The organism is Ferruginibacter sp. (assembly GCF_028288465.1).
Classification (GTDB): domain Bacteria; phylum Bacteroidota; class Bacteroidia; order Chitinophagales; family Chitinophagaceae; genus Ferruginibacter.
Genome location: NZ_JAQBNR010000016.1, coordinates 1 through 57,671, shown reverse-complemented (window position 1 = coordinate 57,671; position 57,671 = coordinate 1). Strand labels below are relative to the sequence as shown.

General features: G+C 42.3%; 52 protein-coding genes (1 of these 52 running past the window's edge). 24 read left to right on the top strand and 28 right to left on the bottom strand.

Going from position 1 to position 57,671, the window contains the following annotated elements:
* Positions 1–2,483 carry the 3' portion of a PAS domain S-box protein gene (locus JWR61_RS07125; protein WP_301927155.1) on the top strand. 523 nt of this gene lie to the left of the window's left edge, so only the last 2,483 of its 3,006 coding nucleotides appear in the window; the start codon falls outside the window, past its left edge; the stop codon is at positions 2,481–2,483.
* Here JWR61_RS07125 and JWR61_RS07120 read toward each other — a convergent pair.
* On the bottom strand, positions 2,455–2,583 hold the full coding sequence (locus tag JWR61_RS07120) for a hypothetical protein (protein ID WP_301927154.1): 129 nt from the start codon (positions 2,581–2,583) through the stop codon (positions 2,455–2,457). The two genes, JWR61_RS07125 and JWR61_RS07120, sit on opposite strands and share 29 nt — an antisense overlap.
* A gap of 206 nt (positions 2,584–2,789) precedes the next feature.
* On the opposite strand from JWR61_RS07120, the gene JWR61_RS07115 reads away from it, so the two are divergent.
* On the top strand, positions 2,790–3,479 hold the full coding sequence (locus JWR61_RS07115) for a DUF6629 family protein (protein ID WP_301927153.1): 690 nt from the start codon (positions 2,790–2,792) through the stop codon (positions 3,477–3,479).
* 164 nt (positions 3,480–3,643) lie between these two features.
* Positions 3,644–4,825: a polymer-forming cytoskeletal protein gene (locus JWR61_RS07110; protein ID WP_301927152.1), complete on the top strand. Its 1,182-nt coding sequence runs from the start codon at positions 3,644–3,646 to the stop codon at positions 4,823–4,825.
* A gap of 42 nt (positions 4,826–4,867) precedes the next feature.
* On the opposite strand, the gene cfa is transcribed toward JWR61_RS07110, so the two are convergent.
* The 3 genes from cfa to JWR61_RS07095 all read right to left on the bottom strand — a co-directional run bounded on the left by cfa (position 4,868) and on the right by JWR61_RS07095 (position 6,865).
* Positions 4,868–5,689: a cyclopropane fatty acyl phospholipid synthase gene (cfa, locus tag JWR61_RS07105; RefSeq protein ID WP_301927151.1), complete on the bottom strand. Its 822-nt coding sequence runs from the start codon at positions 5,687–5,689 to the stop codon at positions 4,868–4,870.
* The gene (locus JWR61_RS07100; protein WP_301927150.1) at positions 5,646–6,008 is read right to left on the bottom strand and encodes a hypothetical protein; all 363 of its coding nucleotides are present in this window, start codon (positions 6,006–6,008) and stop codon (positions 5,646–5,648) included. The genes cfa and JWR61_RS07100 overlap by 44 nt, the downstream gene beginning before the upstream one ends.
* A 179-nt stretch (positions 6,009–6,187) precedes the next feature.
* Positions 6,188–6,865, bottom strand: a complete 678-nt coding sequence (locus JWR61_RS07095; RefSeq protein ID WP_301927149.1) for a BON domain-containing protein — start codon at positions 6,863–6,865, stop codon at positions 6,188–6,190.
* A 309-nt stretch (positions 6,866–7,174) separates the two neighbouring features.
* Between JWR61_RS07095 and JWR61_RS07090 the strand changes: the two genes are divergently transcribed.
* The 3 genes from JWR61_RS07090 to JWR61_RS07080 all read left to right on the top strand — a co-directional run bounded on the left by JWR61_RS07090 (position 7,175) and on the right by JWR61_RS07080 (position 10,006).
* On the top strand, positions 7,175–7,996 hold the full coding sequence (locus JWR61_RS07090; RefSeq protein WP_301927148.1) for a universal stress protein: 822 nt from the start codon (positions 7,175–7,177) through the stop codon (positions 7,994–7,996).
* An 86-nt stretch (positions 7,997–8,082) separates the two neighbouring features.
* Positions 8,083–9,564: a Do family serine endopeptidase gene (locus tag JWR61_RS07085; RefSeq protein ID WP_301927147.1), complete on the top strand. Its 1,482-nt coding sequence runs from the start codon at positions 8,083–8,085 to the stop codon at positions 9,562–9,564.
* Between the two features lie 109 nt (positions 9,565–9,673).
* Positions 9,674–10,006, top strand: coding sequence for an HPF/RaiA family ribosome-associated protein (locus tag JWR61_RS07080; RefSeq protein WP_301927146.1), 333 nt, complete (start codon positions 9,674–9,676; stop codon positions 10,004–10,006).
* A gap of 79 nt (positions 10,007–10,085) precedes the next feature.
* Here JWR61_RS07080 and JWR61_RS07075 read toward each other — a convergent pair whose 3' ends face one another.
* From JWR61_RS07075 to JWR61_RS07065, 3 genes are read right to left on the bottom strand one after another with little or no spacing between them, the layout of a single operon-like run.
* A complete protein-coding gene (locus JWR61_RS07075) occupies positions 10,086–10,718 on the bottom strand; it encodes a phosphoribosyltransferase (RefSeq protein WP_301927145.1) in 633 nt (210 codons plus the stop codon).
* A gap of 43 nt (positions 10,719–10,761) precedes the next feature.
* Positions 10,762–11,001 carry a hypothetical protein gene (locus JWR61_RS07070; RefSeq protein ID WP_301927144.1) on the bottom strand — a complete coding sequence of 80 codons (240 nt, stop codon included), beginning with the start codon at positions 10,999–11,001 and terminating at the stop codon, positions 10,762–10,764.
* 38 nt (positions 11,002–11,039) lie between these two features.
* Positions 11,040–11,423 carry a dienelactone hydrolase family protein gene (locus tag JWR61_RS07065; RefSeq protein WP_301927143.1) on the bottom strand — a complete coding sequence of 128 codons (384 nt, stop codon included), beginning with the start codon at positions 11,421–11,423 and terminating at the stop codon, positions 11,040–11,042.
* Positions 11,424–11,740: 317 nt separating this feature from the next.
* Here JWR61_RS07065 and JWR61_RS07060 point away from each other — a divergent pair, with 317 nt between their 5' ends.
* The 4 genes from JWR61_RS07060 to JWR61_RS07045 all read left to right on the top strand — a co-directional run bounded on the left by JWR61_RS07060 (position 11,741) and on the right by JWR61_RS07045 (position 15,642).
* Positions 11,741–13,078 carry an erythromycin esterase family protein gene (locus JWR61_RS07060; RefSeq protein WP_301927142.1) on the top strand — a complete coding sequence of 446 codons (1,338 nt, stop codon included), beginning with the start codon at positions 11,741–11,743 and terminating at the stop codon, positions 13,076–13,078.
* Between the two features lie 144 nt (positions 13,079–13,222).
* Positions 13,223–14,578 (top strand): DUF3943 domain-containing protein, encoded by a 1,356-nt coding sequence (locus JWR61_RS07055; RefSeq protein ID WP_301927141.1) that lies wholly within the window; start codon positions 13,223–13,225, stop codon positions 14,576–14,578.
* A 192-nt stretch (positions 14,579–14,770) separates the two neighbouring features.
* Positions 14,771–15,043: a zinc ribbon domain-containing protein gene (locus tag JWR61_RS07050; protein WP_301927139.1), complete on the top strand. Its 273-nt coding sequence runs from the start codon at positions 14,771–14,773 to the stop codon at positions 15,041–15,043.
* Positions 15,040–15,642, top strand: coding sequence for a CDP-alcohol phosphatidyltransferase family protein (locus JWR61_RS07045; protein ID WP_301927137.1), 603 nt, complete (start codon positions 15,040–15,042; stop codon positions 15,640–15,642). The genes JWR61_RS07050 and JWR61_RS07045 overlap by 4 nt, the downstream gene beginning before the upstream one ends.
* A gap of 1 nt (position 15,643) precedes the next feature.
* On the opposite strand, the gene JWR61_RS07040 is transcribed toward JWR61_RS07045, so the two are convergent.
* Together JWR61_RS07040 and JWR61_RS07035 are read right to left on the bottom strand one after the other, a co-directional pair.
* A complete protein-coding gene (locus JWR61_RS07040; protein WP_301927136.1) occupies positions 15,644–16,297 on the bottom strand; it encodes a nitroreductase in 654 nt (217 codons plus the stop codon).
* A gap of 147 nt (positions 16,298–16,444) precedes the next feature.
* Positions 16,445–17,866 (bottom strand): SDR family oxidoreductase, encoded by a 1,422-nt coding sequence (locus tag JWR61_RS07035; protein WP_301927135.1) that lies wholly within the window; start codon positions 17,864–17,866, stop codon positions 16,445–16,447.
* A gap of 237 nt (positions 17,867–18,103) precedes the next feature.
* Between JWR61_RS07035 and JWR61_RS07030 the strand changes: the two genes are divergently transcribed.
* The 5 genes from JWR61_RS07030 (at position 18,104) to JWR61_RS07010 (ending at position 23,693) form a co-directional block, all read left to right on the top strand.
* Positions 18,104–19,024, top strand: a complete 921-nt coding sequence (locus tag JWR61_RS07030) for a glycosylase (protein ID WP_301927134.1) — start codon at positions 18,104–18,106, stop codon at positions 19,022–19,024.
* Positions 19,025–19,131: 107 nt separating this feature from the next.
* On the top strand, positions 19,132–20,448 hold the full coding sequence (locus tag JWR61_RS07025; RefSeq protein WP_301927133.1) for a dienelactone hydrolase family protein: 1,317 nt from the start codon (positions 19,132–19,134) through the stop codon (positions 20,446–20,448).
* A 34-nt stretch (positions 20,449–20,482) separates the two neighbouring features.
* Positions 20,483–21,883, top strand: a complete 1,401-nt coding sequence (locus tag JWR61_RS07020; RefSeq protein WP_301927132.1) for a Gfo/Idh/MocA family protein — start codon at positions 20,483–20,485, stop codon at positions 21,881–21,883.
* A gap of 126 nt (positions 21,884–22,009) precedes the next feature.
* Positions 22,010–22,750, top strand: a complete 741-nt coding sequence (locus JWR61_RS07015; RefSeq protein ID WP_301927131.1) for a glucosamine-6-phosphate deaminase — start codon at positions 22,010–22,012, stop codon at positions 22,748–22,750.
* Positions 22,751–22,781: 31 nt separating this feature from the next.
* A complete protein-coding gene (locus JWR61_RS07010) occupies positions 22,782–23,693 on the top strand; it encodes an alpha/beta hydrolase (RefSeq protein WP_301927130.1) in 912 nt (303 codons plus the stop codon).
* 137 nt (positions 23,694–23,830) lie between these two features.
* On the opposite strand, the gene JWR61_RS07005 is transcribed toward JWR61_RS07010, so the two are convergent.
* Complete coding sequence (locus JWR61_RS07005; RefSeq protein WP_301927129.1) at positions 23,831–24,565, bottom strand: DUF4386 domain-containing protein; 735 nt, start codon at positions 24,563–24,565, stop codon at positions 23,831–23,833.
* A 374-nt stretch (positions 24,566–24,939) separates the two neighbouring features.
* On the opposite strand from JWR61_RS07005, the gene JWR61_RS07000 reads away from it, so the two are divergent.
* Positions 24,940–25,575, top strand: a complete 636-nt coding sequence (locus JWR61_RS07000; protein ID WP_301927128.1) for a hypothetical protein — start codon at positions 24,940–24,942, stop codon at positions 25,573–25,575.
* A gap of 81 nt (positions 25,576–25,656) precedes the next feature.
* Here the strand turns inward: JWR61_RS07000 and JWR61_RS06995 are convergent, their stop codons facing one another.
* From JWR61_RS06995 to JWR61_RS06965, 7 genes are all read right to left on the bottom strand, one after another.
* On the bottom strand, positions 25,657–26,757 hold the full coding sequence (locus JWR61_RS06995; RefSeq protein WP_301927127.1) for an ATP-binding protein: 1,101 nt from the start codon (positions 26,755–26,757) through the stop codon (positions 25,657–25,659).
* 160 nt (positions 26,758–26,917) lie between these two features.
* Positions 26,918–27,361: a DUF1569 domain-containing protein gene (locus tag JWR61_RS06990; RefSeq protein WP_301927126.1), complete on the bottom strand. Its 444-nt coding sequence runs from the start codon at positions 27,359–27,361 to the stop codon at positions 26,918–26,920.
* Between the two features lie 12 nt (positions 27,362–27,373).
* A complete protein-coding gene (locus JWR61_RS06985; protein WP_301927125.1) occupies positions 27,374–27,784 on the bottom strand; it encodes a VOC family protein in 411 nt (136 codons plus the stop codon).
* A 69-nt stretch (positions 27,785–27,853) separates the two neighbouring features.
* Positions 27,854–28,288 (bottom strand): helix-turn-helix transcriptional regulator, encoded by a 435-nt coding sequence (locus tag JWR61_RS06980; protein ID WP_301927124.1) that lies wholly within the window; start codon positions 28,286–28,288, stop codon positions 27,854–27,856.
* Between the two features lie 71 nt (positions 28,289–28,359).
* Positions 28,360–28,848, bottom strand: coding sequence for an SRPBCC domain-containing protein (locus tag JWR61_RS06975; RefSeq protein ID WP_301927123.1), 489 nt, complete (start codon positions 28,846–28,848; stop codon positions 28,360–28,362).
* Positions 28,849–28,875: 27 nt separating this feature from the next.
* Positions 28,876–29,301 carry a VOC family protein gene (locus JWR61_RS06970; RefSeq protein WP_301927122.1) on the bottom strand — a complete coding sequence of 142 codons (426 nt, stop codon included), beginning with the start codon at positions 29,299–29,301 and terminating at the stop codon, positions 28,876–28,878.
* Between the two features lie 27 nt (positions 29,302–29,328).
* Positions 29,329–29,667, bottom strand: a complete 339-nt coding sequence (locus JWR61_RS06965; RefSeq protein ID WP_301927121.1) for a helix-turn-helix transcriptional regulator — start codon at positions 29,665–29,667, stop codon at positions 29,329–29,331.
* 278 nt (positions 29,668–29,945) lie between these two features.
* On the opposite strand from JWR61_RS06965, the gene JWR61_RS06960 reads away from it, so the two are divergent.
* Positions 29,946–32,525, top strand: a complete 2,580-nt coding sequence (locus JWR61_RS06960; RefSeq protein WP_301927119.1) for a M14 metallopeptidase family protein — start codon at positions 29,946–29,948, stop codon at positions 32,523–32,525.
* A gap of 79 nt (positions 32,526–32,604) precedes the next feature.
* Here the strand turns inward: JWR61_RS06960 and JWR61_RS06955 are convergent, their stop codons facing one another.
* The 7 genes from JWR61_RS06955 to JWR61_RS06925 form a co-directional block, all read right to left on the bottom strand.
* Positions 32,605–33,198 (bottom strand): YdeI family protein, encoded by a 594-nt coding sequence (locus JWR61_RS06955; RefSeq protein ID WP_301927118.1) that lies wholly within the window; start codon positions 33,196–33,198, stop codon positions 32,605–32,607.
* Between the two features lie 13 nt (positions 33,199–33,211).
* On the bottom strand, positions 33,212–33,769 hold the full coding sequence (locus JWR61_RS06950; RefSeq protein ID WP_301927117.1) for a DUF4256 domain-containing protein: 558 nt from the start codon (positions 33,767–33,769) through the stop codon (positions 33,212–33,214).
* Between the two features lie 186 nt (positions 33,770–33,955).
* A complete protein-coding gene (locus tag JWR61_RS06945; RefSeq protein WP_301927116.1) occupies positions 33,956–34,339 on the bottom strand; it encodes a DoxX family protein in 384 nt (127 codons plus the stop codon).
* A 6-nt stretch (positions 34,340–34,345) separates the two neighbouring features.
* On the bottom strand, positions 34,346–34,813 hold the full coding sequence (locus JWR61_RS06940) for an SRPBCC domain-containing protein (RefSeq protein ID WP_301927115.1): 468 nt from the start codon (positions 34,811–34,813) through the stop codon (positions 34,346–34,348).
* Between the two features lies 1 nt (position 34,814).
* On the bottom strand, positions 34,815–35,135 hold the full coding sequence (locus JWR61_RS06935; RefSeq protein WP_301927114.1) for a helix-turn-helix transcriptional regulator: 321 nt from the start codon (positions 35,133–35,135) through the stop codon (positions 34,815–34,817).
* A 192-nt stretch (positions 35,136–35,327) separates the two neighbouring features.
* Positions 35,328–36,248 (bottom strand): AraC family transcriptional regulator, encoded by a 921-nt coding sequence (locus JWR61_RS06930; protein ID WP_301927113.1) that lies wholly within the window; start codon positions 36,246–36,248, stop codon positions 35,328–35,330.
* Positions 36,249–36,261: 13 nt separating this feature from the next.
* Positions 36,262–37,164 carry an SDR family oxidoreductase gene (locus JWR61_RS06925; protein ID WP_301927112.1) on the bottom strand — a complete coding sequence of 301 codons (903 nt, stop codon included), beginning with the start codon at positions 37,162–37,164 and terminating at the stop codon, positions 36,262–36,264.
* A gap of 537 nt (positions 37,165–37,701) precedes the next feature.
* Here JWR61_RS06925 and JWR61_RS06920 point away from each other — a divergent pair.
* The 3 genes from JWR61_RS06920 (at position 37,702) to JWR61_RS06910 (ending at position 42,278) form a co-directional block, all read left to right on the top strand.
* Positions 37,702–39,156, top strand: coding sequence for an NAD(P)/FAD-dependent oxidoreductase (locus tag JWR61_RS06920; RefSeq protein ID WP_301927111.1), 1,455 nt, complete (start codon positions 37,702–37,704; stop codon positions 39,154–39,156).
* A gap of 125 nt (positions 39,157–39,281) precedes the next feature.
* Entirely contained in the window at positions 39,282–40,817 is a 1,536-nt protein-coding gene (locus JWR61_RS06915; RefSeq protein ID WP_301927110.1) for a lipase maturation factor family protein, read from the top strand.
* A 402-nt stretch (positions 40,818–41,219) separates the two neighbouring features.
* The gene (locus tag JWR61_RS06910; protein ID WP_301927109.1) at positions 41,220–42,278 is read left to right on the top strand and encodes a glutamine synthetase beta-grasp domain-containing protein; all 1,059 of its coding nucleotides are present in this window, start codon (positions 41,220–41,222) and stop codon (positions 42,276–42,278) included.
* Positions 42,279–42,688: 410 nt separating this feature from the next.
* Here JWR61_RS06910 and JWR61_RS06905 read toward each other — a convergent pair whose 3' ends face one another.
* The gene (locus JWR61_RS06905; protein ID WP_301927108.1) at positions 42,689–45,040 is read right to left on the bottom strand and encodes a hypothetical protein; all 2,352 of its coding nucleotides are present in this window, start codon (positions 45,038–45,040) and stop codon (positions 42,689–42,691) included.
* A gap of 569 nt (positions 45,041–45,609) precedes the next feature.
* On the opposite strand from JWR61_RS06905, the gene JWR61_RS06900 reads away from it, so the two are divergent.
* A complete protein-coding gene (locus JWR61_RS06900; RefSeq protein WP_290335399.1) occupies positions 45,610–45,996 on the top strand; it encodes a response regulator in 387 nt (128 codons plus the stop codon).
* 28 nt (positions 45,997–46,024) lie between these two features.
* Here the strand turns inward: JWR61_RS06900 and JWR61_RS06895 are convergent, their stop codons facing one another.
* From JWR61_RS06895 to JWR61_RS06885, 3 genes are all read right to left on the bottom strand, one after another.
* Positions 46,025–47,281 (bottom strand): response regulator, encoded by a 1,257-nt coding sequence (locus JWR61_RS06895; RefSeq protein WP_301927107.1) that lies wholly within the window; start codon positions 47,279–47,281, stop codon positions 46,025–46,027.
* A 14-nt stretch (positions 47,282–47,295) separates the two neighbouring features.
* A complete protein-coding gene (locus JWR61_RS06890) occupies positions 47,296–53,730 on the bottom strand; it encodes a HAMP domain-containing protein (RefSeq protein WP_301927106.1) in 6,435 nt (2,144 codons plus the stop codon).
* A 177-nt stretch (positions 53,731–53,907) separates the two neighbouring features.
* A complete protein-coding gene (locus JWR61_RS06885) occupies positions 53,908–55,356 on the bottom strand; it encodes a hybrid sensor histidine kinase/response regulator (RefSeq protein ID WP_301927105.1) in 1,449 nt (482 codons plus the stop codon).
* Between the two features lie 599 nt (positions 55,357–55,955).
* Here JWR61_RS06885 and JWR61_RS06880 point away from each other — a divergent pair.
* The 3 genes from JWR61_RS06880 to JWR61_RS06870 all read left to right on the top strand — a co-directional run.
* A complete protein-coding gene (locus tag JWR61_RS06880; RefSeq protein WP_301927104.1) occupies positions 55,956–56,207 on the top strand; it encodes a hypothetical protein in 252 nt (83 codons plus the stop codon).
* Positions 56,208–56,329: 122 nt separating this feature from the next.
* Positions 56,330–56,728, top strand: coding sequence for a GNAT family N-acetyltransferase (locus JWR61_RS06875; RefSeq protein ID WP_301927103.1), 399 nt, complete (start codon positions 56,330–56,332; stop codon positions 56,726–56,728).
* A gap of 158 nt (positions 56,729–56,886) precedes the next feature.
* A partial coding sequence (locus JWR61_RS06870) for a sugar phosphate isomerase/epimerase (RefSeq protein ID WP_301927102.1) occupies positions 56,887–57,671 on the top strand: 785 nt, incomplete at its 3' end.

The window sequence follows — 57,671 nt, the reverse complement described above, 5'->3', positions numbered from 1 at the left end:
AAAAGGAAAAACGTGCGTCAGAGCTGGACGTAGCAAACCAAGAACTTACCTTTCAAAACCAGGAAAAAGAAAATCGGGCATCCGAGCTGGCTTTTGCTAACAAGGAACTTTTGTTTCAAAACATCGAAAAAGAAAAGCGGGCTTCAGAATTGTTTACTGTGAACAAAGCGCTCCTTAAGTCTGACGGCATTATAAAGCAGTTTAACCAGGAACTGGAACAAAAGGTGGCGGAAAGAACATCTACACTGGAAAATTTACACAAAGACATTGCCGACTATAAATATGCGCTTGACGCAGCAGATATTGTTGCGGTAACAGATCAAAAAGGGATTATACAATATGCCAATGAAAATTTTTGTAAAATTTCGAAATATACAAAAGAAGAACTGATTGGCCGGGATCATCGCATTGTAAACTCCGGCTACCATTCAAAAGAGTTTATCCGCGATCTGTGGGTAACTATTGCCAACGGAAAAATCTGGAAAGGAGAAATTAAAAATAAGGCAAAGGATGGTTCAGTGTATTGGGTGTACACTACCATTATACCTTTTTTGGATGAACTGGACAAACCCTATAAATACCTGGCCATCCGGTCTGACATTACAGAGCAGAAACGGGCCACATCGGAATTACAGCTCAATGAAATAAAATACCGTAATCTTTTTGAAAATTCGCTGGCGGCGATTTGTACACTCGACATGTCGACACAAAAGCCGGTTGATGTAAACGCGACAGGAGCCCGGCTTTTTGGTTATCAATCTAAAGCGCATTTTATAAAAGATTTTAATTTGCAAACTCACTTTGCTGATCCGCAAGATGTTGAAAGTATTGCCCGGACAATTATCGAAAAAGGTGAAATAATAAACCGGGAAGCGAGGCTCAAAAAATTGGATGGTACTGAATTCTGGGGAATCGCCTCTGCCAAAATGAATTTTGAAACCAGCATCGCCCAATCGGTAATGATAGATATTACTGAAAGGAAACTATCAATTGAAAAGCTAAAAGTAAGCGAAGAAAAATACCGGAGTTTTTTTGAAAACTCAGTTGTAGCCATGTTTACAGTCGATATGCACTCGTTGAGCATAATTGATGTAAACGAAATGGGCGTACGGCTTTTTGGTTACCCTTCAAAGCAGGATTTATTAAATGATTACAATCCCAAACTCCATTTTGAACAGATTGAAAACAGGGTAAACAATATCCAAACGCTTAGGGAAAAGGGTGAGATCAATAACCTGGAGCAGGAGTTTAAAAGACTCGATGGCAGCCGCTTTTGGGCAAAGCTGTTTGTGAAACTAAATGCAGACAAAAGCCTGGCACATTCAGTGATAATTGATACATCTCAGCAAAAAAAAGCTATCGTACAGCTGGCTGCCAGTGAGGAAAAATACAGAAATTTATTTCAAAACTCGCTGGTGTCAATGCATATCACAGATATGCTGAATTTTAAAGCTGCAGACGTAAACGATATGGCCGTAGAGGTTTTTGGGTACCAATCAAAAGCTGATTTTTTAGCAAATTACGCTTCAGTAAAGCATTTTGTAAAACCGGATGATTGGGAAAAAATATTAAGAGCACTTTCAACAAAAGGCAAGCTTAATACTGCCGTTCTTGAAATGAAAAAGGTAAACGGGCAGCATTTTTGGGCAGGTATGTTTGTAACATTGAATGCAGAAAAAACATACGCCCAAACTGTGGTGGTTGATATAACCCGGCAGATACATTTCCAGGAAGAGCTGGAAGCCAAAGTGATAGAACGTACGCGGGAATTGACCGAATCGCTCGGCCGTGAAAAGGAATTGAATGAAATGAAATCACATTTTGTTTCCATGGCATCACATGAATTCCGCACGCCTTTATCAACCATTCTTTCCAGCTCTTCGTTACTGGAAATGTATACAGAATCTGACCAGCAGGAAAAGCGGATGGTGCACATCAACCGCATAAATGCCGCGGTAAAAAATCTTACCGACCTGTTAACCAATTTTCTTACTTTGGAAAGACTGGCAAAAGGATTTGTAGAAGCAGAGAATTCGCTTTTCAATCTGCCAGATTTTTTAGAAACGATAGTGGGCGACCTGGAAGGCATGACAATTAAAAAAAATCAACGAATAAGTTATACTCATTCCGGCGGAAAGATGGTGGAACAATCGAAGACAATATTGAAAAATGTATTTTTAAACCTCTTGTCCAATGCCAGCAAATATTCTGCTGAGGGTAATGAAATAGAGCTTAAATCTATTGTTACCGGTGATCACATCAAAGTCATCATAAAAGATTATGGCATCGGTGTTCCCCTGGAAGATCAAAAAAAGTTGTTTACGGAATTTTTCAGGGCAGGCAATGCCGGCGAAATACCGGGCACCGGGCTGGGATTAAGCATCGTGAAAAAATACATTGATTTGCTCAACGGAAAAATCAGTTTTGAAAGTACGCCTGGAAAAGGCACAGAATTTACAATCGTGCTTCCATCCGGAAAATAGCCAATTCTTTATAGCTCCAACCTGATGCTTCATTATTTTTAGTGGGTGTACTGTTATTGTAATTATTTCCCTGCTCGCAATCAGCCATTTTATTGACCATGGTTATTTTTTTTTAACACGGGTCCTTCTACTTTTGTTAGACGGTTTTCATAGGATATTAGACTAAAAACGGGGCTGGATTTCTATCCTGGCCTTCTTTTTTTTACCATTTACATCTAAACTGAAAATTATCCGCAGTTCAGTTACAGATATTTATTCTGCTATTTCATTCGGCCTGCGCTCCTTTTATCTTTTAAATTGAACATCATGTGTTTTTCTGCCAATGCAAGTTTTACTGCAGGCGTGGCATTAACTGCTATAGGAATTGCCACCATAAAAAAAGTGCAGCATCCGCGACAGCTTTTGTTTGCCAGTATTCCCTTTCTTTTCGGGATACAGCAAATTATAGAAGACTTTTTATGGATAACACTTCCCCGGCCAGGCAGCATTGTCATTCAGACGGCACTTACCCACCTGTTTTTATTCTTTGCACAAGTTGTTTGGCCTGTAATGGCACCGGTGTCCGTATTAATGCTTGAAAAAAAGGGAGCGGGCGGAAGAGGCTTACTGAAAATACTGGTTGCAACAGGTGTTTGCGTTTCGTCTTTTCTGGCCTGGTGTTTATTGTTTAATCATGTTTCTGCACAAATTGATGGAGCTCATATCTCGTACCGGCAGAATTATCCTGATGCGCTCAGAGACGTTGGAGGTATACTGTATGTTATCGCGACAGTTGCTCCTTCTTTCTTTTCGAATCAGAAAAAAATGTGGCTGCTGGGTTCGTCAATTTTGTTCTCCTATATTATTTCACAGATTTTCTATACTCATTATATCATCTCGGTGTGGTGCTTTTTTGCGGCCGTCATCAGCGTGTCTGTTTATTTTATAACAGATCAAATTAGGCAGACTGCGATAGCCAATTCGGTTAACAGGTCCATCCTGATTACTCCGTCCTGATAAACACAGAAGTGCGCTGGTTAAACAATTTAATACAGGAGATGCGCCCATAAAAAATGACGGTAATCACGGTTATTATTGACCCAGGACATTTTAAAAAATGGTAGAAAATAGTTTATTTATGGCTAAGTTTTAGGGACATATAAACGTTCAAATATTATTTTATGAGACACATGTTTTTTTTCATTTTACTATGCTGCGGCTTTTTTACCGCAGCAGCTTTTAGAATTGAATTCGGAAATAATACAACCATCAGCCAGCCCGTACATGAAGACCTGTACATAGCAGGCGGCACTGTAACCATCAATGCGCCCATATACGGCGATTTAATTATCGCCGGTGGTACTATCATCATTAATGATACTGTTACAAATGATATTTTATTGGCAGGCGGTAACGTAACATTCAACGGGTTTGCAGGTGATGATATCCGCTGTGCAGGAGGTAATATACGCATAAGCAAAAATGTAACGGGCGATGTTGTGCTTGCCGGTGGAAGCGTCATAATTGACAGGGGTATAACAATCGGGGGGTTGCTCGCCACAGGAGGAAAAGTTACGATGGACGGTAATGTAAATGGAGAATTAAGAGGTGCTTTCGGGGAACTGACCTTAAATGGAAATGTCACGAAAGGGTTAAATTGCACAGTTGATAAACTAACAATAAATGGTAATGTGGCAGGCAATGCTGTACTCGCTGCCCGGGATATTGTAATTGGCAACGCGGCCAATTTTAACGGGGATGTTCGTTACTGGAACAACGCCGGCTCCCTTGATTTTAAACAATCGGTAAAGAATGGTAAGGCAACTTACGATCCGTCCCTGCGTATCCAAAACAGCGAATGGTATTACCTGGGTGCGGCTTCTGTACTTGGTTTGTTATGGTATCTTGGCATGGCATTGTTAATGATAATGATTGTGCAATACCTGTTTGCTGCCACCATTAAAAAGGCTGCTGACACTATTTTCGCCAGCAGTATAAAATCCCTTGGATATGGTTGTTTATTTTTTATAGCAACACCTGTTGCCGCTGTTATTGCTTTTCTTACCATCGTGGGTGTACCGGTCGGGCTGCTGTTGGTTTTTGTTTATATAACCCTGCTGCTGCTTGCAACGGTCATCATTTCAGTAGTTGGTGCCAACTGGTTCAACAACCGTAATAATCATCAGTGGAGTTACTGGAGGTTGGTATTTGCTGCTTTTGGCCTCTTCATCATTTTAAAAATTGTACAGGCTGCTCCTTTTGTTGGATGGTTGTTAATTTTTGTAATGGCCTGTATCAGCTTCGGTGGTATTTTATTAAATCTAAACTGGAAGAGAAAACCGCCTGTTGCGTTAACCGACTAGTTATTTGGCAAATAAATCTCCGAAAAAAAGATTACTCACATATCAACGCACCGGTTCATATCCTCCTGCAACGCCGGATTTGGACAATACAATTTGCCAGAGCTGCATCTTTCTTGCTCTGAACCCGCCTGCACTTGAAAGCAGGTAATATTCCCACATGCGGAAAAATAGGGAAGGATAATCTTTTTCTATTTGGTGCCAGTTATTTTTAAAATTGTGATACCATGCCATTAATGTATCATCATAATATGTTCCAAAATTGTGCAAGTCTTCTGCAATAAAAAGTCCTTCTGTAGCAACTGAAAGCTGCGAAAGAGAAGGCAGCATGGCGTTTGGAAAAATATATTTATTCGTCCACCCATTGATTGACCGGACTGAATGATTGCTGCCTATAGTGTGCAGCAAAAACAAGCCATCGCCGGTTAAACATCTGCAACAGGTTTCAAAAAAACTGCCGTAATTTTTATATCCCACATGTTCAAGCATTCCCACACTTACCACCCTGTCGTACTGACCCGTAGTGTTGCGATAGTCCATCATCCTGAATTCAACATTTAGGCCCCCGCATAGTTGTTGTCCCAGTTTCATTTGCTCTTTGGATACGGTGATGCCAACCACTTTTACTCCGTATTTTTCGGCCGCAAATTTTCCAAATGCACCCCATCCGCAGCCTATGTCAAGCACCCGCATGCCCGGTTTCAGGTATAGCTTTCGGCAAATTAAATCCAGTTTATTTTCCTGGGCCTGGCAAAGACAGCTGGCATTCTTCCAGTATCCGCAGCTATAATTCATCCGGCTGTCAAGCATCGCCCGGAAAAGATCATTGCCCAGGTCGTAATGTTTTTGGCCATTGACAAAAGCCATTTTTTTTGTTTGCAGATTCAGCAGTCTTAATTTTGTTACCCGCCATAATTCCGGCCAATGCAGGAGAGATATTATTATCAAGATCTGCCTGCAATATTTTACAAATCAATTCATCCACACGTTCTGCATCCCACCAGCCATCCATGTAAGATTCACCCATGCCGGTCTCGCCGTCAGCTAGTACTCTTTTGTAAAAACCATCATTGTGTACCTGTATATCCCACGGGTTGGGTCCGCCGATTTTTACGCCCGCTGTATCCAGTAGCCGGGTAACAAGCGTTTGGTATTTCGTTTGCGCCGATGGCAATGTGCGGTTCATATTTTTAGTAGCTATGATGGAGAGATAATAAATGTTTGCTGCTTTTAAAAAGAACAGGGCTGAAAATATTTTTCATATAAATCTTACACAAATTAATTTTTGCATGTGCCTGTTTGTATGTAACAACTGCCTTCATTAACGAAGGCAGTTGTTTTAAAAACTTGGTATGCGCACGGCGATTATATTTCGCTGTAAGCAGGTTCAGGCGCTTGTATTTTTAACTCACTTTCAACCACTGATACGCCAGGTGCCTGCCATGCGGCATTTTCAGCGTCTTCCTTTTCTGCAATGGATCTTACCGTTCCAACGAGTGTCACCTTTCTGCCACTTACATGCGCCTGTACTTTGCCGGCATCAATATTGGCACTTCTTTGAAAAGCATTCCTGATTTTTTGCTGAATTTCGTAAGGCTGTATTTTAGGATGCACCACAATTACATTGGTAACCGACCGCACGCCTGTTAAATGCTGTATGGCAGTCTTTGCATTGTCGCGTTCAAACTGCCATTCAACTTCTCCTTCCAGCCGCACATTGCCGTCCTCTACTTTTATTTTTACCTTTTCTTCTTTTACTCCTGAATGCCACTTTAACGCATTCAGCACAGCTTCCGCAATTTCAGCATCTGTTTTCTTGCCTGCAGGAGAAACGCCTATCTGTATATCTTCGGCGATGGCTTTTACACCGGCTACTTTTTTTGCTGCGCTTTCTGCAGTTAATTTTTTAAAATAGGAATCAACCATTCCGGAGAGTGTAACAACGCCATTTTTTACAGCAACACCAATTTCAGCCGCGTTTAAAAATGGCTCCCACTTCAGTTGCTCCATCACATCTTTTTGAATTTGACTATCGCTTTTCATGTTCTTACTATTTTTTTGGTTTAACAATATGTTGTACACTTCAAAGAAACAACTGCCAAAGCTGGCTGACAATGAACATCGTCATCGTAAATATTGATTGTGATCATTCAGTTATAACAAACGGGTATTAAAATGTATGGCTGTTTTATGCTCACCGGCAATGCGTTTCGTGTAATCTGGTTTGTTAACAGAACAGCCGCAGTTTTACTAACCTCAATCAGTGTTTCATCTACCCTGCGTCATTTGAAATGGCTGCCGTCGTAAATAATTTCATGGTGTTAATTAGTTTCTTTTAATAAAAAATGATTTATGAAAAAGATAATCATAGCGTTTGAAGGAACTCATTTTTCTGAAGGCGCTTTTGAATTTGCCCGCAGACTAAATGAGTTACAACCCGTGTTATTGACCGGTGTTTTTTTACCCCAAACCGAACTGGCCAATGTTTGGAGTTATGGTGATGCGCTTGGTGCACCGTTTACCCCCGTGATGGAAACGGAAGAAGCGGAAGTGGTAAAGCAGAATATTGCGCACTTTGAAAAACGTTGTATCGGTAATGGTATCGATTTCCGGGTACACAAAGATTTTTACGAACTGGCCCTACCGGAGTTAAAAAATGAAAGCCGCTTTGCTGACCTGGTAATTTTGGGAAGTGAAATATTTTACCAGGATACCGGGCTGCAGTTTTCCCGCCACTATTTAAAAGAAGCGCTGCAACACATGGAGTGCCCGGTGTTATTGGTACCGGAACAATTTGAATTTCCGGAAAGTAACGTTCTGGCCTACGATGGGAGCGAAGAAGCCCTGTTTGCTATTAAACAGTTTGCCTATATTTTTCCCGAACTGACTGACCGTGAGACATTACTTGTATACGCCAGCCCGGATAGTGACGATGATTTTCCGGATATAATTAAGATAGAGGAATTAGCCGCAAGGCATTTCAGCGATCTTACCTTATATAAATTGAATGTGGATCCTAAAAAGCATTTTAGTTTCTGGATGGCAGAAAGGAAGTCATCAATTCTGGTAAGCGGATCTTATGGCGGCACTGAGTTTTTGCAGCTCTTTAAAAAGAGTTTTGTGCAGGATATTATTGCAATACATAAAGTACCTGTTTTTATCGCCCATAAATAGTGTTGGAATGCCTCTACAGCTGTGAATAAAAATTGTCCTTTAATCAAGAAACACCGCACCTGAATAATTTCAATAAATCAGAATAAATGAAAAAGTTTCTGCTAATATTGACGGCTGCCTGTATGTTATTGGCAGGATGTCATGGACAGGCTAGGAAAAATGCCGTGCTGAGTGGCAAAGCAAACGTTACAACGTTTGAAGAAAAGCAGCAGCAGGATATTAAAAATGAGGGCCAGCTGTCATTCGATCCTTCTGCCGCGGCAGTATTTAATTTTAGGTATGCGGCTAAAAAGGCAACCCCGGGCGTTGTGCACATTAAATCTTCTGTGTCCGTAAAAGCGCAAAATAATATGCCCGATTTTTTTAAAGATTTTTTCGGGGATGAATTATGGCGGCGGTATTTTCGTCAGCAGGATGATGCGGGCGTAAGGATGGGTAGTGCTTCAGGCGTAATTGTAAGTAACGACGGGTATATTGTTACCAACTACCATGTTGTTTCTGATGCGGACAGTATTGAAGTGATATTGCACGATCAGCGTACTTATAAGGCCGGCATAGTTGGTACTGATCCGGCCACAGATCTTGCTTTGCTGAAAATTGACGAACATAAATTAGCGTTTATCGAATTTGGTAATTCAGATTCGGTTGAAGTAGGGGATCTGGTACTGGCTGTAGGTAATCCTTTTAACCTGGCTTCTACCGTAACAGCCGGGATAGTAAGCGCCAAAGCAAGAAACATCAATATCATTTCTGACAAGTCAGCCATTGAATCATTTATACAAACAGATGCCGCCGTAAACCCCGGCAACAGCGGTGGTGCGCTCGTAGACATTAATGGTAAGCTGATTGGAATTAACGCTGCCATTTCAACCCCAACGGGTGTTTATGCAGGCTATGCTTTTGCCATACCAGTTGAAATAGTAAAGAAAACCATTGATGATTTGTTAAGGTATGGAAAAGTAATGCGTGGCTACCTCGGTATTATTATAAGTGATATGAATGGAGCCAAAGCTAAAATGTTGGGCATAGCTAGTACCACAGGCGTTATGGTAGACAGCATTCAGCAAAACAGCGCAGCAGCCAAGGCTGGTATTCTTCCTAAAGATGTAATTACAAAGGTGGGGCTGCACGAAGTAGAAACAGCTACGCAACTTCGGGAAGTAATTGCAAGATACAAGCCCGGCGAAAAACTTCAGTTGACATTGATAAGAAACGGGAAAGAAAAAATAATAGAGGTAACCTTGATGCCAGAACAGTTACTATCCGTAACTGCAACTCCATCCACTGAGCTGTTGAAAAAATTGGGTGTCGGAATAGCCAATCTTTCCGCTAAAGAAAAAGAAATGTTGCACCTGGCTGGTGGCGTAAAAATAACCACCATTAACGACGGAACAATTGGCCGCACAACCCAAATGCAGGAAGGTTTTATTGTTACGAAAGTGAACAGAAAGCCGGTGAATAATACGGATGAATTTATCCGCTCTTTACAAGACAGTAAAGAGGGCGTTCTGCTGGAAGGTATTTATCCTGGTATTGCGGGCATATATTATTATGCCTTTGGATTGTGAAACCGGCATGATTTATTAATTATTACACAGGCTGTGATTAGTGTTTAAGCAGTAACTGCCGTAAAGGTTATTATAAAAAAACACATCATTATTTTATAAAACAATCAGTATGAAAATTGAATTTCAAACACCATTTAAAGGCGTACCGGAAAACCTGGTAAAAGAAATCAGCGCCGAACTGATGAAGCTTTCGCACCTGAACAGGGACATCTCTTCTGCAGATGTGCTGCTGAAAGTGGATGATAAAATCATTGCCGCTGAAAATAAAATATGCGAAATAAAACTGGCCGTTTTTGCTGATACAATTACAGCCAAGTCCCGCACGGAGAACTTTAAAGCTTCAGCAAAAGAAACGCTTAAAGAACTTAAGCGGATGGTGATGCAACAGGTTAAAAAACAGAAGGAGCCGCAGGAAGATATTGTTAGTACGGTCAAGGTATAACGGGAAAGCTTTCAATAGCGGTATAAAAGGATGAAAGATGTGCTTTTTTTCTTCGTGTGTTTACATGTAAGCGTTGTGGCTATCCGGCTTTTTTAAGTTCATTTAATTTATCCAGATATAGCTGTACTTCTTCATCAGTTACCTGTTCAAAGCTTTTATAAAATGCGCCAACGCCATAGAACCTGTGTGGTACAAGCAATACAACCACATTATCGGCTACCTTCGATAATTTGTCAACGGCGCTTTGCGAGGCAACCGGGATAGCAATGACTATTTTACGAGGCTTGCTTTTGCGCAACACATGTACGGTTGACAAAAGAGTGTTGCCTGTGGCCGCACCGTCGTCTATCACAATAACCGTTTTGCCTTCCAGTTTTTCCGGCGTTGTATGGCTTATGAAACTGCCATACATTTCTTTTAATCTTTGCCTTATTTTTTTTACTTCAGTTTCGATATAATCCAGTGATATATTTTCATGCGGGATAACAAAATAGTCAGTGAGGCTGGCAGCGCCAATGGCATATTCCCTGTTGTTTGGATGACCGATCTTTTTGGTAAGTATCAGTTCTACCGGAAAACCTAGTTCTTTGGCAACTACATAAGCTACCGGTACTCCTCCCCGGGGCACAGCGAGTACAATGCCGGGGTCATTTTTATATTTTCTCAGCTGTTTTGCCAGCAGCAATCCAGCTTCTATTCTGTCCTGGAACATCTGCCTGATTTAATTTTTCCTACTCCATTTTAATTAAGTCGCATTAAACTGATCCGGCCACCCGGCTTGTTGTTAAATATTTTTCAAACCATTGGCTGGCCAGTTCAGCTACCATTGCCAGTTTGCCTTGTTCTTCGAATAAATGCGATGCGCCTTCAACGATTTCAAAACTCTTTTTACATTTTAATTGCAGGTAAGCTTCTTTGTTTAATTTAATTACTTCGGTATCCAAACTGCCCACAATCAACAATGTGGGGGCGGTTACTTTTGATAAACTGCTCATCGCAAGATCGGGCCTTCCGCCTCTTGATACTACAGCGCCTATGTCTGAAACACAGCCGAAGCCTTTAGCGCAATGGCGGCTCCCGTACTGGCGCCAAAATAGCCGATGCGGCATTCTTTTGCGGCGGAAAGTGATTTCAGCCACTCAGTCGCACCGGCCAATCTTTTGCTTAATAAATCAATATTAAAGCGGTTGCGGTAATACATGTCTTCTTCCTCGGTTAATAAATCAAAAAGTAGCGTACCTAAATTTTTATTTTGCAACTGTTGTGCTACCTGCTGGTTGCGCTTGCTTAACCTGCTGCTTCCGCTACCATGAGAAAAAAGGATGATGGCATTTGCGTGTAAAGGAATTTGCAGGTATCCCTGCACCTTCAGATCACCAACGGGGATGGTTATTTCCTTATCAAAAAGCATATCCATAGTATCAATTTGTTGAATAATAAAATAAAGGTCTTTTCCAATCTGGTGTTCTGTAAACAACCTGGGGTTAACTCAGTGCAAACGTACTATTTGGCATTGCCAAATACAATGACCACTGTCAAATAAACCTTTGACGGTCCTCATTAAGCAGCCGCTTAATACAAAAGAATACTGACAGCAATCAACTCTGATATTGATCACCAACATTAAAAATGACTGTAAAATTTAATTGCTTTGTAGGTGGATTAAAACGGGTTGCATATCCTTATTGGAGCACCCGTTGTTCAACTTTCAGCAATACAGGTAAATTATAGATCATGCGCCGTTATTTTACAAAAGAAGTGTCGTTTCATGAAAGGGATGCAACGGCTTATATCAAAAGCAAAGCTTACCCGCTGCAAAGCAAGGCAGACCTGCAGCCCCTCTTCGACAGTATTGGAGATGCAAGGATCGTGATGCTGGGCGAAGCAAGTCATGGTACACATGAATACTACACCTGGCGCACCCATATTACCAAACGGCTGATAGAAGAAAAGGGTTTTGATTTTATTGCGGTGGAAGGTGACTGGCCGGATTGTTACCGGCTGAACCGTTTTGTAAAAGGGTATGACATTGCCGATAAAGGGGCACTGAAAATATTGCAGGCCTTCAGACGCTGGCCAACATGGATGTGGGCCAACTGGGAAATTACAGCGCTGGCAGACTGGCTGCAACTGCATAACCAGGGCTTGCCTGCCAATAAAAAAGCCGGCTTCTACGGCCTGGATGTGTACAGCCTGTGGGAAAGTATGGAAAGCATTATGGATTACCTTAAAAAAACAGACAGGGCTGCTTTAAGGGTTGCAGAAAACGCGTATAAATGCTTCGAACCATACAGCAAAGATGAAGGCCAGTCTTATGCAAGGGCATCCCAGTTTGTGCCGGATTTGTGCCAGGCAGATGTGGTGGCCCTGTTAAAAGAGATTCGTAATAAAATGCCGTCATATAATACCGATCATGAAAATGTTTTTAATGCCGAACAGAATGCGCTCGTTGCGGTAGAAGCGGAAAAATATTATCGTGCTATGATCAAAGGAGGTCCCCACAGCTGGAACATCCGGGACAGGCATATGGCCGACACGCTGGAACGGCTGCTGAATTTTCACGGTGAAAATTCCAAAGCAATTGTATGGGAACATAACACACATGTAGGCGATGCAAGGGCCACCGATATGGCTGAAGAAGGCATGTTTAACATTGGGGAACTGGCAAGGCTGCAGCATCACGATAAGGGTGTTTTTCTTGTTGGCTTTGGTTCTTATAAAGGATCAGTAATGGCGGGACGAAGCTGGGGTGCAGCAATGCAATCTATCCAAATGCCGGAGGCTGCCAGGGGCAGTTGGGAATACTTGTTGCATCAGGCCGGAGCAGAAAATAAATTATTGCTGATGGATGATTTTACAGGCAATGATATGTTCATGGAAAATCACATCGGTCACCGGGCGATTGGGGTGGTATACAATCCGCAGTATGAACAATACGGCAACTACGTGCCTACCATTTTACCACTGCGTTACAATGCCTTTATTTTCCTGGATGAAACAAATGCCTTGCATCCGCTGCACATTGAACCAGAAGGAAACCAGGTGCCTGAAACTTATCCGTTTGGCGTTTAGCCGGTGCAGGCTTTCACGTACCCCTGCTTAAAAGGAATAGTGTTAAGCAGGTTAAACTTTTCTAAAATGTTGCCTGTTGCTCCTTTCATCAAAAAACATAAAGCCTGGGTAATCCATTACCTTATTTCAATCCTTACTTTTTTCATGTCTGCAGTCCCGGTTTTTGGTGGCGACTTCGCTGATAGAAAAGAGGTTTATGCCATTGACAGTGTGCCTGAAAATAAATTCAGTGACAGCATTGTTGAAAAAAGATTTGGCCGGGCTGTGCTGGAACTGATGCTGGCAGAAACCACTCCTTTTTTAGTGGATCAATACATCCGGAAAGTAGATTATACCCGCATTTCCTTTAAAACCATTGGCGATAATTTAAGCCCGGGTAGCTGGGTTTGGGATGGTGACGGTTTTACCACCAACCAGTTTGGTCACCCTTATCATGGCAGCCAGTTTTACAGTGCTTTCAGGGCAAATGGATATAGTTTTTGGCAGTCCGTTCCTGGGACTTTTGTTGGCAGTTATTTGTGGGAAACATTTTCAGAAGTGCAGGCGCCTGCTCCAAACGACCTGATCAATACTGGTTTCGGTGGTGTTGTGCTGGGTGAGATGACTTACCGTTTATCTCAAAAAATGGTTGATAACCGCAAGCGTGGCTTCAGAAGGCAAACGAGTGAAGTGCTGGCTTTTATGATTAACCCTGTGAATGGCTTTAACCGCATAGTAAACGGGCAATGGGGCAAGGTGATGGCCAATTCAGCTGAACGGGATTCAGCTAAAGTATACACCGAATTTGACGTAGGATTGCGCAGATTTAAAAGCACCAATTTGAACGCAGCGTTTACCCTCTATGGCCATGTGAAATTGTTGTATGGCACCCCTTTTGAAAATTACAAAACGCCTTTTAGCAATATTGCCGTCAACGCCGAATTTTCAAATGATGACAGTTCCAAAGTAAATATCGCCAGTGTCTACGGTTCATTAAAGGGCTGGCGGATTAAGTCGAAAGAAAAGGAACGCCATTTACTTTTATTGTCTGCCAATTACGATTATATCAATAACGAAGCTTTTTTCTACAGTGCTGAAAGTATCCGTTTGCATTTGCTATCTGAATTTTCGGCCTCAAAAAATCTAAAGATAAATACTGCCGCAGGTACCGGGCTGATATTGCTGGCTGCGGTACCTGATATCTATTTTTATAAAGAAAGAAATTATGATTACTGTGCTGGCATTGCTATAAATGGCAGTTGCACTGTTGGTATAGCAAAACATTTTTTTTACACCATCAGTTACAGGGGCGGCTGGTTAAGAACCATCAATGGAAATACGGCCAATTACTTTATGCACAGTATTACCAGCGAAATAAGATTCAGATTAAAGAATAATTTTTCAGTTTGTGCGGAGCCAGGTTTAATGACTTTGCAAAACCAGTATCGCAATTTTGATGTTGTAAATAAAAACTATCACTACCTGAGGGTTTCGTTACGATATGGTTTTACGGTACACTAAAACCGTTCAATTTTTTTAGCCAGAAGTCGGGTTTTGCATAAGGCTTTAAATTGACTTTCATCATGTAACGTATTAACTCCCGTCATTGAAGAATTTTCCATGTATGTATAACTTTAATGATAATAACCAATTATCAAAATTGCACACTTGCAATGAATACTTACACCACTTCATCTTTTAAAATGAGATAGTATGGAACAGAAATTGTTTTGTCAAAGTTGCAGGATGCCCATTGACGATCCCGGCCTCCAGGGCACCGAAATGGATGGTTCAAAAAGCCAGGAATACTGCACGTATTGCTACCAGCAGGGAGCGTTCATTAATCCAAAAATGACATTGAATGAAATGACTTCGGTAGTCAGGCTGCAAATGGAAAACCGAAAGATCGATCAGCAAATAATCGACATGGCAGTAAATAGTCTGCCACAATTAAAACGATGGAGATCGGCGAAAACAACAGTATGAATAAGGCAACTGACAAGAATGGGGGCGGATTACGTTATTACCTTATCAACGGCATTACATTGTACCGGCTGATAGCTTCGCTGGTACTTATTTTGCTGATCTTTCTTGGGCAGTCTGACATATTTAAATGGCTGCTGGCACAGAGTTTTTTTACAGATGCCGTGGATGGTTACCTGGCCCGTAGATTAAAAGTAACAAGCCTTTTTGGAGCCAGGCTTGATTCTGTTGCAGATGATCTTACCATTGTAGCGGCAATGGCTGGCGTTGTATTTTTTAAGATGGTATTTGTGAGGGAGCAGAAGGCAATATTTATTTTGCTATTGGTTTTGTTTCTTGTGCAAAACGTACTGGCGTTTAGCCGGTATGGTAAAATGAGCAGCTTTCATACTTACCTTGCCAAACTGTCGGCCGTGTTGCAGGGCGTATTCTTTATCCTGTTATTTTTTCTGCAACAGCCTGTGTACTGGTTATTTTATACCGCAGCCTTATTTACTGCTGCTGACCTTGCGGAAGAAATCATATTGATTTTGTTGCTGCCGCAATGGAAAGCAAATGTGAAGGGTTTGTACTGGCTGCTAAAAAACAGGCGTACTGCCTGACTTATTGTTTTTCGGCCTGCGTTTTTCCATCTATAAAAAAGGCATTGTTACGGACACGTTTGTGCATTTCCGGGGTTTCATTACCATAGCCAAAAATAAGCGCCAGCTTCACTTCATCCGATTTAGGTATAGTTAACAGGGAATAGATTTTGGTGTGTTCTACGTACTTTCCAAATCCTACCGGGCAACTGTCAAGGCCCATTGCTTTCGCCGCCAGCATCATGTTTTGCGCACACATGCCCACATCCAGCGAAGCCCATTCATTATCGGCCGGTGCGGTAATAAAAATCACTACGGGAGCACCATAGAATACATGGTCCGAACTTTTAAACAACTCGATAGCTCCTGGCAAAAAATGCAACAAATGGGTAACTGTTTTTAATATTTGTGCAGGACCTGCCTTTACAAAATCTTTTACTGCTACTTTCTTAATTTCTTTTGAAAAGTGCCGGATGGTTTCCCTGCGGGTAAGAATAAAAAATTTCCAGGGTTGTTTGTTGATTGCCGATGGCGCCATTCTGCCGGCATCCAGGATTTTTTCAATCAGTTCAATGCTTACCGGTTTATCCTTGTATTTTCTTACAGCCCTTCGCTGGCAAATGATGCCGATGGTATCAGTATTGGTTGCGGCTTCTTTTAATGTTGCTGTTGTCATGAGCGGTATTTTTACAAAAAGATTGTTTTATACCTTTCATTACAATGATCGTTATCAAAGCAATACTTGATTTCGGTCATTCATTTTTTAAACAGCAATAAATATTTATTGAAAGAATCATAATCCTCGTCGGGGGAGAGTTACATGCTATTCACACAAAGCTTTTAACATGCCCCTGAAAATAAAACCATGAAAAGGCAACACCGCCAGCCAGTACAACCGGCCACTCAAGCCCAGCGGGCGAAACGTAGCTGTTTGTTCCAACTCATTATTTTCATTGATAAAAAATTCAAGCCAGGCCTCGCCGGGTAATTTCATTTCTGCGTACAGCAACAGGCGTTTATCTTCTTTACTTGCAATCAGAACCCGCCAAAAATCAAGTGCCTGCCCGGGATACAATTGCGTTGGGCTTCGTCTGCCCCGGCGCAGGCCTACGCCGCCCACCATCTTATCCATCAAGCCTCTTGTAATCCAGAGCCAGCGGCCATAATACCAGCCATTGGCACCACCGATGCGCCATATCTTATCCATTGTTTTTTGCACATCTGTTACCTTCATTTTTCTTTTGTCCTTGTAAGTACCTTCTTTTGGCACCTGCAGATGAGCAGTTAAACCTTTGTACAAAATGTTGCTGCTGAGTGCATCTTTCCAGCTGGAAAGCACCTGGTCGTTTTCAATTTTTACAAAGGCCAGTTCAATGGCTTTTTCATAAGGCGTGGGAGTGATGTGCAGGAGCTCGCCCAGGTTATTGGGTTTACCAATTACTTCTACCTTCATACTGTCTACCAAATTTTTAGCCAGCTGATAACTGGTAGATGTAACAAAATACAACCAGTAGGATGATAGCCGTGGCGTTAGCACAGGCAGCACAATAATTTTTCTTTTGAGGCCTCTTACCGAAGCAAATTTTAGCAATAATTCTTTATAGGTAAACACTTCGCCGCTGCTGATATCGAAACTGGTATTGAGTGCCTGGGGCAAGCCAATAACGCCTTTTAAATAGGCAACCACATCGCGGATGGCAATCGGTTGCGTTTTGGTATGCAGCCATCTTGGTGTAACCATCACGGGCAGTTTCTCCACCAGGTCACGGATAATTTCAAACGAGGCACTACCCGAGCCTACAATGATACCGGCGCGCAAAGCGGTAAAAGCATAGGACCCTGTTTTTAAAATTTCTTCTACCTGTTGCCTGGATTGAAGGTGTTTTGATAAGTGTTGTTCGTTTACAATGCCCGTAAGATAGATGACCTGTTTTACACTTGTTTGCGCCATTCGCCTTTTAAAATTTTCCGCCGATGCCGCTTCCATTTTTTCAAAGTCTCCCGTGCCCGTACTCATAGAATGCACCAGGTAATAAGCGATGTCAATATCTGCAGGAATATTTTGTAAAGTGGATTCCTGTAACAAATCAACTTCAATCACAGCAATATCAGGGTCATCAAATTTTTGTAAATCAAAACGTGCTTTATCCCGAACACAACAGTATACATAGTGATCTGCACTAAGCAATTCGGGTAATAATCGTTGCGCAATGTAGCCAGTGGCGCCTGTAAGCAATATTTTCAAAATGCAGAATTGTTGTTGATGATACAAAACACATCCGGTAGCGAAAAGTTTACAATAGTGCGAATTAATGAAAGATCGCCCGCCACGGGTATGGTTTTCTACATAGCTGCCGGTAGTTGCCGGTTTTTGATAAATCAGCAACCGATTGATAAGTAAAATGAATCGAAGTCGCCGGTAATGAAAGAGCCGTTGCTGATAAAGAAAAAATAGTTACTTTCAACAATAAGAATAACCAATATGTACAAACCTGCTTTTCTTATTTTATCAGCGATCACTATCCTTCAATACAGTGTGGCTCAACGCGTATCAAAGTATACCATTGATGGTTTTGCCAAAGCTCTTGTTGAGTTTACTCCTTACAAAAATAACCCGCTATTTGGGGGAACAGGTGCTGATACATGGGATAAAAATATCAGGGAGCGGGGCTATATAATTAGAGAAGACAACCGCTACCATCTCTGGTATACCGGCTATACTGACACCAGTGATATAAAACATTTAGGCTATGCCACCTCAGGGGATGGCCTTGCCTGGACGAGATACAAAGACAATCCTGTGTACAGCGGCGGGTGGGTGGAAGATATGTGTGTTGTAAAATCAGCCGGTGTGTATTACATGTTTGCAGAAGGCAGGGGAGATACGGCGCATATGCTAACTTCAACCGACCGCATTCACTGGACTGAGCAGGGTAACCTGGATATACGCCGTAAAGACGGTACCTCTATTTCGAAAGGACCTTTTGGTACTCCCTGTGTATTGAAAGAAAATAACCTTTGGTACCTCTTGTATGAAAGGGATGATCTTGGAATCTGGCTGGCCACTTCAACCGATTGTAAGGTATGGACAAATGTGCAGGATGAGCCGGTACTGAAGATGGGCCCTGAAACCTACGATCAGTATGCAGTTGCCATGAACCAGGTTATTAAATACGACGGATTGTATTATGGATACTACCATGCATCTGCTTTTAAAGACTGGCATGAATGGAGTACCAATGTAGCTGTTTCGAAAGACCTGGTGCACTGGAAAAAATACGCTAAAAATCCCATTGTCAGCAATGATAAATCAAGTGGCATAATAGTGAATGACGGCAAGGCCTATAGGTTGTATACAATGCATCCTGAAGTGAATGTGTATTTTCCCCGCAGCGGACAGTGACAGGTAAAAGTATTTTCTACTAACCACGTATGCGATGGGTTTGGATGCAACCACAGCGGGTTGGTTATTGTTGAAATTGTTTATTTTGAACTTTTAAAAAAATAGAGATGGAAAATAAACGCCGCCAATTTTTAAAGTTGGGTAGTCTTGCCTGCCTGGGTATTGCAGGAGGCGGATCGCTGAAAGGATTATCTCCTGTTGAAAACATTTTCCCTTCTCCTCCTGAAAATTTATCCGCTGTAAATAATTTTTCTGCCATGGAAAACAATAATCAAAATAATGCCAGCCTTAGTATCATCGGCCAGTATGGCGATTGGGCCGCAGGCTTGCGCAAGGATAAATTGCCTTCCTTATCCTTCCGTAAACAAGAATTTGCCAACCTGGATCCCTGGCGAAAGACTGCAAAAAAACAAGTGACTGACCGTATGGCTGTGCCGTTTATTGGCAATAAGCCTGCGATAAATATGGTAAAACAATATGACTACGATGGCTTGCATATAGAAGAGTTAAACTGGCAATTGCCTTATGGCCGGGCTACTGAAGCCATTGTGTTAAAGCCGGTCAATGCAAAGGGCAAGCTGCCCGCCATTCTAGCCTTTCACGATCATGGGGGCAATAAATTTTTCGGTACAAAAAAAATCACGAAAACATCCGACCAGCAATTGGCTTTGATGGCTGATCATCAGAAAGAATATTATGAAGGTTTTGCCTGGGCCAACGAAATGGCGAGAAGAGGCTACGTTGTGTTGGTGGCGGATGCTTTTACGTTTGCCAGCAGAAAGGTAATGCTGCAGGATGTGCCTGAAAAAATGCGGGATGGATTAACAGATCCTGATCTGCAAAATGCAGATGGCATTGCAGCTTATAATAAATGGGCCGGCGAGCATGAACATATTATGGCGAAATCATTGTTTAGTGCAGGTACAACCTGGCCGGGTGTTTTCTTTGCAGAAGATAAAATAGCGCTGGATATTTTATGTGACCGTGAAGATGTGGATGCCAGCCGGATTGGTTGCGGCGGCTTATCCGGCGGCGGATTAAGAACCGTTTTTATGGGTGGACTGGACCCAAGAATCAAGTGCGCCGTTTGCGTTGGATTCATGACAACCTGGAAAGATTTTGTACTGCATAAATCTTTTACGCATACCTGGATGGTGTACGTACCCCTGCTGCCCAACGAACTGGACTTCCCTGAAATTTTAGGCTTGCGTGCACCGCTTGCAACGCTGGTATTAAATGATGAACAGGATGATTTGTATACGCTGCCGGAGATGAAAGCAGCTGATAAAATTTTGCGGGAAGTATATGCAAAAGCAGGCGCAGCCAATCATTTTAACTGTTCTTATTATCCCGGCCCCCATAAGTTTGATGCGAAGATGCAGGCAGAAGCTTTTGCATGGTTTGATAAATGGTTGAAAAAATAGGCCACATAAATTACTGCAGAAAAAATAAATTTCAATGAAAAGTAACCGCAGAAGTTTTTTAAAATATTCAGGTCTTACCGGTGTTGGTGTTGCCGGCGCCGCTGTGCTGAAAGCTGCCGCAGAACTGCCTTACTATTTTCCGGAAAGCAATGCCAGTCATTTCAACATGTGTGGTTTTGCTGCACCAAAAATACATACGGTGCGGATTGGTTTTATTGGCCTGGGTAACCGTGGTCCGGCTGCGGTGGAAAGGATGACGCATATTGACGGTACAGAAATAAAAGCACTGTGCGACATCAGGCCTGCCAAAGTAAATGCGGTAAAAAAATCGCTGGAAGACACAATACATCAGCCGGATATTTATACAGGCAAAGCGGATGAATGGAAAAAAATGTGTGACCGCAAAGACATTGACCTGGTCTACATCGCAACGCCCTGGGCTTTGCATACACCAATGGCCGTATACGCTATGCAACAAGGAAAACACGTATGCGTGGAAGTGCCTGCAGCTAGAACAATTGAAGAATGCTGGCAATTGGTACACACTTCGGAACAAACCCGCAAACATTGCATTATACTGGAAAATTGCTGTTACGATTTTTTTGAACTGCTTACATTGAATATGGCACGACAGGGATTGTTTGGTGAGATTGTTCATGGCGAAGGCGCCTACCTCCATACGTTACTGGAGGGCAATTTCAGCAAAGAAAAATACTATGATATGTGGCGGCTGAAAGAAAATTTCAGGAATGGTAATTTGTATCCTACACATGGCCTGGGGCCCGTGGCGCAGGCCATGAATATTAACCGCGGTGATAAAATGGATTTCCTGGTGGCGGTATCCGGTAAAGATTTTCAGATGGGTGCCGAAGCAAAAGCATTGGCTGCCAAAGATGATTTTTATAAACCTTTTGCCGGTAAAAAATTCAGGAGCAATATGAACACGACCACCATCCGAACCAACAAGGGAAGTACCATTATGTTGCAGCATGATGTGACTTCGCCCAATGTATATTCCCGCATTCATAAAATAAGTGGTACCAAAGGTTCCTGCATAAAATATCCGCTGCCGGGCCGCATTGCGTTTGGTCATGAAGACTGGTTGGATGAAGCAGCCTATAAAAAAATAGAAGATCAGTACACGCCCAACATTGTAAAAAAAGTAGGAGAAATGGCGAAACAGGTTGGCGGACATGGCGGCATGGATTTTTTAATGGACTGGCGTACGATTGATTGTTTAAGAAACGGATTGCCGGTAGATATGGACGTATACGATGCTGCGCTTTGGAGTTCCATAGCGCCCCTAAGTGAATGGTCGGTAGCGCATCGGTCTAATTCAATCGATGTGCCTGATTTCACCTCCGGTTCATGGAAAACGAATCAGCCGGTGGATATCTCGCTGGCAAAAGGAGGGAATACGCAGGTGAAGATGTGAATGATGTGGTGAGCGGTGAGTAGTGAGTGGTCAATAGACAATGGTCAGTCGTGAGTTGTGAATGGTGAATTGGGGCGAATTTAATTTTAAGGGCTTCGCGGTTATCAATACTAAACTCTGATTATAATGGATGTAAAAATAGTTGCTTCTCCTGTTGAGCTGGGTAAAACTGCCGGAACTGTTGCTGCGCAACTGATCCGTGAGACCATTGCTACCAATGGCACAGCCAATATCATCATGGCAACGGGTGCGAGCCAGTTTGAAACCATCAACCAGTTAATTGCTGAAAAGGATATTGACTGGAGTAAGGTAACTATGTTTCACCTGGATGAATACATAGGTTTGCCGGTAACTCATCCTGCCAGTTTTAGAAAATATTTACAGCAAAGATTTTTATCAAAGTTGCCGCCGTTGCAGGCGGTGCATCTGATTAATGGGGAAACGGATCCAATAAAGGAATGCGCTCGTTTGGACGAGCTGATAAAGCAACTTCCAATTGATGTTGCTTTGGTAGGAATCGGCGAAAACGGGCACCTGGCTTTTAATGATCCGCCTGCGGATTTTGAAGCCGAAGCGCCTTATATTGTAGTGGAACTGGATGCAGCCTGCAGGCTGCAACAATTGGGGGAAGGTTGGTTTAAATCATTGGAAGAAGTGCCGCAACAAGCTATCAGCATGTCGGTGAGGCAGATTTTAAAATCAAAGAATATTATCTGTTCTGTGCCCGACAGCAGGAAGGCGTTGGCCGTAAAAAATACTATTGAGCAACCGGTTAGTAATCTTTATCCTGCAAGTATTTTGCAATTGCATGCCGGTTGTACAATTTATCTGGATCAATATGCAGCAGCCTTGCTTTCAAACAGGTAAAATGATTTTTCTTAAAAAATAAAATTAAAATATGAGGATTAAAATACTTTTTTTTATCAGCCTGTTAACAAGCGCTGCCGGGCTATTCGCACAAACAGTAATTCCTTTGTACACCGGTGCCATACCCAATTCGGTTCCTAATAATATGAAGGAGATTACCATCAATTGGGACGGCCATTTTGGTGGTTATAAAAGCATTGCCAATCCAACGCTGGAAGTGTATTTGCCTGCCGCTGCCGGCGCCAATGGTAGCGCCGTTATCATTTGCCCGGGCGGCGGATATGGCATGGAAAGTTACCAGGCAGAAGGAATCAATATTGCGAATGCGTTTATAAAACAGGGCACGGCTGCTTTTATTTTAAAATACCGGCTGCCTTCCGATTCCATCATGAAGGATAAAAGTATCGGCCCTATGCAGGATGCCCAGCAGGCTATCAAGCGGGTTCGGGAGAATGCTGTAAACTGGCATATTGAAGCAGATAAAATCGGCATCATGGGCTTTTCTGCAGGCGGCCATTTGGCAGCTTCAGCCGCTGTGCATTTTGATTCGTCTTTTATTACCAATAAAGAACATACCAGTTTGCGGCCTGATTTTATGGTGCTGGTTTATCCTGTTATTTCAATGACAGATCAATTGACCCATGCCGGCTCCAGGCAAAATTTATTGGGCGACAACATATCGTTGGAAAAAATCAATTTCTTCTCCAACGAAAAAAATGTTACAGAAAAAACGCCGCCTGCCTGGATAACGCATAGCGAAGAAGACAAAGTGGTAGATGTTGATAACAGCATTCTTTTTTATGAGGCGTTGCGGCATCATCACGTACCGGTCGAGATGCATTTATATCCCAAAGGAAATCATGGTTTTGTACTTAGCCAGCCAACGGAACAATGGATGCGGCCTTTGTTTGACTGGATGAAAACCAATGGCTGGATGAAATAACTCTGATGCTCCGAAAATAATCAGACGACTTTTGATCAGGCAATCCGAATCGTTGAATGCTAACTTGTTTGATTGAACGGTTTATAAGTTGCTTAATCTTTTTAAAAGTCAGAGTATCTTTTCATTAGCTTAAAAAATTAAACTGCCGGCTGACTGTTCACCAAACTGTTCCATTTTGGAACATTCACTCCTTTTATTAAAAGCCATAGGCACATGGATAATTCGGCAATAAAAATGGGCGCCATTAATATGTTGAATATGGAACCGGCAAATTCCGGAAAAAGAATCAGTGTAAAACTGTTTACCAAATAACACAGACCTGCTGTCAAAATAAAGATGCCTAAAAATTTCGGTAAGAAGACCGATTTAAAAATCAGGTAACCATCAATCAAACATTCAAATCCAAAAAAGATAAGGCCAATGGCAAATCCATGTTCATGCGCCTCGATAGCGATGGCTGCCAGCGCCTGCAACTGCTGCGGGTCAAATGCTTTCAGGTACGCTGCATTCCCCAAAAAGAATAAGGGCAACATTAAATTCAATTTATTGGCAACCAAAACCGCCGTCTGAATCAAACCAAACAATACTGAAAGTATAGCCAGGTTTTTATTGACTCTTTTAAACAGGGTAAAATATACGATGGCTAAAACCAGGTCGCACACATGCATTGCCAGATCACCGGCAATACCAATTCGCCATAAAAAAGGAGAAGCTGCGATATGCCGGGCCGTTGCGGCCGCATCACCAGGTACAATCATTGCATTGCGGATAAACAATTCTCCCAAAGCACCGGCTACTATAATAATCAAATACGCCAGCCCGCCTGTTCGTGCGTAAAATTGTGGTGAGGTTACTTCCTTGCTGTTAGTCATACTGGTAGTATTTTAACTGTGATGATTGAAAATATTGTTATAATTTTTAAGGGCATTGTGCATACTATACAAACGGCGCGTGCTAATGCTCAATGGTTATTGTTGCAGAAAGCCTTTTACTGCCAAAACTTTTCCTTGAAGCACCTCATAATAAATAGAAATTGAAAATTGTTTCATGAAATCTATCGGTAGCATATAAAATTGTCTTCAATCGTCTATAATCTGGAAGAATCACTGTATTTATTCCGTTAAACGGACAAATTAATAACGCTGACTAATCGCAATTACCTTGTTTTCAATTAGTTGTATTGTTGGTTCAATATGTGTTTAACTATTTGAAAGATATTTTCATTAACCCTAAAAAACTAAATTGTATGACAACGCGTATCCCATCTCTTATTACAGTAATATTGTTTACCACTTTATTTTCCTGCCAGAAAGAAGCCATAACACCAACAACTGTAACAACGGCAACAACAACAACAACAATGATGGCTGCTTCACCCGCCCATAGTTCAACAAGCAGGGTGGATAACACAGCCGGCGGTAGCCTCGGTTACCTGGGCGTGGGCTGCCCCGCCACAACAGTTTCACTCATTGCAGGACAGCATATAGACGCAGGGACTATTTCGGTAAGTAATGACAACGATTTTATTTATGTAACCTATAGCACGGCCAATGGCTACCTGCTTACACAAACACATTTGTATGTTGGCGACTGTGAGGGCATACCGGTGAACAAGAAAGGCAATCCCGTTCCGGGCCAGTTTCCATACAAGGATACACAAAATTATACTACTACATTTACCTGCAAAGTTCCAGTTACGGCCATTGGTTTGGGACAATGCGGCTGTATAGCTGCGCATGCTGTTGTGGTTAAACTGGATGCTGCCGGAAGAGTGACAGACGCACAAACCGCCTGGGGTGCAGGATCAGAAATTAGTACAACCGCCGGCAACTGGGGAACGAAAATGAATTACTGTACCTGCGTAGCTGAGTCTGCAGACTAAGTACCAATGGTAAATGATATTACAAAGACTGCCCGAAGGGTGGTCTTTTTTCATTATGTATTTTTTGTACAGGGAGTGTGTTCAGGAACTGAGTAAAGGAGTCTTCACCAGGTCTTTTAAAAACACCCGGATAGTTGTTCCTTTACCCGGCTCACTCTCCAATAAAATTTTGCCGCCGGAATTTACAACGAGCTCTTTTACGAGGTACAGACCGATGCCTGACCCCTCCAGCGAATTGTCAAGCCGGTAATATTTGGAGAACACTGCTTCGTGTTTACTTTCGTCAATGCCAATACCGTTATCTGTGATTGAAACAACGATGTATTCATCATCGGGAATAATGCTGATTGCGATGGCCGGATTTTTTTCCGGCGAACGGTATTTGATTGCATTGTTGAGCAGGTTGTATATGATACTTCTTAATTTTCTCCTGGAAAAAGTAATTTCTGAAATCTGTACGTCTGTTTTTATGACGGCGCCTGAAGCCCTGATATCTTCGTTCAGTGTAAGGCGCACATCTTCCAGGATATGTTCAAAATTCAACAGCTCTGCATGCGATTTGTATTTATGTTCCTTTGCCCTGCTTTCACTTAAGTCTTCAATCAGGTTTTGTATTTTGCCCAGCGCCCTTTCCACTATACCCAGCAGGGCGTCAAAACTTTCCTGGTTTTCCAGTCCGCCAGTTTTGAATTCATCAATTGCCAGTATCAAATTACCCAATGGGTTTTTTATGTCGTGCGAAAGCGTGTCCAACAGTGTTTCATGATCTGAGATTAATTTTTCCTGTTCTTTTAAATCCCGGATACGAAAAGTGATTTCCACAAAGGTGATGATTACTCCGTTTGTTTGATTATTTTCCTTTTGGATATAGGGAATGATATTCATCTGGTACCAGCGAAGGTCAGTAGTCTGAATTTCTTTTTCAAGAATTTCATTGCTGTCAATGACTGTTTGGATATTTTCTATTATGGACGGATACCTGAAATTGTCATGAATTTCGGCCATGGGCCTGTTAATATCACCTTTCGACAAACTAAATTGTTTCATAGCCGGAGGAGTAAATTTCCTCAGTATCAAATTGGCGTCTACAAATAACTGGGGAATAATGGTGTTCCTGAAATAATTTTCGAGTTCATCATTTTGTTCGGTGAGGTTTTTTATTACTTCTGTATTGGATTGCATAGCTTTTTACTGGCGTCTAAGGTAAGCTTAATCCGGGCCCAACGAAGGTTTATTTATCCCCTTTGCAGGATGATCAGTAACGGGCTCAGCCGCAGATAATAACGTATTACCAATCCCGGGCAGTTAAGTCCGTAACTCCATTAAAAGCTGTAACTGTAAGTTAACCGTTAAATTGCCGCAGGTGATGATCGGCATGTTTATAAGCCATGTAACCAATTTGCTCTTTGGTCATCTTTCCAAAAAATGGATGCACAAAATCAGGATTTGAAAAATGGGCCTCTTCTTCAATAAGCGCAATCCATTTTTTCTTTTGCGCAGCGATATCACCATCGTCCGTTATTTTAAGTGCGGTAATCGTAGGTGAATTTCTCCCCAATGGCTGCTCATCTTTTAAAACTTTTTTCAGGGCTATGCGGCCAAACAAACGGCCCATGAATACTTGTTTGTAACTCTTTTTTCCGAGTATCATTTCTTCCCAAAGCGTGCAGTGTTTCAGCATTTGGTAAAGTGTCATTTTGCCCCATTGTGCGGTGCTGTTGTCATCCAGTGCATTAATTCTGTTGATAATTTCGGCTCTTATTGATGGATCAAATATCGATTTCATATTGCTGTTGTTTTATGCAAGCTGAGCTAATGAAAACCAGTTACCCGAATCGTCTTTAAACAGGGCTTCTGTACCGTAAAATTCTTTGGTGGGTGGTTTTACAAACTCAACGCCTTTGCTTTTTAATTCTTCATAGGTTGCATAAATATCCCTGCAGGTAAAAACGCCCGGCCCGAAGGTACCTTTGCTGATAAGCTCTTTCATGGATTGGGCTGTAGCTTCAGTAAACATACTGCCGGTAGCCACCGGAAATAAAGTGATTTCCAGCTCGGGTTGCTCAGGTGGGGTAACTGTTAACCAACGGGCATCCTTGCCCATAGGAACATCCATCTTCACTTTAAAGCCGAGTTTGTTGGTGTAAAAGTCATAGGCAGTTTCCTGGTTGAGCACGTATACGCAAACATGCGTCATTTTCATTATCATGGTGGATGTTTTTGTTATGAAGCAAATGTCGGGAATGGTGCGGAGTTTCGCTTCTCCAAAATTGCTATTTTAAGTCCAGCCATGCTGAAAGGCAAAACACCCCGGCACGAACGCCAGCGGCATAACGGTTATCTGGTTTCGTGTTTGTTGGTATGTAGCCACGTAGGCGGAAGGAGACTGGCCAACAATGCGTTTAAAAAGCCCACTGAATGAACTTACACTGTCAAAGCCAACCGCATAGCAAACGCCGGATACATTCTGCCCGGTTTGTAAAAGCCGGGCAGCTTTTTCAATGCGCACAACGGTGAGGTATTGGTGCGGCGTTTTGCCGTACGTTTTTTTAAACAGGCGGATGAAATGAAATTTGGAAAAGCACGCTTCGTCTGAAATGTTATCCAGGTCTATAGTCAGGTGATAGTTGGCGTCAATAAACAATTTTGCCTGCACAATTCTTTTGTACAGGTACACTTTGGGATAGGCTGGTGTTGTTTCTTTTTCTGTCATTATTATAAGTCGGGTTTACCATGATTGCTATCATTTATAAAGTTAAATAATAAGTGGGCCCTGCGTGTTTTTTATGACCCTTTTTTGCTGAAAATATCCACCATCTTGTCCAAACTCTGTTCCAAACCGATTTGTGCAAAGTTGCTAATGCTGCTAAATTCGGCATATTCTGTAACCGTCATTTCGGTTTGGTTATTATCAACAAGGCGGAACGTTACGATGGTTTGAATGTATGCAGGAAAATCAGGCGGCATCCCAACCTGCGTGGGAGTGATTTTATTGCCGGCTTCATCAGATAAACTTTGAATGAACTCAATTGATTGCAGGGGAATAATTTTTACATATAACCAGGCGGAATAAAATACCTGGCCGCCCATTTCAGGCGGTGCCTGCATACTTACAATAGATTTGCCACCTTCCCTGAAATCGATTTTTGCAACGGGTGCCGTAAAATGTTTCGGACCCCACCAGCGTTTTACCAGTTGTGGCTCTGTCCAAAGTTGCCAAACCATTTCTACAGGAGCATTGAATGTCCTGGTAACTTCAATCTGCTTTGCCATGATTTTTAAATTGGATGTTTTTCGCAATCAAGCATTTTGCAACGCTGCAATATCAAATTTTTTCATTTTCATAAATGCCTGCACAACACGTGGCCCTTTTTCAGGATCAGACATCAGTTGACCCAGTATTTCCGGCACCACCTGCCAGGATAATCCGAACTTATCTTTGCACCATCCGCACATACTTTCCTGTCCGCCATCGGCAATCAGCTTGTACCAGTAATGATCAATTTCAGCCTGGTCTTTACAGGGGATAACAAAAGAAACAGCTTCGTTAAATGTAAAATGAGGACCGCCATTTAAGCCCATAAAGAGTTGCCCGTTCAACTTAAAATTCACTACCATTCCTGAGTCATGCAATATTGTTGAATCCGGAAAAATGCCACAGTAGAAATCGGCTGCTGCCCTGGCCTTACCGTCGAACCATAAACAGGGATAGAGTTGCTTTGTCATGTTGTTTACTTTTAATTGGTGAACTGATTATTTTTTCGATCTTGTTTTTTTCGTTTGCATTTCTTTCAGCAGATCATCCATTGCTGATAATCTGCCCTCCCACAATTTTCGGTAAGGTTCCAGCCAGTCTGCTATTTCTTTCATTTTTTTTGGGTTGAACTGGTAATATATTTCCCTGCCGGATTGGGTTTGTTTCAGCAATTCGCACTCGGTTAAAATTTGTATGTGCTTTGAAATCGTTTGCCTGGTCGAATCAAAGTTGCCGGCGATGGCACCGGGGGTCATGTCCTGTAAAGCCACCAAACCCAGTATCGCCCTGCGGGTAGGGTCGGCGATGGCCTGAAAAACATCTCTGCGAATTTCCATTTGTGCAGTTATTTGACTGCAAATATAGTGCAGTTACCTGGCTGCACAAATATTTATGGCTTTATTTTTATTTTTTTTGAATTGATAGAGAAGCATTGTTATTGCGACAACCAGTGATTAGATAATGTAACGTCATCAGCCCCGAAAAGGGTTGAAGGTATTGCATTGCCTGTAAAATATTTGCAAATGAACACGCGATGCCATAATGCAAATCGTCCAGAAAATCATCTTTTTTTATCTGGCCAAACAACTTATTTTCAATGATTAACTAATAACTTATGAAGCAGCTATTTTTTTCGGCGATTATTTTTTTCATGGTCTTGCAGGCTACAGCCCAGGACTTAAGTTATTATTTGCCGGATGATGTCACGTACAACCCGGCCATCCCTAAACCAAAAGACATTATTTATCACGAAGTAGGCGAGTGGCATGTAACCCACGACCGGCTGGTGAATTATATGAAAGCTATAGCCGCTGCCGCACCGGAAAGAGTTAAGCTGGAGACGATGGGTTTTACTTATGAAGATCGTCCGCAGGTGTTGTTGATCATCACCTCACCAAAAAATCAGCAGCACCTGGAAGAAATACGGCAACAACATTTGTTATTAAGCGATCCTTCAAAATCTGCTGCTGTAAATATTGAGCACATGCCCATTGTGGTTTGGATCGGTCATTCCATTCATGGTAATGAACCAAGCGGTGCCAATGCAGCTTTGCTTAGCGCCTATTATTTAGCGGCGGCGCAGGGCAAGGCGATCGATGATTTACTGGACAATACGGTGATTCTTTTTGATCCATCTTTTAACCCAGATGGACTGCAGCGTTTTTCTACCTGGGCCAACCAGCATAAAAGTAAAAACCTGGTTACGGATCCCAACAGCAGGGAGTTTAATGAAGTGTGGCCCGGTGGCAGATTCAATCATTACTGGTTCGATCTTAACAGGGACTGGTTGCCGGCCGTGCATGTGGAAAGCCAGAACAGGTTGCAGTGGTTTCATCAATGGCGGCCGAATATTTTAACGGATCATCATGAGCAGGGGAGTAATGCTACTTTCTTTTTTCAACCCGGTGTGTCAGCAAGGGTAAATCCCTTAACGCCGGAAAAAAACCAGGAGCTTACCAGCAAGCTGGCTAAGTTTCATGCAAAGGCGTTGGATAAAATCGGTTCCCTGTATTTTACAAAAGAGAGTTACGATGATTTTTATTATGGCAAGGGTTCCACCTATCCCGATATCAATGGCGCCATTGGTATTTTGTTTGAACAGGCCAGTAGTCGTGGCCATGCGCAGGAAACAGTGAATGGTATTTTGCGTTTTCCTGCTACCATCAAAAACCAGTTTGTAACAACGCTCTCTACATTGGAAGGAGCAAACAATTTGCGCAAAGAATTTTTAGACTGGCAGCGTACTTTTTATACCACTTCGCTGCAGCAGGCTGCTACGGCACCTGTACAAGCCTATGTTTTTGGTGACGGGGCAGATAAGAATAAAACCAACCTGTTTGTAACAATGTTGTTGCGCCACCGTATTGAAATATATGCACCCAAAAATGACATCATAGCCAACGGCAAAACTTTTAAAACAGGCGATGCATTTATTGTGCCCGTGCAGCAACCGCAGTACAAACTAATAAAAACATTTTTTGAAAAGACACTCAATTATAAAGACAGCCTGTTTTATGATATCACCGCCTGGACTATGCCACTGGCTTTTGGTATGCCTTATGGAGAGTTGAGCGCAACGCAATTCAACAAGAATCTACTAGGGAAACAATTGACGGAAGCAAACCAGTTAACAGGTATTGTAAATGGTGGTAAAAGTACCTATGGCTATTTGCTGGAATGGACTGATCTGCTGGCACCTGCTGCCTTGTACGAGTTGCAGAAAAATAATATCATCACAAAAACAGCCACTGAAAAATTTGAAATGGTGTTGACTACAGCAACAAAAAACTTTAACCCGGGCACTGTGCTGATACCTGTAAACAATCAGCCACTGGATGCAGATAAATTATTTTTCCTGCTGAGCGATATCGCTAAAAAATATGCATTGCCTTTTTATGCACTGCAAACAGGCAATGCAATAAGTGGCGTTGATATGGGCAGCCGCAAACTGGTTGCACTCACCAAACCAACCATTGCCATGCTGGCCGGTGCCGGCGTGAATGCTACCGATGCAGGCGAAGTATGGCATTTGCTTGACCAGCGGATGAACATACCCGCTACTCATCTGGAACCAGCTATTTTTAACCGGGTAGATTTAAACAAATACAATACCCTGGTAATGGTGGGCGGCAGTTATGCGGAATTAAATAAAGAAAAATTAAAAACATGGGTCAGCAATGGCGGTACGCTGATATTGCTGGAAGAAGCCGTGCAATGGGCTTCTCAAAATGGAATCAATTCGGTAACGCTTAAAAAAATTAAAACCGGTGTTGACAGCACTAAGCGAATTGCCTATGGCGAGGAAGAAGAAATTGATGGCGCACAACAAATGAGCGGCGCCATTTTTGGTGCAGATGTTGACCTAACACATCCACTGGCGTATGGTTATACCGAAAAAACAATCAGCTTTTTTAAGAGCAACAAAGTGTTTATGGAGAAAAGCAAAAACCCTTTTGCAACGCCTTTTTATTATAAAGAAAACCCTTTGCAAAGCGGGTGGATAAGCAAAGAGAACAGCGATGCAATGAAGAATACAGCCGCTGTAATTGTGAATACGGTGGGCACTGGCAGAATCATTAATATTGATAACAATCCCAACTTCCGGGCGTTTTGGCTGGGTGGTACCAGGCTGATGATGAATGCGATTTTCTTTGCAAAAATTATTGATGCAGCGAGTGGGAGAGGCGATGATTAAATGCCAGTTCTTTGCTATCCTTCGGTACAAAATCATTCACTTTTGGTAATATATTATTGTATTGAATACATAAGCTGCACTAATCATTCAATCCCTTACCCTGCAGTATTTGCGGTATATATTTTTTAATTCTTGCTTCCCGTGTTTTGGTTTGTTTGGGTGCTGAAAAATGCAACAGGTAGGCTCTTTGGCGGCCAGGCGTCAATGCAGCAAACGCGGCTTTCAGCGCAGGTTGTTTATTTAGTTTGGTTTGAAATTCTTCAGGTATAGTGTATTCTGTTGTTTTTTTAAGATCCACTTTCAGTCCGGCTTTTTCCACGTCAATGGCTTGCTGAATATATGCCTTCAATGTTTTTTCCTGCTTCACAATGTCCTTTACATTGGTGAACCGTACCTGCCGGGCAGCCTGCACATTTTTCGTTTGCTGAATCAGGATATTTTTACTGTCTTCCAGCAAGGCTCCCTTGAAAAATAACAAGGCACAATATTCTTTAAACACATGTATTAACACAATATTGCTGCCCTCCAATGAATAGCAGGGGCAACCCCATTTTAGTTCTTCGGTGAGGCCGGTGTCAAGGACAATCATCCGTAATTGCCTGATCGCTTCCTGCCAGGTGCCGGCTTTGTCAAAATAAAAATCAGCGGCAGGATTCAGTATTTTCTTTGTCATGGGATGTTTTTTATTAAACGGTTAATGAACCACGAAAGCCACGGGCAGCATAGTATGATTCCGCACCATTATGATATACAAAGACAGTGTCGTACCTGCGGTCGCAAAAAAGAGCACCACCCAGTTTCCTGATAGTTGCAGGCGTTATTATCCAGCTGGAAGTTTTTGTATCAAATTTTCCCAGGTGTTGCAAGGCCCTGTATTGGGTTTCATCCAACAGTTCAATACCCATTGCAGCAGCCATGTCCAGCACCGTATCGGCTGGTTTAAATTCTTTTCTTGCCGTATGTGCTTCCCGGTCGTAACACAGGCTCCTGCGGCCTTTTGGGCTTTCTGCTGAACAGTCATAAAAAGTGTATTGCCCCGTTTTTTTATCATGGCCAACCACATCCGGCTCGCCGCCCGATGCTTCCATTTCATTGAGCGACCAACACTTTTCTGCACTCGCTTCCAGCCTGGTTTGCACAAGGTTCCATTCAAGCCCTTTATGGCGGTTCATATTTTTTTCAAAGCGGGCCTTTAATATTTTGAGCAGTTCTTCACGCTCACCCGGTGACAACTTCTTGTTCATGTTGTTTATACTTTTACTTCAGATAAAATTTGTTTGCCGGCATTTGTATTTCATGGCAGCGACACAGACGACGCTCCATACAGGTTCAGTTTTTTATAGCAACCTTTTCATTTTGCCTGGGTGCACACAAGTCACTTCACAGCGCTTTTTAAATATACATCAACCATTCAGTCCATCCGGATTTTATTAATTGGCTGCAATGAGTATTCTATCCGCCGGCCGGAAATACCAGGACAAAATAATAAAAATTGTTTGCATAAATGGCCCGATAATTCCCTTAACGCTGCTATCGCCGCTTGCAAGGTGTGATAGCAATGCTCCTGTCATCAGGAAGAAGAAACCTGCATACGCCCATTCTTTAGCCAGCTTAAATCCCGGAAGGAGAATGGTGGTTACACCCAATAGTTTCCACACCCCAATGATGTATAAAAAATACAACGGATATCCCAACGGAACAATTAAATCAATCATTTCTTTTGCATGAAAAAGTTGTGCCAGCCCGCTGCTCAGCATGCCGAAAGATAATAGTGTTGTTGCAACCCAGTAAATAATTTTATTGCGACTTGACATGGTAGGTTATTTTAGTTTTTGTACGAAATCCTGTAAGCGGTCATGTGCCATATTGAGGCCCTGCGCAAAAGGCAGCTTCAGCATCTGGTCTCTTAGTTCAACCGATTTATAAACTATCTGCATAGTTAGTTTACTTGTTTCGTCAGTCAGTTGTTCAAATTCAAGAAACTCCAACTGCACGTCAAAAGGCGCATTCTCCATTTCAAACGTGCGCACGATTTTACGATTCTCAACAAACTCATGGATAACGCCGTTGGCTCTGAATACTACGTTTCCCTTACCATCACTCGTTTCAAATTGCCAGCCGCCGTGCTTTTTAGTTTCCAGTTTCAGCACTTTTGTTCCCATCCACTGTTCCACCAATTCAGGTTCGGCATGCGCTTTAAATAATAATTCCAGCGGTAAATCAAATTCCCTTGTAATCAGCAAATCCTGTTTGCCATCGTCTGCATGTATTTTCGTTTTTCGTTCCATGTTATTTGCGTTTATATTTTTTCATAACGGCTTCCAGTTTGTTAAACCGGTCATCCCACATGTTGCGGAATGGCTCAATAAAATCGGCGATTGCTTTCATTTTTTTTGCGTTGGTATGGTAGGAAATTTCCCTGCCGCTTTGCTCCTGTGTAAGCAATTCGCATTCAGTAAGTATCTGCAGGTGTTTGGATACAGTGGGCCTTGCGGTATCGAAGTTGGCCGCTATTGCACCGGCCGTCATCGATTGCGAAGCAACCAACAATAATATGGCTCTCCTCGTAGGGTCGGCTATGGCTTGAAATACATCCCGTCTTAAATTCATTGTGTAGCTATTTGACTACAAATATATATGTAGTTATTTGGCTACGCAAATTTTGAGGAAGTTTTTTTTTGATTTTTTTGATTTCGGCGGCAGAGGCATGGGGATGATTATTTAAAAGCCTGGTAACGGTGTTGAACAGGAGGGAAGTGTATGGAAGAATTTGTAAATGATACGTTCTACAGATTAACCCTGTCAATTAAATGATTGCCGGAATTCCAACGCAGACAACCGCGTTTTTGTTTTGAAAAATTTGCTGAAAGATTGCGGATGTTCAAATCCCAATTCGTAGGCAATTTCACTTACTGATAAATCGGTAGTGGATAATTTTTCTTTGGCTTTTTCAATCAGTTTGTCGTGGATATGCTGCTGCGTGCTTTGCCCGGTAAGTACTTTTAGCAAACCGCTTAAATAATTGGGCGATACATTTAATGCAGTGGCAATGTGTTGCACAGTAGGCAATCCCTTTTGTGTTAAATAGTTGCTGTTGAAATATTCCGTAAGAACAGTTTCCAGGCGATGGAGAATTTGATGGTTGGATATTTTCCTGGTGATGAACTGGCGTTCGTAAAACCGTTGCGAGTAAGTGAGTAATAATTCCAGTTGAGCAATGATTACATTTTGGCTAAACTTGTCGATGTTGGCGTGGTATTCCTGTGCGATGTGTTGTATGATATTGGTAACAGTGGCTTCTTCTTTTGCTGAAAGAAACAAGGCTTCATTTACCGAGTAGCCGAAATAGTCATACCCCTTAATTGTTTTGGCCAAAGCCGTATTCCAGATAAAATCGGGATGGATTAGCAATATCCATCCCGTATGTCTGGCTGGCACATTCGTATTGACCTCAACGCTGAAAACCTGTCCGGGAGCCATAAAAAACATAACGCCTTCATCAAAATCATATTCCTGCTGACCATATTTCATTTTGGCGTTGGAAGTTCTTTTTAATGAAATGGAATAAAAATCCAGCACCCAGCTGATCGTGTTGTTTTCAGGAAAATGCCTGATAGCCGCATAATCCACTACACTGATCAACGGATGTTCAGGCATTGGCAAACCCCTGAACTGGTGAAACTCTTTGATCGTTTTAATTCGGCGTGGTTGTTTGTTTGGCATGTTATGAAGTTACTTATTGTTGGTTATAGCCTGCTCCAAATTCCTTTGCAAAATCAACCAGTTTTATATTACCTAACAGCGGCTTGTTACGGTAGTAATCTTCGTACACTACACCGTTTCGCCTGCCTGCATTCATTTCCGTCAAACCCCTCGCCGCCTGAGTGTTCATGCCGGCTGCCAGCAAACCGTTCATAAATTGTTCATCGGGAATTACCTGCCATTTTAAACCCGGCTTTCCAATTGCTTTGCCTAAAATGGTGGCCACCTCATTCGGTGAAACTTCATCGCTTGCTATGTAACGAATCTCTCTGCCAGTAAAAGGTTTTTCAATTTCTTCAGCGATCGTTTTCGCAATGTCCAGCGGCGAAACCCAGGGTTCTTTTTCATCACCACCATAATTTGAAACAATGCAGTTTTGCGTTTTGATGGTAGGTATAAATGCAAACATGTTGTAGTAGAAGCCGACGGGCCGCATAAATTTAATGGTACCATCGTTTGGTAACTGCTGTAAAATTTTTTCTGCATTATAGTGAAAAGCCAGCATGCCATTGCCTTTGTCGGTATGCGCACCAATGCTGCTGAGATGAATCACCCGCTTTACGCCCGACTGTTGAATGGCTTCTTTGTAACTGTTGACAATCCTGTCAATGGCCGCCATGATGTCGAAATTTTTATCAAAGAAATTGTGTGCTCCAACTGCTTCCATCACATACACAATATCTGCTCCTTTAAAAGTCGCTGTTAAAAAATTAGCATCTTCCATAGAGCCGATCGCAGCGGTGGCACCCGCAGCTTCAATTGCTTTTTGCCGTTCGGCTTTACTGCTGATTACTGTCACAGAATATTTTTTCTGAACCAGTATATTAACCAGCGGTTTGCTGATGTGCCCAAGAGAACCTGTAATGATAATTTTCATTTTGTTGTTTATTTGTTTCTGCAAAATTCAGCAGCATCAAAATAACAACTGTAGCCAGATCTACTTTTGTTGTAGCCGGAAATGGGGAGTGAATTTTCATTTGGGGTGAATAGCACATTACTTGAAAACCACAGATGATAACATGTGCAGGGTATACGCCTGATTGAGCGGAAAGAATGCAAAGCTTCGTTTATAAAAAGGGGATCGTTCTTTTCGATATTTAGATTTGAAGCGTGCATTGCGGCCAACTTAATTTAGTCAGGATGTAGGCATTGACCCATCGGGCATTATGTGGGTGGCAACAACAAATTGTTGGCACACGTTTCATAGGAACGTAATGTGGATTGTATTTTATTTGCGCAGATAGCATTCCCACGGAACGCAGCGGGCATTTAATATATATTATACCCACAGTATGTTTGGATGGAACATTGTCGTTAACAAGACAAATCTATCTGGCGCAACTGAAAAGTAGCACGGCGGAAAAATCTCCGCTATGTTGGTATAACTTTAGCACACCAGCAATAAAATAGCAACATGGGCAAAAGAGAATATGATGTCGTGGTAGTGGGTTCCGGACCCAACGGATTGGCTGCTGCTATCACCATGCAATATGCGGGCTTGGGTGTTTTATTATTGGAAGCAAAAGATAGCATTGGAGGTGGTTTGCGTACAAAGGAGTTAACGTTGCCTGGTTTCAAACACGATGTATGTTCTGCCGTTCACCCGCTGGCTGCGGGCTCACCATTTTTTCAGCAACTGCCTTTACAAAAATTTGGGTTGAATTATATTTATCCCGCTGTTGCCGCTGCGCATCCTTTTGATGAGGGCTGTGCCGCGGTCTTAAAAAAATCATTGCAGGAAACTGCGGAGGGTTTGGGTGCCGATGAAAAGCAATACATCCAATTAATACAACCTTTATTGAATAACTGGCCGGCCCTTGCACCCGATGTATTAGGGCCACTTCATTTTCCGGAGCATCCTGCAGCGCTGGCAAAATTTGCTATAAAAGCATTGACATCCGCTTCGTTTTTGTCAAAACGGTTTTCTTCTCAACATGCAAAAGGTTTATGGGCCGGCATGGCTGCACACGCCATGCAACCCTTCTCTAATATCGCCTCCTCTGCTATCGGACTCGTATTGCTCGTTGCCGGTCATTTAAAGGGATGGCCTGTTGCAGCTGGAGGTTCACAATCCATTGCAGATGCGCTCGCTGCCTATTTTATTTCACTGGGTGGCACCATTGAAACCAATGTTGAAGTAAAGTCTTTTGGCCAACTCCCAACCTCGGATGCTGTTTTGTTTGACCTTGATCCGAAGCAGGTGTTGCAAATAGCAGGCGACCGGTTTTCATCGTTGTATAAATGGCAACTGAACAGGTACAGGTATGGTATGGGTGTATTTAAAATTGATTGGGCGCTGGATAGCCCCATACCTTTTACTGCTGCTGAGTGCAGGCAAGCCGGCACTGTGCATTTGGGCAATACATTTGCTGAAATTGCAGCAGGGGAGTTGCAGACTTCAAAAGGAAAACTGGTTGAAAGACCATTTGTTTTACTGGCACAGCCTAGCCTGGTCGATCCATCACGGGCACCGGAAGGAAAACATACTGCCTGGGCATATTGTCATGTGCCCAATGGATCGCAGGCAGACATGACAAGCGCTATTGAAAAACAGGTGGAACGTTTTGCTCCTGGTTTTTGCGATACCATATTGGCGAAACATACCATGAACACGGTACAGGTGCAATCATACAATGCCAATTATGTGGGTGGAGATATCAACGGTGGTGTGAGTGATATTACCCAATTGTTTACACGGCCTGCACTTCGCTTTTCGCCCTATCGCACTGCAGCAAAGGGTATTTATATTTGTTCGGCTTCTACCCCGCCGGGTGGGGGAGTGCATGGCATGTGTGGCTACTACGCTGCAAAGCGGGCACTTAAAGATATTTTTCATCTCGAAGAAAAAATAGGGTTGTTTCGCGGATAAATCACAGCGTCCTTTTAATGAAAGACTTCCTTACAATCAGTTGTCATCAGCGCTTTTAGGATTGGTTTTTGCAAATTATATTCAGCATAACAGTACCAAAACAATCAAGTTAAAGCAGCATAATAATGGAAGTGAAAACGGATAATGCGGTTGCAGAAATGCCTGTTGCGGCCCCAACGTACTGGCTCACCCGCTTTATGATATTGCGTTTACTGGGCGCTGTTTATGCCATTGCTTTCTTAGTAGCCGTTAATCAAATTATTCCTTTAATTGGTAAAGACGGACTGACCCCGGTTGATAGTTATTTACAGCAAATCAGCAACTCGCTGGGTAAAGCCGGTGGCTTTTTTCGTTTGCCATCCATCTTTTGGTTTGGCCATTCCGATGCGATGTTGCTGATGGTTTCATGGGCTGGGTTGATACTTTCGCTTATTGTAGTGTGTGGTTACGCCAACGCTGTGATGATGGGCGTGCTCTGGCTGCTGTACTTATCTATTGTTCATGTGGGGCAGGAGTGGTATGGGTTTGGCTGGGAAATACAACTTACAGAAACCGGTTTCCTTGCCATCTTTCTTTGCCCTTTGCTGGATATGCGGCCTTTTCCTAAACGGCCGCCACCTGTTATTATTATTGGGTTATTCCGCTGGATTATTTTTCGGCTGATGCTTGGCGCAGGGTTAATAAAAGTACGGGGCGATGAAGTGTGGCGCAACAGCACCGCCCTTTATTATCATTTTGAAACGCAGCCCATACCCGGGCCGCTGAGCCGCTGGTTTCACTTCCTGCCGCATAAGGCGCTCAAACTGGGCGTATGGTTTAACTGGCTGGCAGAACTGGCCGCACCATTTGTTGTTTTCTGGCCACGGGTAGCACGCCACATTGCAGGCATTGTCATTATCTTATTCCAGTTTAACCTTATCCTCAGTGGCAATCTCTCATTTTTAAACTGGCTTACCATTGTTCCTGCACTGGCTTGCTTTGATGATGACTTCTGGCGCAGATTGCTTCCACGGCGCCTGGTCAATCAAGCTGAAGCTGCGGCCGCCAATGCCGTCATTTCAACACCTATGGTAAACACAGCCTGGGGTATAGCAATTGTCATCGCGTTGCTCAGTATTCAGCCCGCACTTAACATGGTGTCGCCCGGGCAGGTAATGAACAGGTCATTTGATCCGCTGGACCTTGTAAATACCTATGGTGCATTTGGCAGTGTAGGAAAGGAGCGTTTTAATGTAGTATTTGAGGGAACGGTGGATTCGGATTCAACAGACAAGGCTAACTGGAAGCCCTACCTCTACAAGGGCCTCCCGGTTTTGCCGGATAAACGGCCGCAGCAAATAGCGCCTTATCACTTGCGGCTCGACTGGCAAATGTGGTTTGCCGCTATGGGCTCGCCGGATGATTATCCATGGACTTTGCACCTGCAGTGGAAGCTGCTGCACAACGACCCCGGTGCAGTTGGCTTGTTTGCATCTAATCCATTTCCCGATAAACCACCGCACTATATCCGGGCGGTTTTATACCGCTATAGTTTTGCGAAAGCAGGTGACAAACCCGAACGTTGGTGGAACAGGGAAAAGGTCAGCAACTGGATTCCGGCAATGGATGCGAATGATCCACGCCTGATTGCTTTTTTGCGGAGCTATGGATGGATGCCCTAACGGAATAATATTGTCATGCTAATGCAAAAGGACCGAAGTAACTTAAGAGAAAGTGAAATCGAAACTTTTAAACCCTATCCTTAATAATATTAAAATTAAATATAATTTTCAAAATCAATTGAAAATAGGTCAAATTGTTTAATAAAAATTATAAAAAGTTATTATTTGCAGGTAAAGAATCAAGGTTATTAACATTATTAGCAACTGAATAACATAATTATTTTAATAACATGTATATTTTTTAAAAAAGTTTACTATTTTCGGGCCGTCAAACTTTAAAACAACGGGTTATTGCTAACTACTTGGATATGGATACAAAGTAAAGCCTGTTTTTTGAACTAAAAGGTGACAGCGGACCTCGTCCAGTAAGAAAATCATTTTTTAAAAAATAAATTTACCACCATGGCATCCTCAAAATTAGAGTACATCTGGCTTGACGGTTATAAACCAATTCAGAGCCTGCGCAGCAAAACAAAAATTGAAAAAGATTTTTCCGGTAAACTGGAAGATTGCCCTGTGTGGTCCTTCGACGGTTCTTCTACTGAACAGGCTCCGGGAGGTTCATCAGACTGCTTGCTAAAGCCAGTTTACATAGTACCTGATCCACAGCGTAAAAATGGTTTCCTTGTAATGTGCGAAGTATTGTCATCTGACGGTTCGGCACATCCAAGCAATGGAAGGGCGTTGATTGAAGATGATGACAATGATTTTTGGTTTGGATTTGAACAGGAATATTTTTTATGGAATACAGAAACAGATAAACCAATTGGTTTTCCTGAAGGTGGCTATCCACGTCCGCAGGGACCCTATTATTGCTCAGTAGGCGCTAAAAATGCATTCGGCCGCGATATGGTAGAAGAGCATCTGGATGTTTGCCTTGAAGCAGGTCTGAATGTAGAAGGCATCAATGCCGAAGTGGCTACCGGCCAGTGGGAGTTCCAGATTTTTGCAAAAGGTGCAAAAGAAGCTGGAGACCAGATTTGGATCGCCCGTTATTTACTGGAAAGAATCGGTGAAAAATACGGTATTTCTATCAACTGGGAATGTAAACCATTGGGAGCCCTTGACTGGAACGGAAGTGGTATGCATGCCAACTTCTCCAACCATACATTAAGAACCTGCGGAAGCCGTGAAACGTTCGAGCAAATTTGTGAAGCCTTCCGTCCTGTTATCAAAGAGCACATCGCTGTATATGGCGCCGATAACCATCTTCGCCTGACCGGTAAGCATGAAACAGCGTCTATCGACGAATTCAAATATGGTGTTTCCGACAGGGGAGCATCTATCAGAATTCCAATCGGAGCCGTGGAAAAAGGCTGGAAAGGATGGCTGGAAGACCGCAGGCCAAACAGTGCAGCAGATCCATATAAAGTGGCTGCCCGTATTGTAAAAACAGTTAAATCTGCAGTTGTAACTGAACCAAAAGTGGCAACCAAAGAGGCGGCTGCAGCGCTGGCCTAGCTTAAGTACAGATCTTCACCGATCATTTTTAGATATAGATAAAGAAGCCGTTTCATGCGAATGAGGCGGCTTTTTTATTCAGGAAACAGCGATCTTTATTGATAAATATTGCTCCGGAAATATTGGGGATCTGCTTCGGTTTGTTAAACAGTACCGCGTTGCTAATTTCTACAAGTGTTAAGTCACCTGTTCAATGCCAGTTATTTTTACCAGGTATGGAATTTTTTTTTTGATAATTCCTACTCAATAAATCAAACGCTGCATCCAAAGTGCATTACCCTGGCCAGGTGTCGGTTCACATGATATTATAACGTACGGGGTAAATAAAATTGACAAGTTTGAAGCATTTCAGATCTTTCAACAAATGGTTTCGTAAGCTGCATACAGACAATGGCAAAGTACAACGGAATTTACAATTTACTGATGGCGCAGGTTTCAGTTACCATTTTTCCTTTAAACTGCATTGCTAATGTTGGTGGTTCTTCACCTCCAAAAGTACAATCAACGACCACCCTGTGGCTGCCATTTGCCAAAACCGGCGGTAAGCCTGGTAGTTGTTGTGTAGCTTTTAGTTTTCCTTTTGCATCATATATTTTAAGCGAGGTAGTTCCATCGCACACGGCTGTTTCTCCCGTACTTAGCTCCAACGGTATTTTAATTTCAGCATAGTTATCCAACTGCATTTTTATATTGCTAACGCTGCCTTCTTTGCCTTTAACTGTTAACCGAAACTGGAGCGTTTGCTCCTTCCATTGCTGTTGATAGTTCCAGGTGGTGCAGGTCGGTTCACCGGGCTGCCTTATAAATTTTTCTCTTACAAAAACAGGTGATACTGCAAATTGGGTCAGATTCCATTTGCCATCTGCAATTTTTTCTAAATGAAATTCATTTTTTGGATCCTTGAGTCTTTCCTGCTGCTCTTTTGAAAAAGCACCTCCATTTCTCGCCGTTTCCCATTCGCGGATGGCATCAAGCAGTTCGGGCGCCAATGGATTTTTTTTGATGGAAGCCGGTTTTATCACCATTGCAAAGCCGGCTCCATAGCCGGCTGATCTTGAGAGCATCCATTCCATTTCAGCCATAGTAGTGTTGTCTGAGAGAAGATACCAGCCGAGCATATGCGGCATATAATTTCTGTCGAACAAACCCTGGTTATCTATGCGGTACTGTTGCATACTTTCATTAAAACCACCATACCACGGTTCGCCCCAGTTATAGTATGAGCACATGTGCCAGAAGTACGTAAGACTGCGGCTTGTGCCACAAATAAAATCATGATGCACATTGTCATATACGTCTTTTGCAAATAACTCTGTTCCATAATCGCCCTGGCCTGAGGCGAGGCCGCCTTCAATACCGTCAAAATCCAAATGGTCAACACCTGTTTCGTTCATTAAGCTGGCGATGTTTTTAGCGGTTTCCCTTTGCATATCAATGTCTGGAAAAAATACTTCATACGGGTGATCGAATAATTTTCCGGCGACATCTCCTGCCTTATGTATAGCAGCCCTGGTGCCGAATGCGCCCCGCTGGCAGTCGGTTATTATATAGGGTGTAGTAGCGCTGACTGTTTTGTAACGGATCAGTTCTTTGCCAATTTTTATTGTGTGCAGGCTATTGTTTTGTTGCTGGTTAAAATATTCAGGAGATTTCACTTCTATTTCTTTGGCTGCAGCATCAATGTCGTTTGTTAATGCAGCAGCGCCGGTAATACTTAACCGGTCGTCGGGTATGGGTGTAATGTAAGGATCATTGGTATTAATAAAATTAGTCAGTGTATGCATGCCCACCATTAAACCGGCGGCGTGGGCTTTATCTACGCATTGTTTCAACCCGGCTTTGCCGTGGGGAAACTGTGTACTATCCAATATAAAATGTCCCCAGCTCTTAAACGGACCTTCATGGTACAGTGAAATTAATCCAGCTCTTTTAGTATAACCAATCATCTCATCAACATTGTTTTCATTGAAAGAAGAAATGATATACGACCGGCCGAACAGGGAAGATTTTTTAAACCAGATTCCATTTATAGTTGGATGAGGGAGATTTTCTGCCAGTTCAATCTGCTCCAGCCTGTCCAGTGTTTTTGGTTCATCGCAGGTGAAGAAAGCTATTTTACTGCCGGCTACCGATTCGCCCTTCATCGCCGCTACCGGCATATTTTTAAACTGACCACCCCATGCATCTACCCTGCGGGTGCGGTTGCGGTTAATAGCATAGGCCTGTAATACACTGCCCCATGGTTTGCCAACGGCGGCAATGCCTCTTTGATCTGTACTGCCCTCGCTGTTGGGATAATTGCCGCCCAGTGTTTTTATATTCAGCACCTGTATGCCGACGGATATACTGCCATCCCGTACCACGCCGATTACTTCACCTATTGTTTTGTTAATTACCGTTGGATAGGGCCCCCATACTACGGCATCTATTTTTTCAGCAGGTACGGCTTTTATAATTTCCATCACAAGATGGCCTGGCTTTTCCTGCACTTTAATATCAATGGTTACACCGGAGGCTTTATAAGTTAACCTAATTGTATGTTGTGCCTTGTTATACAACATCGCGGAGGGCAGGTACCTGGTATTGTTACTCACCAATATCATTAAAGGAGCAGCTGTATCTTTGGCCAATACATTGTTACCCATCAGTGTATTGGTGATTTCAGTTACACTTCCCAGCTCATTGATGCTCAATTTTAGCTCGCCCGCAGTAAAACTTATTTGGGCAGTTGTGGATATTGACAATACCAATAGTAGTACCATTATTAATTGCGTCGCCCGATTTGTGATACTTGTGCAGGGCTTTATTTTTTTGTTCGTGCTCATGCTTTTTTTAAGGGATATTAATATTATCTATAGTCAGGTAGCATGTCATTCGTTAACTTCATGCCGGTATATTTTTATTGATGAAGGTAATAACTAAAAGTCAAATAAAACCCGGTGAGTTCAGTATGGGTTATAGTAACCATCCTGCAACGTACCGGTATTGCTACAGGTTGTAAAACGGTGTAATTGTAAAGCCGGAAATAAATACAGGTTGCACAGCTTTGATACCGATAATTACTTAAAAAAAGTGCAAAAATAGCATCAGCCATCAACATAATTATGAAAATTATTTTTTCGAGTTGGAGGGCAATCTGCCCAGGTGCAGGCCTCTGTTGTGGACCAGCTTCATCAAAAAAATTAAAAAGAAAGCCAGTTGGATGAATTTTTTTAATTACTTCAGGCCTATTCCTTTTCTTTATAAAAAAGTCGGTAAATTTTTTCTTTTTGTGCTGTAAATATTGTTAGCCTTACACTATCTTTAACGGCCTGAAGTCGACCCCAAGTCTATGATAAAAAATATCCTGTTTTTTTTGGCTGAAGATGATGAAGATGACCGTATGCTTTTTTCAGAGGCCTTGATTGAAATAAACCCTGCTATCAAGTGTATTATGGCAAAAAATGGGGAGGAAGCCTTGTTTTTGTTAAAAGGTGGCTTATTTGAATTACCCGATTTTATTTTTCTAGATTTAAATATGCCGGTGATGAACGGATTGAAATGCCTGGCCGAAATTAAAAAAACCTCCTTCCTGGAAAATATTCCCGTCATCATTTACTCTACCTCATCCAACAAAGCGTTTATAGATGAAAGCCATGCGCTGGGTGCTTTTAATTTTTTTGTAAAACCACCCGACTTTACAGGGCTCATCAATTATCTAAAAAACCTGCTGGCCTGAACCTGGGGGATGCAGGCAGAAAAAAATATTATGCAATTTCCTTTCTCGTTACCTCCTGATGCAAGGGCAACGAAACAATAAAAGTGCTGCCTTCACTTTCCTTGCTTAAAGCGCTAATAAAACCGTTGTGTTTTTCAGCAATCAGTTTACAAAGTGCCAACCCTATGCCAGTACCTTCGTACTCGGTATTGGAGTGCAGCCGCTGAAACATTTCGAAGATTTGTTCTGCATATTGTTGCCCGAAGCCAATGCCATTGTCGTTTACATGTATCCTGCAATATTTTGTTTGCGTTCCGGCATCCCTGCCTCCATTGTCAGCATCTGCAGTGTAAATTCTAATAAAAGGGGGCTCGTCTTTTTTACAATACTTAAGCGAGTTGCTTAACAGGTTTGAGAAAAGTGGTTTTATAAGGCCCGGGTTTACAAATAAAACAGGCAGACCGGAAATTTCAATGCGGGCTTTTTTTTCTGCTACCATTGGTTTAAGGTCGTCCACCACATCCTGCAGCAGCAGGTTTAAATCTACCTGCTCAAAATGATCCTGCTGCGAAGAATATCTTGAAAAAGTAAGAATATCTTTTATAAGCTCCTGCATGCGTGCCGCGGACTTTTGAATGCGGTCAATATTAAAAAGGCCATCTTCATCCAACTTGTCTTTATGCCGGATGTACAACCGGTCGGTGAAGGCCAGTATCTTTCTTAATGGTTCCTGTAAATCGTGCGAAGCCATAAAGGCAAACCTGTCCAGTTCCCTGTTGGCTTTTTCAAGCCCGTCAATATTTTTTAATAGCCGGTGGTTCAGCTCAATAATTTTTTCTTCAGAAGCCTTGCGGTCATTGATCTCGTTCTGCAGGCTTCTATTAATGGCTGTTAATTTTTTTTCCTGCAGCAATAGCTGTTGATTTTTTTTATACAAGTCTACAAACACGGCCACTTTTGCACGCAGCAAATCAGGGTTTACCGGTTTATATATATAATCGACAGCGCCGGTGCGGTAGCCTTTAAAAATATTTTCTTCTCCATAGGTATTGGCGGTTATAAAAATAATCGGAATGTGCTTTAATTTTTCCCGTTCATATATCAAGGCGGCCGTTTCAAAACCATTGAGGTTAGGCATTTTTACGTCCATCAGAATAAGCGCAAAGTCAAATTCAGCCAACAATATTTTTAAAGCCTGGCGTCCGGAACTGGCTTTTACAAATTCGTATCCATCTGCCTCCAGAATGGTTTCCATCGAAAACAGGTTGTCCTCCCGGTCATCCACTAAAAGAATTCTTTGCTTCATTGATCCCTGTTTATTTATTTATAAAACCAAACCCGCATTAACGAAAGCAGCTGATCAATTTTCAGTGGCTTTGTAATATAGTCAGATGCGCCAGCCTCGATACATTTTTGCCTGTCGCCTTTCATTGCTTTGGCTGTTACTGCAATGATGGGTAAGGTGCTGTTTTTATGTTCCCGTCTTATTTTTTGAGTGGTTTCGTACCCATCCATTTCCGGCATCATAATATCCATCAATACCATATCCGTTTTTGTTTGCCCGTCGTTAATTATTTCGATGGCTTCCTTACCACTTTCAGCAGTAATTACGTTGATATTATAGCGCTCAAAAACGGTGGTAAGGGCAAATAAATTACGAACATCATCATCTACTACCAATATGTTTTTACCGGTTAAAATATCTTCCTTCATCCTGATATTTTCAATCACCCTGCGTTTATCTGCAGCCAATTCCTTGTGGTTGATGTGCAGTTGTAACACCGTTTCTTCCAGCAGGTGTTCCAGTGAATTAACACCTTTCAACAATACACTATTGGAGGCTTGATTTAAATCGTGCAGCTCTTTTTTAGTGAAGTCTTTGGCTGAATAAACAATTACCGGTGTTAATTTTTTCTTTACCTCCGCCACTTCATTTACCAGGTCAGTTCCTGACACATCGGGTAGTGTATAATCTAAAATAATGCAATCATAATCAAACGCCAATAGCTGACTGATGGCTGATTTACCGGTAGCGGCGATATCTACTTTCATGTAATCGCTTTCCAGCATTTTTGCTATCTGGGAAGATTCAAGCTCATTGTCTTCCACCACCAAAATTTTCTTGGTAGCCTTTTCATTGAAGGTCACAATATCTCCAAATAATTCATTCAGCGAATCATTGTCCAGGGGCTTTAAGAGGAAGCTGCGGGCACCCCGTTTTAAGGCCAGGTTCCTGTTTTCTTCACCCGAAATAAGGTGAATGGGAATGTGGCGGTAATTAAGATCGTTCCTTAAAAGGTCCAACACTTTCCATCCGCTGGTATCAGGTAGTTTTACGTCCAGTGTAATGGCAATTGGGGCAAAGCGGTTGATAAAATCAAACACTTCAATATAGCTTACTGCTACTACCGCTTTTAAATTATTTTTATGCGCTTTTTCAATAATGATTTTTCCAAAACGCAAATCATCTTCTACAACCAGTAATACCTTATCGCCTGCTGAAATATTTGTTCTGTCGTCACCCGTTTCATTGATCATTTCATTTACGATCGCCAGGTTTTTTGAGTCACCTTCGCTTGTTACGCGGATAGAATGTAACAAAGTATCTATTTCAGTAGCATCGGGGCCAAGGTGAAATTGCTGGTAAGCATTCAGATTTTCTGTGGGCACTTTTTTGATGCTGGTGATGTTATCAACTACAGGTAAAAATAAAGTGAACGTGCTTCCCTGTGAGGTGTTACTTTCCAGTTCAATTGTACCACCCAACAGGTCCGCTAAACCACGACTGATGGAAAGCCCCAGGCCGGTGCCGCCGTATTTTCGGCTGGTAGATCCTTCTGCCTGTTGAAACGCTTCAAATATGATGTTCTGTTTTTCCTGTGGAATACCAATACCTGTATCGCTGATGGCGAAGGCCACCACTTTTTTTGCGTTGTCTAAATTTACATTACCTGCTTTCCAGTTTTTATGCGCTTCATAAATTTTTAATTTTACTTCTCCTTTCTCCGTAAACTTAAATGAGTTAGATAACAGGTTTTTCAATATCTGGTTCAGGCGCTGTACGTCGGTTTCCATGGAAGCAGGCAGGTTGGCGTCCGTTTCGATATTGAAACGCAGGTGTCTTGCCTCAGAAATTGGTTTAAATGTAGTTTCTGCAAAGGCGGCAATTTCTGCAAACCGGACAGGTGAAATATTGGCTGTAATAAAACCGGATTCAATCTTGGAAAGATCCAGGATATCATTGATCAGCTGAATTAAATCATCGCCGCAGGAGTGAATGGTTTTGGCATAGCGGATCTGTTTATCATTCAGGTTACCTTCTGCATTTTCGTATAATTGCTGGGCAAGAATTAAGAGGCTGTTCAATGGCGTTCTTAATTCATGCGACATGTTGGCCAAAAACTCCGATTTGTATTTGGAAGTAAGCGTAAGCTGCTCGGCTTTTTCTTCCAGCGACTTCCTGGCTTCCTCTACTTCCCTGTTCTTGTCTTCTACTTCATTTTTTTGCTTCACCAGCAGCAGTGCTTTATCCTGTAATTCATCATTGGTGCGGCTCAACTCTTCCTGCTGTATTTTTAATTCACCTGCCAGTGACTGCGATTGAGTTAACAATTCTTCTGTACGGGAGTTGGCCTCGATTGTATTAATTACAATACCGATACTTTCTGTAAGTTGTTCCAAAAAGTCAATATGGGTTTCACTGAACACATCCAGCGATGCCAGTTCAATCACCGCCTTCACCTTGTTTTCAAATAATACCGGCAATATGATCAAGTTGGTTGGTTTTGCTCTTCCCAATCCAGAGCTTATCTTGATATAATTGCCCGGTACATTGGATAAGATAATTCTTTCTTTTTCAAAAGCCACCTGGCCTACCAAACCTTCTCCAATAGCAAATTCGGTAGGAATATTTTTTTCTGATTTATAGCCGTATGCAGAAAACAGGCTGAGCTTTACAGCTTGCGTGTCTTCATTTTGTTTTAAGATGTAGAATGCGCCGTAATGGGCGGTAACAACCTGTGCCAGTTCGGATAAAATACGTTGTGTAACGGTCTTCAAATCCTTCTGGCCCTGCAGCATTTGGGTAAATTTTGCAAGGTTCGATTTCAGCCAGTCCTGTTCCTGGTTACGCAGCGTGGTCTCTTTAAGATTGGCGATCATCTGGTTGATGGTATCCTTCAATGCTTCCACCTCACCCTTTGCCTCAACCCGGATGGTACGGGTAAGATCTCCTTTGGTTACCGCCGAGGCAACTTCAGAAATGGACCTCACCTGCGTAGTAAGATTTTGCGCCAATTGATTTACGTTCTCTGTAAGATTTTTCCAGATACCCGAAGCGCCTGGCACCGAAGCTTGTCCGCCCAAACGCCCGTCCACCCCTACTTCACGGGCTACCGTTGTTACCTGGTCTGCAAATAATGCCAGCGTATCAATCATCTCGTTGATGGTATCAATCAACTGCGCCACTTCACCGCGGGAAACAATGGCGAGCTTTTGTTTGAGGTTACCTGTCGCCACCGCCGTTACTACTTTTGCAATACCCCGTACCTGGTTGGTAAGGTTAGATGCCATCATGTTCACACTGTCCGTTAAATCCTTCCAGGTACCACCTACTCCCCGCACTTCTGCCTGTCCGCCAAGCTTACCTTCGGTACCCACTTCACGTGCCACACGGGTTACTTCAAAAGCGAAGGAGTTCAATTGTTCCACCATGGTATTGATGGTATTTTTTAAATCCAGGATTTCTCCTTTTACATCAATGGCCACCGTTTTTGAAAGGTCACCGGAAGCCACCGCTTTGGTTACTTCCGCAATATTTCTTACCTGTGCGGTCAGGTTGCCCGTCATCTGGTTTACGGAGTCGGTTAAATCTTTCCAGGTACCTGCAACACCCGGTACAAAAGCCTGTCCGCCGAGTTTACCATCGGTACCTACTTCACGTGCCACACGGGTTACTTCCGATGCAAAAGCCCGCAGCTGATCCACCATAGTGTTGAGGGTTTCTTTCAGCTGTAAAATTTCTCCCCGCACATCCACCGTAATTTTCTTCGACATATCTCCATTCGCCACGGCAATGGCCACTTCAGCAATATTTCTTACCTGAGCTGTGAGGTTACCCGCCATCTGGTTTACAGAATCGGTCAGGTCTTTCCATGTTCCGGCAACACCGGGTACGTTGGCCTGTCCGCCTAATTTACCTTCGGTACCCACCTCCCTTGCCACACGGGTTACTTCCGATGCAAACCCCCTTAGCTGATCCACCATGGTGTTGATGGTATTTTTCAATTCCAGGATTTCGCCTTTTACATCCACCCCGATTTTTCTTGATAAATCACCATTGGCAACCGCTGTGGTCACCTCCGCAATATTCCTCACCTGGCTGGTTAAGTTACTGGCCATCTTATTTACAGAGTCGGTCAAATCTTTCCAGGTGCCTGCTACGCCGGGTACATCCGCCTGGCCACCCAGCTTACCTTCTGACCCTACTTCACGTGCCACACGGGTAACTTCTGAACCAAAGGCATTTAACTGGTCCACCATGGTATTGATGGTGTTTTTTAATTCAAGGATTTCACCCTTTACATCCACCGTAATTTTTCTGGACAAGTCGCCTTTAGCAACGGCCGTGGTAACCTCCGCAATATTCCTCACCTGGCCGGTAAGGTTACTCGCCATTCCATTTACTGAATCGGTAAGGTCTTTCCAAACACCACCCACACCTTCTACAGTGGCCTGTCCGCCTAGCTTTCCTTCGCTACCTACTTCCCTTGCCACACGGGTAACTTCCGATGCAAAACCCCTCAACTGATCCACCATGGTGTTGATGGTATTTTTCAATTCAAGGATTTCACCCTTTACATCCACGTCAATTTTTCTTGATAAATCACCGGTTGCTACGGCCGTAGTTACCTCGGCAATATTGCGTACCTGGCTTGTAAGATTGCCCGCCATAATGTTTACCGAGTCAGTCAAATCTTTCCATGTTCCACCTACGCCGGGCACATCGGCCTGTCCGCCCAAACGACCTTCTGACCCTACTTCTCTTGCCACACGGGTAACCTCCGAACCAAATGAGTTCAGCTGATCCACCATGGTGTTGATGGTATTTTTTAACTCCAGGATTTCTCCTTTTACATCCACCGTAATTTTTCTTGATAAGTCACCTTTTGCCACCGCCGTTGTTACCTCTGCAATATTCCTCACCTGGCCTGTTAAACTACTGGCCATACCATTTACAGAATCCGTTAAATCTTTCCAGGTACCGGCCACGCCTTTTACCTGCGCCTGGCCGCCTAGTTTACCTTCTGTACCTACTTCCAATGCCACACGGGTAACTTCCGAAGAGAAGGAATTGAGCTGATCCACCATGGTGTTGATGGTGTTTTTTAATTCAAGAATTTCGCCCTTTACATCCACGGTAATTTTTCTTGACAGATCGCCTTTTGCCACCGCCGTGGTTACTTCTGCGATGTTACGCACCTGGCCTGTGAGGTTACTCGCCATCTGGTTTACAGAATCCGTTAAGTCTTTCCATACACCACCCACGCCTTTTACTTTTGCCTGTCCGCCGAGTTTTCCTTCAGAGCCTACTTCACGTGCTACACGGGTAACTTCACCGGAAAAAGAATTGAGCTGATCCACCATGGTATTGATGGTATTTTTTAATTCCAGGATTTCGCCTTTTACATCCACCGTAATCTGGCGGGATAAATCACCCTTGGCAAAGGCGGTAGTTACCTCTGCAATATTTCTTACCTGGCCGGTAAGGTTACTGGCCATTTGATTTACAGAATCTGTTAAGTCTTTCCAGGTACCAGCCACCCCTTTTACCTGCGCCTGCCCGCCAAGCTTTCCCTCTGTTCCTACTTCCAGCGCCACACGGGTAACTTCCGAAGAGAAAGAGTTGAGCTGATCCACCATGGTGTTGATGGTATTTTTTAATTCCAGGATTTCTCCTTTTACATCCACCGTTATTTTTTTCGATAAATCACCTTTTGCAACGGCGGTGGTTACCTCCGCAATATTTCTTACCTGGGCTGTAAGGTTACTACCCATTTGATTTACAGAATCCGTCAAGTCTTTCCACACGCCACCTACACCCTTAACTTTTGCCTGGCCTCCCAATTTCCCTTCAGAGCCAACCTCCCTTGCCACACGGGTAACTTCCATTGAAAAAAGATTCAATTGTTTTACCATGTCATTCACCTCTTTTGCAATCCTGGAAAATTCGCCCTGTAACGTATGGCCGCCAATTTCCAATGGCATTTCCTGGCTCAGATTACCTTTGGCCACCGAACTGATTACATGCGCAATTTCGATGGTGGGATGTACCAGGTCGGAAATCAATGTATTTAAAGAATCTACACCGGTGCTCCAGGATCCTCTGCCACTGGGCACTTCAATGCGCTGAGTTAACTTACCCTGTTTACCGATGGTGCTGCCTGCCCTGGTAAATTCCTGCATCATTTTTTCGTTGAGCGAAATAATTTCATTGAGCGTATCACAAATCTTTCCGCTCAATCCTACCTGGTCAATTGGCATACGCACGGTAAAATTGCCGTTTTTAACTTCCGTTAAAACCTGCAATAAATCCCTTGCATTCAATTCATCATTTTGAAAAGATGGTTCCTTATACTGCTTCGTATTTTTTTTAGCAGCCGCGGGTAAATCGTCCGTAAGCATTGCAGTGCCACTTAGATCGCTGGAAGCAGTGCCATTGCCAGAGGTTAGGTTTTTAGATTTGTTATTGGCCATTGCGTGATTTTGAACAGTGTTAAAATTGGATAAAATGGTTTTAATTGCTTTTGATAAACAGGATGCTCAAGATTGTGTATTCATATTGTAAATAGGTTGTCAACCAGCTGAACAGTCATATTATAAACTTTTTTCCGGGCAGGTGTAAATGCTTCTTTAGCATGATTTTTTAATTATTTACACGCTCATTTTTTTTATATTAATAATAAAGCTGGTGCCATGATTAATTTTCGATTGCACTTCTATGAGTGCCGAATGCGATTGAAAAATATTCAATGTAGCAGCAAGTCCCAATCCCATGCCGTTTGATTTGGAAGTAAAATAAGGCTCAAATAATTTAGTGATATTTTCTTCACTGATACCACTGCCGTTATCGTTAATTGTAACTACATAATTGGCATTGTCATTTTTTATGCCAATCGTTAGTTTCCCTTCATTGTCTTTCATGGCTTCAATTGCATTAATGATAATATTTACAAAGCCGAGTTTCAGCTTTTCAAAATCCCCCATGATCCATAAGCTATCCATGGTATAGTTACGTTCCAGGCGAATGTTTTTAAGCATAATTCTGTCTGACGCACTATTGATACTTTCCTCAATTACTGAGCGGAGGCAAATTTTATCGAGAATGATTTCTGCTGGCCTAGCGGAATTTAGCAGTTCGGTTATAAGGTTTCCGATGCGTTTGCTGTTGCGTGTGATAATATCCAGCAAAAAGGCAGGTTCTTCCGCCTGGATCAATGACGTCAGCTGGTCTGACGAAAGGTAAATATTGTTAAGCGGGTTGCGTACTTCATGGGCGAGGATGCGCACAAACCGTTGTGTGGATTTTAATTTTTCGGTTTGAAGGGTAATTTTTTCTGCTTTTTTTAAACTTGTTATATCATGAATAATACCCTGCATATACAAATTGCCCTTGCCATCTTTTTCACGTGTAACAGAAACAATGCAATTAATTCGTTCCCGGTTTTTGGTGTATAAATCCAATTCTTTATCAGATAACTCACCGGCTGCAGCCAACTCCTTTTCAATTAAATGCTGGTTTTCTTCGTCCGCCAATAAATCATAAATGCTTAAGTGAAGCATTTCTTCTTTTGTGTATCCGCACAGCAATGAAGCGGCATGGTTTACATCTTTAAACATCAGCTGCTCGTCTGCCATAAAAACACCGTCACGGGAATTTTCAAAAAAGTTCCGGAATTTTTGTTCATTGGCACGGAGGGCTTTTAGATAAGTAAACCGCTCTAATGCATAGCGTATACAACGTTCTAATTTTTCTGTTGTAAGTTCAGATTTAACAAGATAGTCCACTGCACCTGCCTGCATGGCTAATACATCAATTTCCCTGTTGCCAATACCGGTGAGTAGTATTAAGGGTTCTTCACAACCATTCTTAATAGCTTCGTGGATGAGCTCTAAACCTGTCTGTCCACGCAGCTTGTAATCAACAAAATAAACATCATATTCACCTTTGCAGATTTTGTCCAATGCTTCTTTATAAAATGAGCAGCTGTCAATGGTGAATAAATAGCCATTATCTATTTTTTTTATTAACTCACTTGTAATAAAAAAATCATCTTCATCATCATCAATAATTAGAATCTTAAGGGGCTTGTTGACAGGCATGTATAAAAGGATTTATTAGTATTGGATCTGGTTTAAAAAATATTGATTTTAAATATTATTCGTTAAGAGTCTACCAAAAGTGTCCATATTTTTCCCCGTTTTTTTGTCACAACACAAGGAATTTACAGAACAACACGCTCACAGTAGCCGGCATAACTATTGTTAAGCCTTAATCCACTTTTTTAAATATATCGGTTGAATCCATTGTCTGCGTTCTTTTTGATTCTGATAACATTCGGTTAACAATTTTAAGTATGATAAATCAATTTGGATAATAAGAATTTTGCTATTTGTAACAGCAGTGTATTGCTATACCTGTACGCTATTGTATTGATGTGCCTGGGTCACCTACCGGTTAATCATGATAAGGGTAATTTTTGTGGTTATTGTTTATAGATATCACAGGGTGAATTAACTACTTGTAATATCGGCAGCAATCAAGAGCTAAAAAAGCATGCCAATATTTTCTATAAAATGTTCACTTTTGATTTTGGCAAAAAGCACTTTACACAAAGCATTTTTTTTTGCAAGATTTTGCAGACGAATTGATGTTGCGACATGTATAAAAATGACCTTACCTTGTCGCTGAAAATATTTACATGGATAATTTTTTTGACATACCCCTGCAATACAATGCAACACATCACCATTTTTCTGCTGAGTTAGTTACTGCGGGATATAGTTATAAAATAATAGTGGACGTGAAAGGAAAAATTATTTCGTTTGAGCCTGATGAGGAGGGATATTTCCGTGCGGTGGTAAGCCCGGATGACATGGAAGCAGACAAAAATATTGAAAGGGATTTGCTGGAAGCAATTGCAGATCAGCTGGTGTTGATGTTTAAGGATTAGGTGTACAAATCAAAAATTTGAGGGGAGGGCCTTTTACTATTGAACAATTAATGATTGGGTTTTTTACGGGCTGCAGAAAATAAGTATTTTGTACTATCTTTTTAGAATAACAAATTTCAGTTATGCCGATTGTTTATAAAGAAGATGTAATACCAACAGCAGAACAGGTAATCACCTTATATAATAATGCTGGTTTACCAAGACCGACCGGGGATGCAGAGCGGATAAAAAAAATGTACGCTCATTCTAACCTGGTCATTACGGCCTGGGATGGAGCAACATTGGTTGGAGTATCCCGCTGTATTACGGACTGGTGCTGGAGTTGCTACCTCGCAGATCTTGCAGTACAACCGGGTTATCAAAAAGAAGGCATCGGCAAAAAATTGATTGAGCTTACAAGGGAAAAAGCAGGAGAACAAACAATGGTTCTGCTGCTTTCTGTTCCTGAGGCAATGACTTATTATCCAAAGGTTGGTTTTACAAAAGAAGAAAGGGCATTTGCTAGTTACAGAAAGATTTAGCTGAATTGCGATTTGCTCTATGGCTCTAAACGGTGCTTACTTTTCAATCAGATTTCACAAATCCGGCAGGGTTGCAAAATATTTTCAGTGACTTTGTTATTCACTGAAAACCTATGCTATATTTATGAGCAGAATATTCTGCCATTCAAATTGCCGATATGCTTACACGCCGACAGTTACTTAAACATGCTGCCTTACTGGCTGTCTTTCCAGGAAATGCTTTTGACACCATTGCCAGTGTTGAGAATAAAAAAAATATTTTTAAAATAGGGGCCTGCGACTGGAGCCTGGGCAAAAGCAGTGATATCGGAGCTTTTGATATTGCAAAGCAGATAGGGTTGGATGGCATCATGGTAAACATGGGGTCGCTGGAAAATAACCTGCATTTGCGTGATAAAAGTTTGCAGCAGCAATATCTTGATGCATCTAAAAAAACAGGTGTTAAAATTTCGAGTCTTGCCATTGGCGAATTGAATGCCGTGCCGTACAAATCAGATGCCCGCACAGAAGAATGGGTTTGGGACAGCGTGGATGTAGCCAAAAATTTAAATGTTTCAATGGTACTGCTGGCGTTCTTCAGCAACAATGACCTACGCAATGATGCCGCCGGAAAAAAAGAAGTGATCAGCCGTTTAAAGAAAGTAGCGCCGCATGCAGAAAAGAACGGGATCACACTGGGCATAGAATCTTACCTGGATGCAGATGAGCATATGGATATCATTGATAAGGTAGGTTCAAAAAATATAAAAGTATATTATGACTTTCGTAATACTGCTGATGCAGGTTTTGATACCGTAAAGGAATTTAAAAAACTGGGTAAGCACATGGTGGGCGAATTGCACATGAAGGAAAATGGCTTTCTGCTTGGTAAAGGCACCATTGACTGGCGTGCTGTGAGCACTGCAGTGTATGAAACCGGCTACTATGGCGATGGATGGATGCA

Bases quoted from the DNA above. Each gene is read 5' to 3' on its own strand.
- JWR61_RS07070 (WP_301927144.1), bottom strand. From the start codon at position 11,001: ATGAGCAGTTTATCAAAAGTAACCGCCCCCACATTGTTGATTGTGGGC.
- JWR61_RS06945 (WP_301927116.1), bottom strand. From the start codon at position 34,339: ATGTCAAGTCGCAATAAAATTATTTACTGGGTTGCAACAACACTATTA.
- JWR61_RS06970 (WP_301927122.1), bottom strand. From the start codon at position 29,301: ATGACAAAGCAACTCTATCCCTGTTTATGGTTCGACGGTAAGGCCAGG.
- JWR61_RS07090 (WP_301927148.1), top strand. From the start codon at position 7,175: ATGAAAAAGATAATCATAGCGTTTGAAGGAACTCATTTTTCTGAAGGC.
- JWR61_RS06875 (WP_301927103.1), top strand. From the start codon at position 56,330: ATGCCGATTGTTTATAAAGAAGATGTAATACCAACAGCAGAACAGGTA.
- JWR61_RS07025 (WP_301927133.1), top strand. From the start codon at position 19,132: ATGGAAAATAAACGCCGCCAATTTTTAAAGTTGGGTAGTCTTGCCTGC.
- JWR61_RS07020 (WP_301927132.1), top strand. From the start codon at position 20,483: ATGAAAAGTAACCGCAGAAGTTTTTTAAAATATTCAGGTCTTACCGGT.
- JWR61_RS06890 (WP_301927106.1), bottom strand. From the start codon at position 53,730: ATGGCCAATAACAAATCTAAAAACCTAACCTCTGGCAATGGCACTGCT.
- JWR61_RS06915 (WP_301927110.1), top strand. From the start codon at position 39,282: ATGGAAGTGAAAACGGATAATGCGGTTGCAGAAATGCCTGTTGCGGCC.
- JWR61_RS06950 (WP_301927117.1), bottom strand. From the start codon at position 33,769: ATGAACAAGAAGTTGTCACCGGGTGAGCGTGAAGAACTGCTCAAAATA.
- JWR61_RS07065 (WP_301927143.1), bottom strand. From the start codon at position 11,423: ATGGATATGCTTTTTGATAAGGAAATAACCATCCCCGTTGGTGATCTG.
- JWR61_RS06975 (WP_301927123.1), bottom strand. From the start codon at position 28,848: ATGGCAAAGCAGATTGAAGTTACCAGGACATTCAATGCTCCTGTAGAA.
- JWR61_RS06910 (WP_301927109.1), top strand. From the start codon at position 41,220: ATGGCATCCTCAAAATTAGAGTACATCTGGCTTGACGGTTATAAACCA.
- JWR61_RS07000 (WP_301927128.1), top strand. From the start codon at position 24,940: ATGACAACGCGTATCCCATCTCTTATTACAGTAATATTGTTTACCACT.
- JWR61_RS06990 (WP_301927126.1), bottom strand. From the start codon at position 27,361: ATGAAATCGATATTTGATCCATCAATAAGAGCCGAAATTATCAACAGA.
- JWR61_RS06980 (WP_301927124.1), bottom strand. From the start codon at position 28,288: ATGACAGAAAAAGAAACAACACCAGCCTATCCCAAAGTGTACCTGTAC.
- JWR61_RS07080 (WP_301927146.1), top strand. From the start codon at position 9,674: ATGAAAATTGAATTTCAAACACCATTTAAAGGCGTACCGGAAAACCTG.
- JWR61_RS06895 (WP_301927107.1), bottom strand. From the start codon at position 47,281: ATGAAGCAAAGAATTCTTTTAGTGGATGACCGGGAGGACAACCTGTTT.
- cfa (WP_301927151.1), bottom strand. From the start codon at position 5,689: ATGGCTTTTGTCAATGGCCAAAAACATTACGACCTGGGCAATGATCTT.
- JWR61_RS06955 (WP_301927118.1), bottom strand. From the start codon at position 33,198: ATGACAAAGAAAATACTGAATCCTGCCGCTGATTTTTATTTTGACAAA.
- JWR61_RS06935 (WP_301927114.1), bottom strand. From the start codon at position 35,135: ATGAATTTAAGACGGGATGTATTTCAAGCCATAGCCGACCCTACGAGG.
- JWR61_RS07120 (WP_301927154.1), bottom strand. From the start codon at position 2,583: ATGGTCAATAAAATGGCTGATTGCGAGCAGGGAAATAATTACAATAAC.
- JWR61_RS06905 (WP_301927108.1), bottom strand. From the start codon at position 45,040: ATGGTACTACTATTGGTATTGTCAATATCCACAACTGCCCAAATAAGT.
- JWR61_RS06930 (WP_301927113.1), bottom strand. From the start codon at position 36,248: ATGCCAAACAAACAACCACGCCGAATTAAAACGATCAAAGAGTTTCAC.
- JWR61_RS06995 (WP_301927127.1), bottom strand. From the start codon at position 26,757: ATGCAATCCAATACAGAAGTAATAAAAAACCTCACCGAACAAAATGAT.
- JWR61_RS07030 (WP_301927134.1), top strand. From the start codon at position 18,104: ATGTACAAACCTGCTTTTCTTATTTTATCAGCGATCACTATCCTTCAA.
- JWR61_RS07010 (WP_301927130.1), top strand. From the start codon at position 22,782: ATGAGGATTAAAATACTTTTTTTTATCAGCCTGTTAACAAGCGCTGCC.
- JWR61_RS07060 (WP_301927142.1), top strand. From the start codon at position 11,741: ATGCGCCGTTATTTTACAAAAGAAGTGTCGTTTCATGAAAGGGATGCA.
- JWR61_RS07040 (WP_301927136.1), bottom strand. From the start codon at position 16,297: ATGACAACAGCAACATTAAAAGAAGCCGCAACCAATACTGATACCATC.
- JWR61_RS07075 (WP_301927145.1), bottom strand. From the start codon at position 10,718: ATGTTCCAGGACAGAATAGAAGCTGGATTGCTGCTGGCAAAACAGCTG.
- JWR61_RS06965 (WP_301927121.1), bottom strand. From the start codon at position 29,667: ATGGAAATTCGCAGAGATGTTTTTCAGGCCATCGCCGACCCTACCCGC.
- JWR61_RS07100 (WP_301927150.1), bottom strand. From the start codon at position 6,008: ATGAACCGCACATTGCCATCGGCGCAAACGAAATACCAAACGCTTGTT.
- JWR61_RS07045 (WP_301927137.1), top strand. From the start codon at position 15,040: ATGAATAAGGCAACTGACAAGAATGGGGGCGGATTACGTTATTACCTT.
- JWR61_RS06900 (WP_290335399.1), top strand. From the start codon at position 45,610: ATGATAAAAAATATCCTGTTTTTTTTGGCTGAAGATGATGAAGATGAC.
- JWR61_RS06920 (WP_301927111.1), top strand. From the start codon at position 37,702: ATGGGCAAAAGAGAATATGATGTCGTGGTAGTGGGTTCCGGACCCAAC.
- JWR61_RS07050 (WP_301927139.1), top strand. From the start codon at position 14,771: ATGGAACAGAAATTGTTTTGTCAAAGTTGCAGGATGCCCATTGACGAT.
- JWR61_RS06925 (WP_301927112.1), bottom strand. From the start codon at position 37,164: ATGAAAATTATCATTACAGGTTCTCTTGGGCACATCAGCAAACCGCTG.
- JWR61_RS07095 (WP_301927149.1), bottom strand. From the start codon at position 6,865: ATGAAAAGCGATAGTCAAATTCAAAAAGATGTGATGGAGCAACTGAAG.
- JWR61_RS07110 (WP_301927152.1), top strand. From the start codon at position 3,644: ATGAGACACATGTTTTTTTTCATTTTACTATGCTGCGGCTTTTTTACC.
- JWR61_RS06960 (WP_301927119.1), top strand. From the start codon at position 29,946: ATGAAGCAGCTATTTTTTTCGGCGATTATTTTTTTCATGGTCTTGCAG.
- JWR61_RS06985 (WP_301927125.1), bottom strand. From the start codon at position 27,784: ATGATAATGAAAATGACGCATGTTTGCGTATACGTGCTCAACCAGGAA.
- JWR61_RS06940 (WP_301927115.1), bottom strand. From the start codon at position 34,813: ATGGAACGAAAAACGAAAATACATGCAGACGATGGCAAACAGGATTTG.
- JWR61_RS07085 (WP_301927147.1), top strand. From the start codon at position 8,083: ATGAAAAAGTTTCTGCTAATATTGACGGCTGCCTGTATGTTATTGGCA.
- JWR61_RS07005 (WP_301927129.1), bottom strand. From the start codon at position 24,565: ATGACTAACAGCAAGGAAGTAACCTCACCACAATTTTACGCACGAACA.
- JWR61_RS07115 (WP_301927153.1), top strand. From the start codon at position 2,790: ATGTGTTTTTCTGCCAATGCAAGTTTTACTGCAGGCGTGGCATTAACT.
- JWR61_RS07055 (WP_301927141.1), top strand. From the start codon at position 13,223: ATGTCTGCAGTCCCGGTTTTTGGTGGCGACTTCGCTGATAGAAAAGAG.
- JWR61_RS06880 (WP_301927104.1), top strand. From the start codon at position 55,956: ATGGATAATTTTTTTGACATACCCCTGCAATACAATGCAACACATCAC.
- JWR61_RS06885 (WP_301927105.1), bottom strand. From the start codon at position 55,356: ATGCCTGTCAACAAGCCCCTTAAGATTCTAATTATTGATGATGATGAA.
- JWR61_RS07015 (WP_301927131.1), top strand. From the start codon at position 22,010: ATGGATGTAAAAATAGTTGCTTCTCCTGTTGAGCTGGGTAAAACTGCC.